This is a genomic window from Brevibacterium sp. RIT 803 (assembly GCF_016892625.1).
Classification (GTDB): domain Bacteria; phylum Actinomycetota; class Actinomycetes; order Actinomycetales; family Brevibacteriaceae; genus Brevibacterium.
The window spans coordinates 634388-692058 of record NZ_JAFEMW010000002.1 but is presented as its reverse complement, the minus strand read 5'-3'; the positions used below and the strand labels follow the sequence as shown (position 1 = coordinate 692058).

55 protein-coding genes and 2 tRNA genes (2 of these 57 running past the window's edge) are annotated in these 57671 nt (G+C 62.8%); 39 read left to right on the top strand and 18 right to left on the bottom strand.

Going from position 1 to position 57671, the window contains the following annotated elements:
- Nucleotides 1-1003, top strand: the 3' portion of a protein-coding gene (locus tag JTF07_RS10415; RefSeq protein ID WP_204234145.1) for a DEAD/DEAH box helicase. Its footprint begins 779 nt before the window's first position; 1003 of the gene's 1782 nt are visible here — the last part of the coding sequence; its start codon lies beyond the left edge, outside the window; the stop codon is at nt 1001-1003.
- 111 nt (nt 1004-1114) lie between these two features.
- On the opposite strand, the gene JTF07_RS10410 is transcribed toward JTF07_RS10415, so the two are convergent.
- Complete coding sequence (locus JTF07_RS10410; protein WP_204234144.1) at nt 1115-2434, bottom strand: nicotinate phosphoribosyltransferase; 1320 nt, start codon at nt 2432-2434, stop codon at nt 1115-1117.
- Between the two features lie 52 nt (nt 2435-2486).
- Between JTF07_RS10410 and clpS the strand changes: the two genes are divergently transcribed.
- The 10 genes from clpS (at nt 2487) to JTF07_RS10360 (ending at nt 12380) form a co-directional block, all read left to right on the top strand.
- Nucleotides 2487-2792 (top strand): ATP-dependent Clp protease adapter ClpS, encoded by a 306-nt coding sequence (gene clpS / locus JTF07_RS10405; RefSeq protein WP_143921017.1) that lies wholly within the window; start codon nt 2487-2489, stop codon nt 2790-2792.
- A gap of 3 nt (nt 2793-2795) precedes the next feature.
- Entirely contained in the window at nt 2796-3371 is a 576-nt protein-coding gene (locus JTF07_RS10400; protein ID WP_143921018.1) for a DUF2017 family protein, read from the top strand.
- Nucleotides 3368-4189, top strand: coding sequence for an MBL fold metallo-hydrolase (locus tag JTF07_RS10395; RefSeq protein WP_204234143.1), 822 nt, complete (start codon nt 3368-3370; stop codon nt 4187-4189). The genes JTF07_RS10400 and JTF07_RS10395 overlap by 4 nt, the downstream gene beginning before the upstream one ends.
- 103 nt (nt 4190-4292) lie before the next feature.
- Nucleotides 4293-5015 (top strand): ribonuclease PH, encoded by a 723-nt coding sequence (gene rph, locus JTF07_RS10390; RefSeq protein WP_204234142.1) that lies wholly within the window; start codon nt 4293-4295, stop codon nt 5013-5015.
- Nucleotides 5012-5617 carry an RdgB/HAM1 family non-canonical purine NTP pyrophosphatase gene (gene rdgB, locus JTF07_RS10385; RefSeq protein WP_204234141.1) on the top strand — a complete coding sequence of 202 codons (606 nt, stop codon included), beginning with the start codon at nt 5012-5014 and terminating at the stop codon, nt 5615-5617. Before rph ends, rdgB begins: the two co-directional genes overlap by 4 nt.
- 180 nt (nt 5618-5797) lie before the next feature.
- Complete coding sequence (locus tag JTF07_RS10380; RefSeq protein ID WP_204234140.1) at nt 5798-7300, top strand: ABC transporter substrate-binding protein; 1503 nt, start codon at nt 5798-5800, stop codon at nt 7298-7300.
- A 13-nt stretch (nt 7301-7313) separates the two neighbouring features.
- Nucleotides 7314-8261: an ABC transporter permease gene (locus JTF07_RS10375; protein ID WP_204234139.1), complete on the top strand. Its 948-nt coding sequence runs from the start codon at nt 7314-7316 to the stop codon at nt 8259-8261.
- Complete coding sequence (locus JTF07_RS10370) at nt 8258-9160, top strand: ABC transporter permease (protein ID WP_204234138.1); 903 nt, start codon at nt 8258-8260, stop codon at nt 9158-9160. The genes JTF07_RS10375 and JTF07_RS10370 overlap by 4 nt, the downstream gene beginning before the upstream one ends.
- Entirely contained in the window at nt 9153-10928 is a 1776-nt protein-coding gene (locus tag JTF07_RS10365; protein ID WP_204234137.1) for a dipeptide ABC transporter ATP-binding protein, read from the top strand. The genes JTF07_RS10370 and JTF07_RS10365 overlap by 8 nt, the downstream gene beginning before the upstream one ends.
- A 51-nt stretch (nt 10929-10979) precedes the next feature.
- On the top strand, nt 10980-12380 hold the full coding sequence (locus tag JTF07_RS10360) for an amidase (protein WP_204234136.1): 1401 nt from the start codon (nt 10980-10982) through the stop codon (nt 12378-12380).
- Between the two features lie 116 nt (nt 12381-12496).
- Here the strand turns inward: JTF07_RS10360 and JTF07_RS10355 are convergent, their stop codons facing one another.
- Nucleotides 12497-14185, bottom strand: a complete 1689-nt coding sequence (locus JTF07_RS10355; protein ID WP_204234135.1) for a zinc ribbon domain-containing protein — start codon at nt 14183-14185, stop codon at nt 12497-12499.
- Between the two features lie 116 nt (nt 14186-14301).
- Between JTF07_RS10355 and JTF07_RS10350 the strand changes: the two genes are divergently transcribed.
- Complete coding sequence (locus JTF07_RS10350) at nt 14302-15576, top strand: cell division protein PerM (RefSeq protein ID WP_204234134.1); 1275 nt, start codon at nt 14302-14304, stop codon at nt 15574-15576.
- A 130-nt stretch (nt 15577-15706) separates the two neighbouring features.
- On the opposite strand, the gene JTF07_RS10345 is transcribed toward JTF07_RS10350, so the two are convergent.
- Nucleotides 15707-16153, bottom strand: coding sequence for a hypothetical protein (locus JTF07_RS10345; protein WP_204234133.1), 447 nt, complete (start codon nt 16151-16153; stop codon nt 15707-15709).
- Between the two features lie 107 nt (nt 16154-16260).
- Here JTF07_RS10345 and purN point away from each other — a divergent pair, with 107 nt between their 5' ends.
- From purN to JTF07_RS10325, 4 genes are all read left to right on the top strand, one after another.
- Nucleotides 16261-16881 carry a phosphoribosylglycinamide formyltransferase gene (gene purN, locus JTF07_RS10340; protein ID WP_204234132.1) on the top strand — a complete coding sequence of 207 codons (621 nt, stop codon included), beginning with the start codon at nt 16261-16263 and terminating at the stop codon, nt 16879-16881.
- A 49-nt stretch (nt 16882-16930) separates the two neighbouring features.
- Entirely contained in the window at nt 16931-18514 is a 1584-nt protein-coding gene (gene purH, locus JTF07_RS10335) for a bifunctional phosphoribosylaminoimidazolecarboxamide formyltransferase/IMP cyclohydrolase (protein ID WP_204234131.1), read from the top strand.
- 94 nt (nt 18515-18608) lie between these two features.
- Nucleotides 18609-18860: a hypothetical protein gene (locus JTF07_RS10330; protein WP_213018722.1), complete on the top strand. Its 252-nt coding sequence runs from the start codon at nt 18609-18611 to the stop codon at nt 18858-18860.
- Between the two features lie 139 nt (nt 18861-18999).
- Nucleotides 19000-19182, top strand: coding sequence for an antitoxin (locus tag JTF07_RS10325; protein WP_143921033.1), 183 nt, complete (start codon nt 19000-19002; stop codon nt 19180-19182).
- Between the two features lie 188 nt (nt 19183-19370).
- On the opposite strand, the gene JTF07_RS10320 is transcribed toward JTF07_RS10325, so the two are convergent.
- Nucleotides 19371-21950 carry a UvrD-helicase domain-containing protein gene (locus tag JTF07_RS10320; RefSeq protein WP_204234130.1) on the bottom strand — a complete coding sequence of 860 codons (2580 nt, stop codon included), beginning with the start codon at nt 21948-21950 and terminating at the stop codon, nt 19371-19373.
- A gap of 134 nt (nt 21951-22084) precedes the next feature.
- Nucleotides 22085-22504: a hypothetical protein gene (locus JTF07_RS10315; RefSeq protein ID WP_204234129.1), complete on the bottom strand. Its 420-nt coding sequence runs from the start codon at nt 22502-22504 to the stop codon at nt 22085-22087.
- A 63-nt stretch (nt 22505-22567) separates the two neighbouring features.
- Here JTF07_RS10315 and JTF07_RS10310 point away from each other — a divergent pair.
- The 6 genes from JTF07_RS10310 (at nt 22568) to pth (ending at nt 27831) form a co-directional block, all read left to right on the top strand.
- Nucleotides 22568-22639, top strand: a tRNA-Gln gene (locus JTF07_RS10310).
- A gap of 33 nt (nt 22640-22672) precedes the next feature.
- Nucleotides 22673-24130 (top strand): bifunctional UDP-N-acetylglucosamine diphosphorylase/glucosamine-1-phosphate N-acetyltransferase GlmU, encoded by a 1458-nt coding sequence (glmU, locus tag JTF07_RS10305; RefSeq protein ID WP_204234128.1) that lies wholly within the window; start codon nt 22673-22675, stop codon nt 24128-24130.
- Nucleotides 24123-25094: a ribose-phosphate diphosphokinase gene (locus tag JTF07_RS10300; protein WP_204234127.1), complete on the top strand. Its 972-nt coding sequence runs from the start codon at nt 24123-24125 to the stop codon at nt 25092-25094. Before glmU ends, JTF07_RS10300 begins: the two co-directional genes overlap by 8 nt.
- 146 nt (nt 25095-25240) lie before the next feature.
- Complete coding sequence (locus JTF07_RS10295) at nt 25241-26263, top strand: alpha/beta fold hydrolase (protein WP_204234126.1); 1023 nt, start codon at nt 25241-25243, stop codon at nt 26261-26263.
- 158 nt (nt 26264-26421) lie between these two features.
- Nucleotides 26422-27057 (top strand): 50S ribosomal protein L25/general stress protein Ctc, encoded by a 636-nt coding sequence (locus JTF07_RS10290; RefSeq protein WP_204234125.1) that lies wholly within the window; start codon nt 26422-26424, stop codon nt 27055-27057.
- A 174-nt stretch (nt 27058-27231) separates the two neighbouring features.
- Nucleotides 27232-27831: an aminoacyl-tRNA hydrolase gene (gene pth / locus JTF07_RS10285; RefSeq protein ID WP_204234124.1), complete on the top strand. Its 600-nt coding sequence runs from the start codon at nt 27232-27234 to the stop codon at nt 27829-27831.
- A 27-nt stretch (nt 27832-27858) separates the two neighbouring features.
- On the opposite strand, the gene JTF07_RS10280 is transcribed toward pth, so the two are convergent.
- Together JTF07_RS10280 and JTF07_RS10275 are read right to left on the bottom strand one after the other, a co-directional pair.
- The gene (locus JTF07_RS10280; RefSeq protein WP_204234123.1) at nt 27859-28611 is read right to left on the bottom strand and encodes a rhomboid family intramembrane serine protease; all 753 of its coding nucleotides are present in this window, start codon (nt 28609-28611) and stop codon (nt 27859-27861) included.
- Nucleotides 28612-28717: 106 nt separating this feature from the next.
- Nucleotides 28718-30220: an arylsulfotransferase family protein gene (locus JTF07_RS10275; RefSeq protein WP_204234122.1), complete on the bottom strand. Its 1503-nt coding sequence runs from the start codon at nt 30218-30220 to the stop codon at nt 28718-28720.
- Nucleotides 30221-30305: 85 nt separating this feature from the next.
- On the opposite strand from JTF07_RS10275, the gene mfd reads away from it, so the two are divergent.
- From mfd to eno, 5 genes are all read left to right on the top strand, one after another.
- On the top strand, nt 30306-33899 hold the full coding sequence (mfd, locus tag JTF07_RS10270; RefSeq protein WP_204234121.1) for a transcription-repair coupling factor: 3594 nt from the start codon (nt 30306-30308) through the stop codon (nt 33897-33899).
- 158 nt (nt 33900-34057) lie between these two features.
- Entirely contained in the window at nt 34058-34252 is a 195-nt protein-coding gene (locus JTF07_RS10265) for a CsbD family protein (protein ID WP_143921044.1), read from the top strand.
- Between the two features lie 73 nt (nt 34253-34325).
- Entirely contained in the window at nt 34326-34832 is a 507-nt protein-coding gene (locus JTF07_RS10260; protein ID WP_353843931.1) for a MazG nucleotide pyrophosphohydrolase domain-containing protein, read from the top strand.
- Nucleotides 34829-35644: a tyrosine-protein phosphatase gene (locus tag JTF07_RS10255; RefSeq protein WP_204234120.1), complete on the top strand. Its 816-nt coding sequence runs from the start codon at nt 34829-34831 to the stop codon at nt 35642-35644. The genes JTF07_RS10260 and JTF07_RS10255 overlap by 4 nt, the downstream gene beginning before the upstream one ends.
- 82 nt (nt 35645-35726) lie before the next feature.
- Complete coding sequence (gene eno, locus JTF07_RS10250; protein ID WP_204234119.1) at nt 35727-37007, top strand: phosphopyruvate hydratase; 1281 nt, start codon at nt 35727-35729, stop codon at nt 37005-37007.
- A gap of 315 nt (nt 37008-37322) precedes the next feature.
- On the opposite strand, the gene JTF07_RS10245 is transcribed toward eno, so the two are convergent.
- A complete protein-coding gene (locus tag JTF07_RS10245; RefSeq protein WP_252199685.1) occupies nt 37323-38042 on the bottom strand; it encodes a DUF559 domain-containing protein in 720 nt (239 codons plus the stop codon).
- Between the two features lie 460 nt (nt 38043-38502).
- On the opposite strand from JTF07_RS10245, the gene JTF07_RS10240 reads away from it, so the two are divergent.
- The 5 genes from JTF07_RS10240 (at nt 38503) to JTF07_RS10220 (ending at nt 43227) form a co-directional block, all read left to right on the top strand.
- A complete protein-coding gene (locus tag JTF07_RS10240) occupies nt 38503-38994 on the top strand; it encodes an FtsB family cell division protein (protein WP_204234118.1) in 492 nt (163 codons plus the stop codon).
- The gene (locus JTF07_RS10235; RefSeq protein ID WP_204234117.1) at nt 38994-39524 is read left to right on the top strand and encodes a DUF501 domain-containing protein; all 531 of its coding nucleotides are present in this window, start codon (nt 38994-38996) and stop codon (nt 39522-39524) included. The genes JTF07_RS10240 and JTF07_RS10235 overlap by 1 nt, the downstream gene beginning before the upstream one ends.
- Before the next feature lie 9 nt (nt 39525-39533).
- On the top strand, nt 39534-40481 hold the full coding sequence (locus tag JTF07_RS10230) for a Ppx/GppA phosphatase family protein (protein WP_204234116.1): 948 nt from the start codon (nt 39534-39536) through the stop codon (nt 40479-40481).
- A 101-nt stretch (nt 40482-40582) separates the two neighbouring features.
- Nucleotides 40583-41773 (top strand): S8 family peptidase, encoded by a 1191-nt coding sequence (locus tag JTF07_RS10225; protein ID WP_252199684.1) that lies wholly within the window; start codon nt 40583-40585, stop codon nt 41771-41773.
- Between the two features lie 80 nt (nt 41774-41853).
- On the top strand, nt 41854-43227 hold the full coding sequence (locus JTF07_RS10220; RefSeq protein WP_204234114.1) for an NAD(P)/FAD-dependent oxidoreductase: 1374 nt from the start codon (nt 41854-41856) through the stop codon (nt 43225-43227).
- 172 nt (nt 43228-43399) lie between these two features.
- Here the strand turns inward: JTF07_RS10220 and JTF07_RS10215 are convergent, their stop codons facing one another.
- Entirely contained in the window at nt 43400-44005 is a 606-nt protein-coding gene (locus JTF07_RS10215; protein WP_204234113.1) for an NAD(P)-dependent oxidoreductase, read from the bottom strand.
- A gap of 79 nt (nt 44006-44084) precedes the next feature.
- Here JTF07_RS10215 and JTF07_RS10210 point away from each other — a divergent pair, with 79 nt between their 5' ends.
- Both JTF07_RS10210 and JTF07_RS10205 read left to right on the top strand, forming a co-directional pair.
- On the top strand, nt 44085-44474 hold the full coding sequence (locus JTF07_RS10210) for a winged helix-turn-helix transcriptional regulator (protein WP_204234112.1): 390 nt from the start codon (nt 44085-44087) through the stop codon (nt 44472-44474).
- Nucleotides 44475-44584: 110 nt separating this feature from the next.
- A complete protein-coding gene (locus tag JTF07_RS10205; protein WP_204234111.1) occupies nt 44585-45469 on the top strand; it encodes a glutamate ABC transporter substrate-binding protein in 885 nt (294 codons plus the stop codon).
- Between the two features lie 15 nt (nt 45470-45484).
- On the opposite strand, the gene JTF07_RS10200 is transcribed toward JTF07_RS10205, so the two are convergent.
- The 3 genes from JTF07_RS10200 to JTF07_RS10190 all read right to left on the bottom strand — a co-directional run bounded on the left by JTF07_RS10200 (nt 45485) and on the right by JTF07_RS10190 (nt 46756).
- Entirely contained in the window at nt 45485-45946 is a 462-nt protein-coding gene (locus JTF07_RS10200; protein WP_204234110.1) for a hypothetical protein, read from the bottom strand.
- A 58-nt stretch (nt 45947-46004) separates the two neighbouring features.
- Nucleotides 46005-46574 carry a dienelactone hydrolase family protein gene (locus JTF07_RS10195; protein WP_204234109.1) on the bottom strand — a complete coding sequence of 190 codons (570 nt, stop codon included), beginning with the start codon at nt 46572-46574 and terminating at the stop codon, nt 46005-46007.
- Nucleotides 46575-46682: 108 nt separating this feature from the next.
- Nucleotides 46683-46756 (bottom strand) — tRNA-Leu (locus JTF07_RS10190).
- 143 nt (nt 46757-46899) lie between these two features.
- On the opposite strand from JTF07_RS10190, the gene JTF07_RS10185 reads away from it, so the two are divergent.
- Nucleotides 46900-48156 (top strand): MFS transporter, encoded by a 1257-nt coding sequence (locus JTF07_RS10185; protein WP_204234108.1) that lies wholly within the window; start codon nt 46900-46902, stop codon nt 48154-48156.
- A 104-nt stretch (nt 48157-48260) separates the two neighbouring features.
- Nucleotides 48261-49163, top strand: a complete 903-nt coding sequence (ppk2, locus tag JTF07_RS10180) for a polyphosphate kinase 2 (RefSeq protein WP_204234107.1) — start codon at nt 48261-48263, stop codon at nt 49161-49163.
- A 95-nt stretch (nt 49164-49258) separates the two neighbouring features.
- Here the strand turns inward: ppk2 and JTF07_RS10175 are convergent, their stop codons facing one another.
- The 6 genes from JTF07_RS10175 to JTF07_RS10150 form a co-directional block, all read right to left on the bottom strand.
- The gene (locus JTF07_RS10175; protein ID WP_204234106.1) at nt 49259-49540 is read right to left on the bottom strand and encodes a hypothetical protein; all 282 of its coding nucleotides are present in this window, start codon (nt 49538-49540) and stop codon (nt 49259-49261) included.
- A gap of 301 nt (nt 49541-49841) precedes the next feature.
- Nucleotides 49842-50891, bottom strand: coding sequence for a TIGR01906 family membrane protein (locus JTF07_RS10170; protein ID WP_353843930.1), 1050 nt, complete (start codon nt 50889-50891; stop codon nt 49842-49844).
- A gap of 216 nt (nt 50892-51107) precedes the next feature.
- Complete coding sequence (locus JTF07_RS10165; protein WP_204234105.1) at nt 51108-52034, bottom strand: AEC family transporter; 927 nt, start codon at nt 52032-52034, stop codon at nt 51108-51110.
- A gap of 63 nt (nt 52035-52097) precedes the next feature.
- On the bottom strand, nt 52098-52415 hold the full coding sequence (locus tag JTF07_RS10160; protein ID WP_204234104.1) for a hypothetical protein: 318 nt from the start codon (nt 52413-52415) through the stop codon (nt 52098-52100).
- Nucleotides 52416-52474: 59 nt separating this feature from the next.
- The gene (locus JTF07_RS10155) at nt 52475-52825 is read right to left on the bottom strand and encodes a DUF202 domain-containing protein (RefSeq protein ID WP_204234103.1); all 351 of its coding nucleotides are present in this window, start codon (nt 52823-52825) and stop codon (nt 52475-52477) included.
- Nucleotides 52822-53235, bottom strand: a complete 414-nt coding sequence (locus JTF07_RS10150; RefSeq protein WP_204234102.1) for a YidH family protein — start codon at nt 53233-53235, stop codon at nt 52822-52824. The genes JTF07_RS10155 and JTF07_RS10150 overlap by 4 nt, the downstream gene beginning before the upstream one ends.
- Nucleotides 53236-53367: 132 nt before the next feature.
- On the opposite strand from JTF07_RS10150, the gene JTF07_RS10145 reads away from it, so the two are divergent.
- From JTF07_RS10145 to hrpA, 3 genes are all read left to right on the top strand, one after another.
- On the top strand, nt 53368-54708 hold the full coding sequence (locus JTF07_RS10145) for an Nramp family divalent metal transporter (protein WP_204234101.1): 1341 nt from the start codon (nt 53368-53370) through the stop codon (nt 54706-54708).
- Between the two features lie 66 nt (nt 54709-54774).
- Nucleotides 54775-55362 carry a DinB family protein gene (locus JTF07_RS10140; protein WP_204234100.1) on the top strand — a complete coding sequence of 196 codons (588 nt, stop codon included), beginning with the start codon at nt 54775-54777 and terminating at the stop codon, nt 55360-55362.
- A 106-nt stretch (nt 55363-55468) separates the two neighbouring features.
- A protein-coding gene (gene hrpA / locus JTF07_RS10135; RefSeq protein ID WP_252199683.1) for an ATP-dependent RNA helicase HrpA crosses the window boundary here: on the top strand, nt 55469-57671 show its 5' portion. Its footprint extends 2081 nt past the window's final position; only the first 2203 of its 4284 coding nucleotides appear in the window; its start codon is at nt 55469-55471; the stop codon falls past the right edge of the window.

The following is a 57671-nucleotide window of genomic DNA, read 5'->3' as shown; positions in this document are numbered from 1 at the left end:
GTGGAGGACTGCGCTCGACCCCGGTGGCGACTGGATCCCAGCCGTGCTCAAGGCAGCCGACCGACGACTGACAGAGGTCAGGCGGACCGTGCACGACGCCGGAGGCCTCGTCATCGCCACGGACCAGGACAACGCTCGAGCCTACGCCAAGGTGCTGCGCGAACTGACGGGCGAAGCACCCACGGTCGTCCTCTCCGACGAAGCAGGAGCTTCGGCGCGGATCGAGAAGTTCCAGAACTCCACCGACCGATGGATGGTTGCCGTCCGTATGGTCTCCGAAGGCGTTGACGTGCCGCGACTGTGTGTGGGGGTCTATGCGACCTCCTCGGCGACTCCGCTCTTCTTCGCTCAGGCCATCGGCCGTTTCGTGCGTGCACGCAAACGCGGCGAGACGGCCTCTGTGTTTTTGCCCTCCGTCCCGATCCTGCTTGCTCTGGCCAACACGATGGAAGTAGAACGTGACCACGCCCTCGACCGGCCGAAGAATGAGGACGAGAACGATGTCGTCGTCTTCGACGACCAGGCTATGGAGCAGGCGAATCGCGAAGAGGGAGCCTCGGACCAGCTGGGCTCGTTTGAGGCGCTGGGCGCCGAGGCGCTCTTCGACCGGGTGCTCTTCGACGGTGGCGAGTTCGGCACAGGCGGAGCGATCGGCTCCGAGGATGAGCTCGACTTCATCGGCATACCCGGACTTCTGGAACCCGACCAGGTCCACGAGCTGCTGCGGACCCAACAGGCGCGTCAGGCGAAACGGAAGACTGATGCGGCACCACCGGCACCAGAACCCGAGATCAGCGAACTCGACCACCGGGCGATGAAAGAGGAGCGCAATCAGCTCCAGAGCCTCGTCGGCGCCTGGTCGCGCCGCACGGGAACACCACACGCGACAGTCCATGTCGAGCTGCGCAAAGCGTGCGGAGGTCCCGCAGTGGCACAGGCGACCCAGGAACAGATCCACGCTCGGATCAAGAAGTTGCAGGGCTGGTTCGTCGGCAAGAAATGACGCCTGAGCGACTCAGTGGGGAGACCTCAGATGAGACGGGCCGATCTCAGCCCTGACCAGTGATTCTGGAGTGCGACAGGCCGACCTCAGCTCAGCTGGGTCCGGCCCCGGTCATTTGGGATAGAAAACCGTGGGGATCGCCGGTTCGCCGTCCTGCATGCGACGCGCCGAACGTGGCAGCTCGGCCAAGGACTCATCATGTCGAGCGCAGGCCTTCGTGACTCCGGCGGCACCGATATAGGATTCGTCGATCTCACCGTCGACGACGAGGTCAACGGTCAACGATCGGCCATCGCCGAGATCGTTCGGCAGAGTGGGGATGCCGACGGCCTCTTCGACCGCGATCGCACCATCGATGAGGCGCAGAGCGTCCTTGTGTCCTCCGCGCGAGGGTTTGCCGATGGAATTCTTCGCCACCGAGGTCCATGCCCCCGACTCGTCGGCACGAGCCACGAGCTTGTACACGAGTCCCGCGGCGGGCGCACCCGAACCGGTGACCACTCGAGTTCCGACGCCGTAGGAATCGACAGGGGAGGCAGCGAGTGCAGCGATCGCATATTCGTCGAGGTCGCTGGTGACCGTGATCGTCGTATCATGAGCGCCGAGGCGGTCGAGGCCGGCACGGACTTCGCTGGCCTGCTCGACCAGATCGCCCGAGTCGATGCGCACCCCGCCCAGGTTCTCCCCGGCCAGGCGCACAGCGGTGGCCAACGCCTCCTCGACGTCGTAGGTGTCCAAGAGCAGCGTCGTGTCGGTACCCAAGGATCTGAGCTGAGCGGCGAAGGCCTCCTGCTCCGAATCGTGGAGCAGAGTGAAGGAATGAGCAGAGGTGCCGATCGTGCGCAGGCCGTACCTGAGGCCGGCTGCGAGATTCGACGTCGAAGCGAAACCGCCGATGACGGCCGCGCGCGCAGCGGCGACCGCGGCATGTTCGTTGGTGCGGCGACCGCCCATCTCCGCGCAGGGCCGATCTCCAGCAGCCTGGGCCATACGCGAGGCCGCCGAGGCGACCGCACAGTCATAGTTCATCGCCGAGAGGATGAGCGTCTCGAGGATGACTCCCTCTGCGAAGGTGGATTCGATCGTCATCAGCGGTGAACCCGGGAAGTAGATCTCGCCCTCCGCGTACCCGCGGATGCTGCCGGAGAAGGAGTAGTCGGCCAACCAGTCGATGGTCTTCGAATCGACGATCTGCTCACGACTGAGAAACGAGAGCTCCTCGTCGCCGAAACGGAAGTCCCGCAGCATCTCGAGGATGCGGCCAGTGCCGGCAACGACTCCGTAGCGCCGACCGGCAGGCAGGCTGCGGCCGAAGACTTCGAACAGGCTTCTGCGGTGAGCGGCGCCTGATTCCAGGGCTGCCTGGACCATCGTCAATTCGTACTGATCGGTGTAGAAAGCCGTCGAACCGGACCGTGTGAGATCACTCATAGGCGCGATACTACGTCACGACAGCGTCAGTGTTCTGCCGTAAGGTGGAAACGTGAGCAATCCAACGACTCCAGTTCTGGAGCCGGATGTCGACATTCGACCGGCGACAGAACAGGCAAAGCCATGGAAGACCGTCGTCTTCAACGACCCCGTCAATCTCATGAGCTACGTCAGTTACGTCTTCCAAGCCTACTTCGGATATTCGACGGAGAAGGCGCATTCGCTGATGCTTGAAGTCCATGAGAACGGTCGCTCCGTCGTTGCCACAGGCGGACGTGAAGCCATGGAGAGGGACACCCAAGCCATGCACGAGTACGGTTTGTGGGCCGCGTGCCAACCTGAAACAGGATCCGACTGACATATGGCAGCAATTGACGCTCGTGGGGACGATGTCGTCCTCAAACTCGAGGACAACGAACGATCCCTCATGCTCACCGTATTCACCGACCTGGCAGCACTCCTGGCAGAAGACGACAACGAGGACGGCCGTCCCGATTCGGAGAACTGGGAGGCCCGCCTGGGACTGGTCGACCGACCACGGCCACAGGACCCGGCCCTGCTGCGCCTCTTCCCCGACGTCGACCCGCTCGACGAGGAACGTTCGCAGGAGTTCCGGCGTCTCACCGAGTTCGACCTCCAGCAGGCGAAGGCCCATAACGTGCGCATCGTCCTCAACGGTCTGGCCAAGGGCCCCTCGATCGCATTGAGCCACGATGAGGTTCTGGCCTGGATGAAGGGCCTCAACGACCTGCGCCTGGTCCTGGCCGTTCGCATGGGCATCGACACGGAGGAAGCTCAAGAGGAGAAATATGCTCACCGAGACGACCTTGACGAGTCCGAAGACCTGACACTGACCCTGTATGACTTCGTGACCTGGATTCAGGACCGACTCACCACCACCTTGCTCAGCGATCTGCCGGGGGACGACGACGAATGAAACTCACTGCCATCGGCACGGCCGGCTCCTTCCCCGGGCCCAACTCGGCAGCCAGCTGCTACCTCATCGAAACCGACGAGGAATCACCGACGCGCATCGTGCTCGACCTCGGTTCCGGGGCACTGAGCCCCTTGCAGCGCGCCGTCGACACGGATGGGCTGACCGCGGTCGTGCTCAGCCACCTGCACCCCGACCACTGCATGGACATGACCGGGCTGTACGTCAAGCGCTGCTACGACCCGAGGTTCTTCAACGGCAACATCTCCGACACCGGATCGATCCGCACGAGGACGAACGTCCTCGCCCCGGCCGGCGCACAAGAACGACTGACCCGGGCCTACTACACGGACCCCGGGAAGTCCCCAGTCGCCGCCAGCGCACACGACACTGACCTCAGCCATGCCTTCGACTTCGCCGAGCTCGACCACGGGACCAGCCATCAGGTGGGAAGCCTGCAGATCGAATCCTTCCTCGTCGACCACCCGGTTGAGGCCTACGCCCTGCGAATCACAGATGCCAAAGGCTCGGTGATCACCTATTCCGGTGACAGTGACGAATGCGACAACCTCGTCGACGCGGCCCGTGGAGCAGACCTGTTCCTCTGCGAAGCTGCCTTTCAGGAAGACCGCGACAGCGCTCGCGGCATCCACCTCACCGGCAAACGTGCTGGACGAGTCGCTCAGGCCGCAGATGCCACATCCCTCGTCCTGACTCACATTCCCTCCTGGACGGACTGCTCCATCGTCCGTGGCGAAGCCGCCCGCGAATACCGTGGGCCCATCGAACTGGCCAAACCGGGCAACAGTTGGACCGTGTGACGCATCGCGGCGATCGACGCCGATTGGCCCACTGAAAGACCCGCCTGAAGTCCCACCGACCAGACCAGCAAAGACCAGCACCGACTACCGAAAGAGGCACACAGTGCGCGCAGACGGACGAACCGCCGATGAACTCCGCGAAGTGACCATCACCCGCAATTGGATCAACACCGCCGAAGGATCCGCCCTCGTGGAATTCGGCAACACCCGCGTTCTGGTTGCGGCTTCGTTGACCGCTGGCGTGCCGCGTTGGCTCAAGGGCCAGGGCCGAGGCTGGGTCACCGCCGAATACGCGATGCTGCCGCGCGCCACCGACTCGCGCAACACCCGTGAGTCCGTCAAGGGCAAACTGGGCGGTCGCACACATGAGATCTCGCGCCTCATCGGCCGGAGCCTGCGTGCCGTCATCGACTTGGAGAAGCTCGGCGAGAACACCCTCGTCCTCGACTGCGATGTCCTCCAGGCCGACGGCGGCACCCGAACCGCATCGATCACGGGCGCCTACGTGGCACTGGCCGACGCGATCGACAAGGGTCGTTCAACGGGAATCATCCCAGCCGCGAACAACCCGATCAAGGACTCGATCGCCGCGATCAGCGTCGGCATCATCGACGGTGAGCCCGTCCTCGACCTGCCTTACGTCGAAGATTCGCGTGCCGATACCGATATGAACGTCGTCATGACCGGCAGCGGAGCGTTCGTCGAGGTCCAGGGCACCGCCGAAGGCGCTCCCTTCGACCGTGAGGAACTGGGCCGCCTGCTCGATCTCGCAGCCAAGGGCTGCACCGACCTCACCCGCATCCAGACCGAGGTTCTGGGCAAATGACCACCTTCGTGCTGGCCACCCACAACGATGGGAAGAGACGCGAACTCCTCGCGATCCTTCTCCCCGCGTTAGGGGAGGACACCCATGTCATGACCGCCGCCGAGGCAGGTCTCGGTGACATCCCGGAAACCGGAGTCACCTTCGCAGAGAACGCCCTGATCAAGGCACGGGCCGCAGCGCAGGCCACAGGCCACACCTCCATCGCCGATGATTCAGGGATTGCCGTGGACGTTCTGGGCGGGGCGCCGGGAATCTTCTCCGCCAGATGGTCGGGCCGGCACGGGGACGATCGGGCCAACCTCGAGCTGCTGCTCGCCCAGCTGTCGGATATCTCCAGCGAACATCGCGGGGCGCAGTTCCGCTGTGCTGCCGCAGCAGTCACTCCCGACGGCCGCGAATTCTCAGCCGAGGGAGTCATGCCAGGACGTCTGGCCACGAGCCCATCGGGAGAACACGGGTTCGGCTACGACCCGATCTTCGTTCCCGACGGGGGCGACATCAGTGCGGCGCAGATGACACCTGAGGAGAAGAACTCTCGGTCACACCGGAGGGTCGCTTTCGACAAGCTCGCAGCAGCCCTCGCCGCACAGACAGGGCTCTGAGACCGGCTCGTCGGGCTCCGGACAGGTACCGGAGTCTGCTTGTTCGCTTTTCCACGATATGAACTCCGGCGCTTCAGCCGGTGAGAACTTCCGCTAAACTGGCGATGCCGGTGCATTTCGGTGCAACGACGGCCAGAGAAGACGAATGAGCCAGTGTGGGTTCGTGAAATTGGGAGAGCGATGAAGACTCCGCGTGTCAGTTCGTGGATGGCAGCCGTGGTTGCCTCGAGCCTGTTCCTGGCAGGCTGTTCGGCGGGAGCTTCGGACTCCGGCGAGCAGGCGAAGAAGGACTCGATGACCATCGCCTTCACCGCTGAACCCGTCAATCTCGACTTCACCTCCACCTCGGGAATCGCCATCCCCGAGGCACTGATGGAGAACGTCTACGAATCTCTCGTCCGCGTCGACGGTGAGGGAGAGATCCAACCGGGCCTGGCCGAGGACTGGGACGTGTCCGAGGACCGCAAGACTTACACCTTCCAGCTGCAGAAGGGCGTGAAGTTCTCCAACGGCGCAGACCTCACAAGCGAGGACGTGAAGTTCTCCTATGAACGAGTGCAGAAGGATTGGAAGAACGCACTGAAGTCCAAGATGGACGTTGTTGACTCAATCGAGACCCCGGATGACCTCACTGTCAAGATCTCACTCAAGAAGCCCTCGAACACGTGGCTGTTCAACATGACCAGCCTCGTCGGGGCCGTCTTCGACACCGAAGGAACCGACGACCTGGCCAACGAAGCCATCGGCACAGGACCCTTCGCCATCGAGAAATTCAGCCGCGGTCAGTCGATCGACTTCGCAGCACGCGACGACTACTGGGGTGAGAAGCCTGCAGTCAACAAGGTCCAGTTCAAATACTTCAAAGACGCCGTTTCGGCCTCGAACGCCCTGAAATCGGGAGAGATCGACGTCGTCTCCAATCTGCAGGCTCCAGAACTGGCCGGCGAATTCCAGAGCGGCGACTATCAGATCATCTCCGGTACCACGAACGGTGAGGTCGTGCTCTCAATGAACAACGCGAAGGGCATCTTCAAAGACAAGAAGGCGCGCGAGGCGGTCATGCATGCCATCGACCGCAAGGCAGTCCTCGACACAGCATGGGCCGGCTATGGGGAGCTCATCGGCTCAATGGTCCCGCCGACAGATCCGTACTACGAGGATCTGACAAAGGTCTGGGACTACGACCCGGCGAAGGCCAAGGACCTCGTCAGGGAAGCAGGCATCGAGGGGGAGACGTTCGCCTTCACTGTGCCGAACCTGCCGTATGCGAAGGCGATCTCTGAGATCGTGTCCGCACAGCTTGCCGAGGTCGGGCTCAAGGCCGATATCGAGACGCAGGAATTCCCCGCAGTCTGGCTGGATAAGACCTTCACCGAGCACCAGTTCGACATGTCGGTGATCAACCATGCCGAACCCCGTGACATCCTCACCGTCTTCTCCAACGACTACTACATCGGCTACGACGACTCGAAGACCAAGAAGATCGCAGAGAAGGCCGACACCGGCACGGAAGAGGAATATGTCTCAGGGATGAAGGAGATTGCGAAGACGATCACCGAAGACGCAGCCTCGGACTTCCTGTTCCTGTTCCCGAACCTCGTCATCGCCAAATCCGATGTCGCCGGAATCCCCGCAAACAGGGTCTCCGACTCATTCCGGATCGCGGATCTGAGCTGGAACTGAAGTACCCTCACCCATGATCACCTATGTGGCCAGCCGTGCGATCCAATTCGTTCTGGCGCTGATCGTCGCCTCGGTGGTGGTCTTCGCACTCATGAGCATCCTGCCCGGCAACGCCGCGCAGGTCGCACTGGGAACGAACGCCACACCTGATGCGGTAGCTGCTCTCGAAGCTCAGTACGGTCTCGATCAGCCGCCGATCATCCGCTATGTCAATTGGGTCGTGGGCATGCTCGGCGGCGACTTCGGAACCTCATACGTGACCGGTGCCGCGATCACTCCGGTCATCGTCGGCAGCGTCCAGGTCACCGCGATCCTCGTCATCGCCGCGATCGTTCTCGCGATCGTCATCGCCGTTCCCCTCGGCACCTTCGCAGCCCTTGAACAGCGCAATTGGATCGGAGTCACGATCTCCGCGCTGAGCCAGATCGGCATCGCCGTGCCGAACTTCCTGGCCGCCATCATCCTCGTCATCATCTTCTCCCTGACGCTCGGCTGGTTCCCCTCCCAGGGGTGGATGGCCCCGGTCGAAGGATTCGGCGGGTTCCTCCTCCGTCTGGTGCTGCCCGTCGTGTCTCTGGCACTCGTCCAGGCCGCGATCCTCACCCGGTACGTGAGATCGGCGGTCCTCGACGTCATGCGTGAGGACTACATCCGCACCGCCCGGGCCAAGGGCCTGACCCGAACCAAGGCCCTGTTCGTCCACGGACTGCGCAATGCCGCCATCCCCGTCATCACCGTGGCTGGGGTTCAGCTCGCGACGCTCCTCGTCGGTGCCGTCATCATCGAACAGATCTTCGTCATCCCCGGCATCGGCTCCGAACTCGTCCGAGCCGTGGCCAACCGCGACCTTGTCACAGTCCAGGGAATCGTCATGGTCCTCGTCCTCCTCGTGCTCATCATCAACCTCATCGTCGACGTGCTGTATCCGATCGTCGACCCTCGGATCAGGAACGCGTCATGAGCGAGATCCCGGGCACCACCTCGGCGGGGGATGCCTCTGTGGATCGGGGCAGTCGCACGAAGCTTCGGCTCAACGCCTCGATGATCATCGGTGCCATCCTCATTCTCCTCATCGTCGCGCTCGCACTCGTGTCCTTCGTGTGGACACCCTACGGTCCCAGCGCAGTCGATCCGGCCGCACGGCTGCAGCCATCGAGCCCCGAGCACCCCTTCGGCACCGACAAATTCGGCCGCGACACTCTGACCTGGATCATGTACGGTGCCCGAATCACCCTCATGGTCGGAATAGTGGCCGTCGGCATCGCCGTGCTCATCGGCACACCCATCGGCATCATCGCCGCGGTCTTCGCACAGTACCCGTGGGGTGTGTGGCTGAGTGCGGTGATCATGCGCGCCAACGACATCCTGCTCGCCTTCCCTGCGCTGCTGCTGGCGATCGTCTTCGCCGCCGTCTACCAACCGGGCACGGGGCCGGCCATGGTGGCCGTGGGAATCGCTGCGATCCCCGGGTTCGCCCGCGTCGCCCGCTCGGGCACGATGCAGGTGCTCGGCTCCGAATATGTGCGCGCGGCCAAGGCCTCGAACCGAACCGCCCCGGCGATCGCCATCGTCCACGTTCTGCCCAACATCGCCGGTATGGTCATCGTGCAGGCCTCTGTGGCATTCGCGATCTCCGTCCTCGCCGAGGCTGGCCTGTCCTTCCTGGGACTGGGCACGCAGGCTCCCGTGCCGTCCTGGGGGCGGATGCTGCAGGAGTCCCAGCAGTTCCTGTCCACTCAGCCGCTGCTGGCGCTGTGGCCTGGATTGTTCATCGCCCTCGCCGTGCTCGGGTTCAACCTCCTCGGCGACGGACTCCGCGACCGATTCGACCCGAAGATGGAGGCTCGCGGCAATGGCTGAGAACCTGCTCGAGGTCCGCAACCTCACCATCACCCCAACAGGCGCCGAGGCACCTGTTCTCCACGACGTGTCTCTGAGCCTGGCTCCCGGTGAGAGGGTCGGACTCATCGGCGAATCAGGGTCGGGAAAGTCACTGACGGCACAGTCAGTGATGGGACTGCTGCCCGAAGAGCTGCAGGCACAGGGCACCGTGTCGCTCCAGGGCTTTGCCGGAAACATCCTTGATGCGAAGGAGAGGACCCTCGCCAAGATGCGTTCGGACCTCGTGTCCATGGTGTTCCAGGAGCCGATGAGCGCACTCAACCCGCTGATGCGCATCGGCGACCAGATCGCCGAGGTGCTTCGCATCCATGGTGAAGTGGCCCGCGGTGACATTCCAGGACGAGTCCTCGACCTGCTGACAAGCGTGCACTTGCCCGATCCGAACAGTGCCCGCTACGCCTACCCGCACCAGATGTCGGGCGGTCAGCGACAGCGCGTGATGTTGGCGATCGCTCTGGCGAACTCGCCGCGGCTGCTCATCTGCGACGAACCGACCACCGCACTCGACGTCACTGTGCAGAAGCACATGCTCGATCTCATCTCCGAACGCGTTGCCACAGTGCAGGCAGGACTGCTCTTCATCACCCACGACCTGGCCGTCGTCGCCGGAGTCTGTGACAGGGTCATTGTCATGTACGCCGGTCGCATCGTCGAGACCGGCAGCGTGACGCAGATCTTCACCGACCCACAGCACGAATACACTCGCGGACTGCTGGCCTCCTCTGACCTCGATGCCACCGACGCGCACGGGAAGCTCTTCACTCTCAAGACTGCGCTGTCATACGCCGGACCGGTTGACGGGGCCGGACCGATTGACGAAGCAGGGTCGGACGACGAGGACGAGCAGTCCGCTGCCGACGGGCCAGCCGATGTGCGAGAGCCGGCACCCGCCTCGGCGAGGGAAACATCCACAGGCGACGGATCCGCACCGCTCATCGATGTCAGCGGAGTCTCGAAGCACTTCCGATCGCGCGGTCTGCTGCTGCGGCGACGATCCCCGGTTCGCGCACTCGATGACATCACCTTCAGCGTCGCTTCCGGGCAGCGCCTGGGAATCGTGGGGGAGTCGGGGTCGGGCAAATCGACCTTGCTCAATCTCCTCTCCGGATTGGATCGTCCGACCGCGGGGCGTGTGCGGGTCGGCGACATCCGTGTGGAATCGGCGAGCTCATCGGCGCTGAGATCGCTGCGCGACGATCTGCAGATCGTCTTCCAAGACCCCTTCGCCTCCCTCGATCCCCGCATGCGGGTCGAAGACATCGTCTCCGAGCCCCTCGTTGCCCGCGGTACCGCACGAGAAGAGCGGCTTGCCAGGGTCGAGGAGATGCTGCTGGCCGTGGATCTGGACACGAAGGCGATGCGCCGCTATCCGCACCAATTCTCCGGCGGGCAGCGACAGAGGATCTCGATCGCCCGGGCGCTGGTGACCCGGCCGCAGATTCTGGTCGCCGATGAGCCCGTCTCCGCGCTCGACGTCTCCGTGCGCTCCCAGGTCCTCAACCTGCTTACCGACCTCGTCGATGACTACGCGCTGACTCTGCTCTTCGTCTCCCACGACCTCGGGGTCGTCAAGCACCTGTGCTCTGACGTCATCGTCATGAAAGACGGGCACATCGTCGAATCAGGGTCGACTGAGGACATCTACGCCCACCCGCGTGAGGAATACACCCGCAGCCTCATCGCGGCCACCCCCAGCCTGGCGGGAGCGCTCGCCTCAGCCACCTGAACCCGCCGCCGCGCCACTGACCTCAAGATGCCACAGAAGAAAGGACGGCAGATGAGCCACACCACGCTTGCCGACCACACAGCAGTAGCCATGACCAGCGGCTACACCTCAGGAGACTTCGACCCACTCGAGGTCCTCTGCGCAGTCGTGGATCGGATGGATGAATGCGAACCCGTCATCAACGCCCTCCACCACCGCGACGATGAGCGCTCCCGAGCTGCGGCTGAAGCCAGCGCCACCCGTTGGCGCGAGGGCCGATCTCTCAGTCCCCTCGACGGGGTCCCGGTCACGATCAAGGAGAACATCGCACGCAGTGGAGTGCCGATGCCCAGCGGACATGCCTGGGTCGAGGTGCCGGTGTCGACTCACGACGCCCCCATCACGCAGCGCCTCGAAGAAGCCGGCGCGGTCATCATCGGATCGACGACGATGCCCGACTGGGGCATGCTCTCCTCCGGCGTCTCCTCACTGCACGGCATCACCCGCTCGCCCCTTGATCCGAGCCTGACCACCGGCGGATCGAGCGCGGGCGCCGGTGCCTCCGCCGCTGCCGGCTACGGCCCCATCCACATCGGTTCCGACATCGGCGGCTCGATCCGTCTGCCCTGCACCTGGCTGGGACTGGCAGGCCTCAAGCCCAGCTTCGGCCGGGTTCCGCTCGACGCCCCGTACATGGGCCGGTGCGCCGGGCCGCTGGCCAGAACGATGGCCGACGTCAAGGCCGCGATGGACGTCATCTCCGCCCCCGACGACCGTGACTACTCCAGCCTGCCAGTCGCCGCCGACGAGGCCTCCGACCGTTCCGACTTCGACCCGAAGGGGATGAAGATCGGACTCCAGCTCGATGCTGGATGCGGAGAGCCCGTCAGCCCGGAGATCGCGTCCACCATCGCCGAGGCTGCTGACCGCTTCGCACAAGCCGGAGCCGTCGTCGACACCGTCACCCCGTTCATCGATGATGAGCTGCTGAGAGATATGGACCTGTTCTGGCGTGTGCGCTCATGGAGTGACCTCCATGCCCTGCCGGTGGAGGAACAGGCACTCATCCTGCCCTACATCCAGCAATGGGCCCAGGGAGGTGCCGACGTCACGGGACTGCGCCTCATGGAGTGCTACCACAGCGTGCAGGAGATCAGACGTCGCAGCGTGGCAGCCACCGCAGCCTACGACCTTGTCATCTCGCCCGTCTCACCCGATGCAGCGTTTCCAGCCGAACAGCCCATGCCCTACCCGAAGGCCGACGAACCGATGGGACACATCGGCTTCACCATGCCCTACAACATGTCGGAACAGCCAGCGGGCACCGTCCTGGCCGGCTACACGAAGGACGGGCGCACCATCGGCGCCCAGATCTCGGGACGTCGCTTCGCCGATGAGCTTGTGATGGCGGCCGGGTCCTGGTTCGAACGGGCAGCGCGAGTGCCGGCTCCTGTCCGGGCCTCGATGAGCTGACGACGACATGAAGGAGGGCCTGAGTTCTGCAGAACTCAGGCCCTCCTTGCTGCGCGTTCTCACCGCGGTGGGACCACCTCGGCGAGAACGGTGACGAACGTCATCGACGAATCGAATCAGAAGTCGAAGAACTCTACCGAGAGCTTATCTCCACTGATCTTCACGCTGCCGGAGACCGACAGCGTGTTGCCGTTGGAGAAGTACGAGGAACCGGCTTTCTGGCCCTGCACAGTGAAGTCGAACTTGCCCGGCTTCTTGGTGAAGAACGAACCGGTGTTCGTGTCACCTGAACCGAAGCTGGCCTCAACTTCCGGCATGTCCTTCATGTCCCACTCTGCGGTGTTCTTCTTCGCCAGATCGGCCAGCTTCTTATCGGAGCCGCCGACAGGGATCTCAGTCGGATCGAACTTGATGAACTTGCACTTGGGCTTGATGTCCTTGTTGTCGAAGCACTTCTTGAGCTCCTTCTCGACCTGCTTCTGAACTTCCTTCTGGAAGGCACCGGTCGGTGCGAGATCAAGATTGAGCGTCGTCGGAGCCACCTCTTCGTTGTTCGGCTTATCACCCGGAGCGAAGGCCTGCGGGAAATTCACCGCTGCAGTGTCTTTGGCTTCACCGACCCACTTGCTTTTGGGGATCGAGAAATCGTAGCTGCCCGGGTATACGGCGAATGAGGTGGTGCCCGCCTTCGCCTTGTAGTCGTTGCCATTGACGCTGAGGCCATCAGATGCAGGGATGTCGAGCGCGATGACGTTGAGCGCAGGCCCGGTCAGCGACCACTTGTCGAAGAAGAGATCCTGCTTGCCATCCTTCTTCGCCTTCAGCTCAACGTTGTATTTGGAACCGTCGAGATCGTAGGAGACGACGACTGTGCCCTTGTCACCATCGACGTTCGAGGACTCGACCTTTGCATTCTCGACCTTCGCCGAGGACGCGTCGGTGAAGTCTTTGGACAGGAGGTCCAGATTCGTTCCTTCCGGACGAGGCGAGGGCGCGATCTTCTCAGCTGCAGCGAAGTCGCCCTTGCTCAGAGCCGATACGTAGTCCTCGGCTACCTTGTCGGGGCCGTAGTTGTTCTTATTGACCGTGTTGACGACGAGGAACCCAACGAGGACGAGAACGATGACGAGCGCCACAGAACCCAGAGCTATGAAGAGAGGCATCCTGCTCTTCTTCTTGGGGTTGGCGTCGGCACGCGTAGCGGTGGCTGCAGAGCCGGCGAATCCAGGAGCTGGCGCCGGTTGTGGAATCGCCTGGGACTGGCCGGGGCCCGAGCCCGTCCGCTGTCCGTTAGGGCCCGAACCGGTCTGGTATTGGCCGGATGGACTCGGCTGAGCCGATTGCCCTGGCTGGCCGGACTGATAGGGCGAATTCTGTGCCGAGCCTGACTGGTACGGACCGCCGGAGTAAGGTGCCCCGCCCTGGTACTGGCCGCCCTGGTACTGGCCACCCTGGTACTGACCGGGCTGCTGCTGGCCGTCTGGCTGGTGTCCGCCGTTGTAGTTCGGAGCCTGATGAGAGCTGGCCTGCTGCACCTCGGGGCGCGGAGGCTGGGGCTGCTCGGGTCCAGGGGGCTGTTTGCTGTTGGGCTGAGAGTTTGCAGCGAATGGAGGAGCCTGGTCGTCGCGGTAGGACGGAGCCTGTTCGGGACCGCGAGCAGGTGCCTGCGAGCCGGAGCTGCCTGTGTCCACCGAATCACCAGTGCTGTTGTCCGCCGACGTCTCCGAACCCGATCCCGTTCTGTTGTTCTCGGGTGGGTTCTTGGGAGGTGGCGGGAAATTCGGTTCGTCGTTCCCGTTGCTCATCGTTGGCTGCATCCTTCTTGTCTACAAGCGTGTCCTGGCGCAATTGTACTTCCCACTGCGGAGAATCGCGCGGTCAATACCAGGATGAAGGCGCCGAGTCAGCGAAAATGAGAGAGATGCACACTTCTCCTCACCCTCGAACCCATCGCCATCCAGTTCTGTTGGGACTCCTGGAGGCACTGCGAATCGACCTCATCGCCGTTCCTGCAGCCTTCGTCGTCGCCACCGTCTTCTGGATCATCGGACTCGGCTCACAGCTGCCGTATTCGATCATCCCGGAGTGGGCGTTCGCCCTGTGGGGCGTCGTCCACGGACTGAGCGTGTCGACGATGGGGTTCGACTTCTCTCTGGCACCGAGCCTGGTCACGTTGGGCGTGTGGTTCTTCTTCGCTGCAGGTGCCAAGCGGCTGGTCGCGCGCTTCACAGAAGCAGATCCCGATGACGCCGATGGCCTGGACGCATCCCGGTGGAAGCAGGTCCTTCTCGCATTGGCGACCTACGCCGTCGCCTATGCCGTACCCCTGAGCGTATTGGCTCTTGTGGTGGGGGAGGGGACGCTGGCGCCATCGGGCTTCTTCCGACTTGCCCTCATGCTGCTGTCCGCCTCGGCGGCCGGTTTCCTGTGGGTCCGCGGTGTCGACGACATCCCGCGGTTGCAGGATCTCGACAGCGAGGTGTGGGACTCAGGGGCCCGTCTGGTCAAGAGACTCCTCTGGGGAGCCGCATTCCTCTCGGTCCTCGTCATCTCCGTCGGCATCGTGCTGAGATGGAACGAATTGGCCCAATCGCTGCAGGGTTACAGCTCCCCGCTGTCAGCCGGTGTGGGTCTGCTGCTCATCCAGATCCTCTTCGCTCCGGGAATCCTCTTCGCTTCATTGTCCTGGATCGCAGGCACCGGTGTGAGCGTGGGAGACGGAGCCCTGAGCTCGGTGTTCCATGCTGCGGCAGGACCAGTTCCGCACGTTCCGGTGCTTCAGCTGCTGATCGGGGACTACCCAGAGTGGACGAACGCGGCGCCGGTGCTGCTCGTACTGCTCGGAATCCTCAGCGTCATCCTCGGGCGAGATCATGCCCGCCTGGTGATGCTGGCCTCATGGCCCGGTCTGGCGACTGCGGCAGTCAAGCTCTTCGTCGTGCTCCAGGTCTTTGCGATCTTCGCTCAAGGGGCCATGGGGCCCGTGGGCCTTTCGACGTTCGGGCCCTCGCCGCTGACATCTGCGGTGGTCATCACCGCATGGGTGGCGCTGGGGACGGCCGGGGGTCTGCTCCTGATCAGGCTCTCGGATATGCAGGCCGGAACCAGGGCCGCCGATGAGGAAGACGGTATCGACGACGAGCCGTTCGGTCACATCGCCGATGAACGAAGCGCCGACAATTCAGGCGAAGACTGAGCTCTGACGAAGACTGAGCCGGGTCGGACGGCGAAGACTGAGCCGGGTCCGACGGCTGGGTGCGAAGCCCTGCGTCGGCCCCGAGGGGGAGAGGCGAGCCGGATGACCGCGGATTCGGTCGGAGGAGGCCTCAGTTCGTTCCGGGCAGTTCCTGGCCGGTCAGCTGCTTGAACCAATCGCCGAGGCCGGTCTGATATTCCGTCGTGCAGGAGAGCTGGGCTTGCTGCGTGATGGCATCGCGTACGCACTCCTCATACTTCGACTGGACTGGCCAGAGGACAACGGACGAGAGCGTCGAGAAGATGAGGTAGAGGCTGAGCAGGCCGCCCAGAATACCCAGGGACATGTTGCGCTTCTGCTTCGTCCTGACCACAGCGATGATGTAGCGGATTGACCACACGATGGCGGCAATGGCGAATGCGATCGCCGCGACCTTGAACGGAAGCGGATACGTGAACGTCAGGACCGAGGCGAGGATCAGCAGGATCAGGACCAGGCCGTGTCGAGCGGGCGCGGCCTGCTTCTCCTCATCGGGAGTGGGCGCGCTTTTCTCTTCAGTATTGTTTGGTGACGTCACAGCAATAGTTTGTCACAGTCCACTGGCAAAAGCCTTGACGGAGGTCAGCGTCCGCGTTCTTTCGGCCCGCGACCGACAGCAGATGATTCAAACGTTAGAATGGGTCCGTGCGCATCGTTCTTCTGGCATCCGGCTCGGGTACCCTCACGCAGGCAGTCATCGACGCATTCGCCGAATCGGAGGGTGGAGTCGAGATCGTCGGGGTCGGCTCCGACTCACAGACGGCGGGTGTGCTCGACCGGGCGAAAGCCCATTCGATCCCCACTTTCGTCGTGCGACCCAAGGACTGCGCAAGTCGTGAGGATTGGAACCTCCATCTGCGCGATGTCGTCGCGGACCTGTCGCCCGATTGGGTGATCTCTGCAGGATTCATGCGGATCCTCGGACAGGATTTCATTGCGGCCTTTCACAACCGGATCATCAACACACATCCGGCTCTGCTGCCGGCGTTCCCCGGCGCCCACGGAGTCCGTGATGCGCTGGCCCACGGCGTGCGCATCACCGGAGGCACCATCCACCTCGTCGACTCCGGGGTCGATACGGGCCCGATCATCACCCAGTTCGCGGTTCCCGTCGACGACGAGGACACAGAAGACACGGTGCACGAACGCATCAAAACTCAGGAGAGAGCCGAACTCGTCCGCCTCCTCACCCACCTCGCCCATCACGACCTCGTCATCGATGGACGGCATGTCAGCGGATATGCCACCTCGGCGTCCCCAACCTGACCCACACACCAACCGCACGAAACGGCAATCGAGCCTTCAAGGAGGACTTGTGACAGGAACCCGCGCGATCAAGAGAGCGCTCGTCAGCGTCTACGACAAATCGGGATTGGAGGACCTGGCCCGCGGACTGCAAGCCGCCGGTGTGCAGATCGTGTCCACCGGTTCGACAGCAGCGAAGATCGCCGAGGCAGGCGCTGCGGTCACGAAGGTCGAAGAGCTGACAGGATTCCCCGAATGCCTGGAAGGCCGGGTGAAGACACTGCACCCGCGAGTCCACGCCGGCATCCTCGCCGATTCGCGCAAGCCGGATCACATGAGCCAGCTCGACGAGCTCGAGATCGAGCCCTTCGACCTCGTCATCGTCAACCTCTACCCCTTCGCTGAAACCGTGGCCAGCGGAGCCGGCTTCGACGACTGTGTGGAGCAGATCGACATCGGAGGACCCTCCATGGTGCGGGCAGCGGCGAAGAACCACCCGAGCGTCTCCGTCATCACTGATCCCAGCGACTACCCTGCTGTCATCGAAGCGGCACAGGGACAGGGCTTCGATCTCGACGCCAGGCGAGGTTTCGCCGCTCGCGCCTTCGCCCACACTGCTGCCTATGACACGGCCGTTGCTTCCTGGTTCGCCACCGAACTCACTTCCGGTGCGCAGGAGGCAGAAGCCGAGGATGCAGCATCGGCCGCGGGCAAGCCCGCCTTCGCCGGTGTGACCGGGGAGAAGCTGAGGGACCTGCGCTACGGCGAGAACCCTCATCAGGCAGCGGCAGTGTATTCCGATGGCACCCGTGGAATCGCCGGTGCGAAGCTGCTGGGCGGCAAAGCGATGTCCTACAACAACTACACGGACACCGATGCTGCGATCCGCGCGGCCTTCGACTTCGACCGTCCGGCGGTGGCGATCATCAAACACGCCAACCCCTGCGGAATCGCTGTGGCTGATACTGCGGCCGCCGCACACAAGGCAGCCCACGAATGCGACTCTCTGTCCGCCTATGGTGGTGTCATCGCGACCAACCGCGAGGTCGATGTCGAGCTGGCTGCCTCGATCAAGCCGATCTTCACCGAGTGTCTGGCCGCACCTTCCTTCTCTGCCGAAGCACTGGAGCTGCTGTCGAGCAAGAAGAACCTTCGCCTGCTCGAACTCGGCGACGTCGACTTCGCACCTGCGGAGATCAAACCGATCACCGGCGGGTTCCTCCTCCAAGACCGGGATGCGTTCCAGGCCGACGGTGATGCCCCGGAGAACTGGACCCTGGCCGCAGGCACAGCCGCGACCGCCGAGGTCCTGGCCGATCTGGAATTCGCCTGGAAGGCCTGCCGTGCAGTGAAGTCCAACGCCATTCTCGTGGCCAAGGACGGCGCGTCCGTGGGCGTGGGCATGGGCCAGGTCAACCGAGTCGACTCGGCGAAGCTGGCTGTCGAACGTGCAGGGGAGGAGAGGGCCACCGGCGCCGTGGCCGCCTCGGATGCTTTCTTCCCCTTCGCCGACGGACTGCAGATCCTCATCGATGCCGGTATCAGTGCGATTGTGCAGCCGGGTGGCTCGATCCGCGATGATGAGGTCGTCGAAGCGGCCGAGAAGGCGGGGATCACCATGTACCTGACCGGGAGTCGCCATTTCTTCCACTGAGAAGACGAGGGCCCATCCACCACGCCATGCCAGGCGTGGGCGAGGACCGATCGCCAAGCGCTGGATCTATTGGAAACGGCGCTACTCGAACCCCGTGCTCCGCGACTGGGCTCTCCTGGGCTGTCTGCTGGGCATCTTGACTGCGGCCGCATGCACCATCATCGACTTCCGTCTCGGCGCGATCGTCATGGCCGTCGTGCCGGCTGGGCTGGCGACGATGCGTGCGATGCCCCCGCCCTGGGACGAGGTCTGGACCAACCGGTCGAAGAGCGTCGACATCGGAACGGGCCTGTTCTTCGCGCTGGTTCTCGTGGCGTTGGCGTTCGTTGTTCCGGAGTCACGCTGAAGCTACCGACAGTCGAATTTCGGTCACTTTGTGCATTCCCTGAGAAACCCGAAGGTTCGGTTACACCAGAGCAGATTAAGTGGCAGGGTGAGTGGTGTAAGAAGGTTCGGAAGAACCTTTTCCATTGAAGGGAGACAGTATGGGACTCGACGATCTTACAAACAAAGCCAAGGACGCCATGAATAGCGACAAGGGTGAAGAGTTCAGCGATCAGGGTCTTGATAAGGCTACTGACTTCGCCAATGACAAGACCGGCGGCAAGTTCGAAGACCAGATTAACCAGGGTCGCGACGGAGTCGACGGAAAACTTGGCAACGACTGACTTTTAAATCCATCGCCGCGTCTGGCATGGAGGAGCGCCGAGGTGAATGTATTTTCACCTCGGCGCTTTATTGATGTCTGCAGGCCCGATGTAAGACTGCAGGCCTGATGTAAGACTGCAGGCCTGCGAGCCGAAGGTCGGCACACGGTCGGAAGAGTGGGAGTGGGAGTCTCCCCGTCGCGGCTATCTCAGCCGAGCTTTTCGATGGGGGCATAGCGCAGCAGGAGACGCTTCGTTCCCAGCGAGCCGAAGTCGACGACTGCCACAGTCTTGTCTCCGACGCCGTTGACCTCTGTCACGGTGCCGAGGCCGAAGGACTCGTGTGAGACCTTTTCGCCTACCGACACGGTGATGACCTCTCGGTTGGGCCGGATCCGATTCGGGAAACCGGCCACAGGAGACGAGGAGTTCGCGGCCCCTGAGCGTGAGCGAGACGAATCGCCCGATCCACGAGAGGAACCGAATCCGCTGCCGCGCGAGCCGCTGTAGCCATGGCCGCCCCCTCCATAGCCGCCGGACGAGAAGCCGCCGCCGACGCTGGATGAGAAGGTGCCGGTGTTCTCCCATTCGATGAGATTCTCGGGAATTTCGGAGAGGAACCGGCTCGGTGGGTTGTACTGCGGCTGGCCCCACATGCTGCGCGTCTCCGCGCGAGTGACGATCAGACGCTGCCGGGCTCGGGTCAGACCCACATAGGCAAGACGACGTTCTTCTGAGAGCTCATTGGGATTCTCGAAGGAACGGGCATGCGGGAAGCCACCGTCCTCGAGGCCGGTGAGGAAGACGACCGGGAACTCCAGACCCTTTGCTGTGTGCAGAGTCATGAGCGTGACCTGTCCCAGTTCGGCATCGGGGATCTGATCCGTGTCGGAGGCCAGCGCCACCTGCTCGAGGAAGGCCTCGATCGACGAATTGCCGGCCGCAGCACTGGCTGGACTCTGCACATCCGCATCGTCCTCAGAGCTCCCACCGGCAGCTTGGGCTTCACCCTCGACATCTCTGCTCACAGCCGATTCGGACTCAGCATCACCGGAGGCAGCCTCAGACGCGACTTCGGAAACAGCCGCGGTGCCTGTCTCTGTCTCAGTGTCGGCTTCATCAGCGTCATCACCCGTTGCAGCGAGGGCCTGCGTGGCGACGAAGTCTTCGGCCACGGCCACGAGCTCAGCGAGGTTGTCGACACGCGACTCGTCCTGCGGGTCCGTGCTCTTCTGCAGAGACTCGAGGTAACCGCTCTGCTCGAGAATCGCCTCGATGACGCGCGACAGCGGGGCAGCCTCGGCGGTGGCTGCCAGATCTCGCATGAGGTCGTAGAACTTCGACACGGAGGTCTTCGCCCGGGCAGACAGATGGACGATCTCATCAAGACGCCCCAGCGCCGTGTAGAAGCTGATGCCCTCACGATCGGCGAAGTCCGCGACGATGCCCTCAGTACGGTCACCGATGGAGCGTTTGGGGACGTTGAGGATACGGCGCAGGTTCACATCATCATCTGGATTGGCGACCACGCGCAGATACGCGAGGGCGTCCTTGATCTCCTTGCGCTCGTAGAATCGTGTGCCTCCGACGACCTTGTACGGGATGCCCGAGCGCACCAGAGCATCCTCAATGGCGCGGGACTGAGCATTGGTGCGGTAGAAGACGGCAAAGTCACCGTAGGTGTACTTCTCGTCGTCGATGAGCTCATCGACCCGATCAACGATGAAGCGGGCCTCCGACTGCTCGTTCTCCGCTACCCAGCCGACGATGGATTCGCCAGTGCCTTCCGAGGTCCACAGCTTCTTGTCTTTGCGGTCCTGATTGTTCGAAATCACAGCGTTCGCAGCATCGAGGATGTTCTGCGTGGAGCGATAGTTCTGCTCCAGCAGAATCGTCTCCGCATCGGGGAAGTCCTTCTCGAACTCCACGATGTTGCGCACTGTCGCCCCACGGAAGGCGTAGATCGACTGGTCTGCGTCACCGACGACGGTCAGCTCTGCGCCGGTGGCACCACCGGCCCCGTCTCCGGCCAGGGACTTGATGAGAGCGTATTGGGCCGGGTTCGTGTCCTGGTACTCGTCGACGAGGATGTGCCGGAACCGTCTGCGGTAGAAATCGGCCACTTCGGGGAAGGCGCCGAAGAGATGAACGGTCTCGGCGATGAGGTCATCGAAGTCGAAGGCATTGGCCAGACGCAGGCGAGAGGTGTAGCGCCTGAACACATCGGCGAGGACTTCATCAGCAGGGTTGTTCGGCCGGGGCGTGAAGTCATCCGGCGTCTGCAGGTCATTCTTGAGATTGGAGATCCTATGCAGCATCGACCGAGGCGTGTACTTCTTCGTGTCGATTCCGAGTTCTTTGAGGATCTGGGAGACGAGCCGCTGAGCATCCTGGGCATCGTAGATCGTGAAGTTGGTCTTCATGCCCAGCACCTTGGCCTCTCGGCGGAGGATGCGCACACAAGAGGAGTGGAAGGTCGAGACCCACATCGCTCGCGAAGCGGGTCCGACGATGGAGCGCACGCGCTCAGCCATCTCCTTAGCCGCCTTGTTGGTGAATGTGATCGCCAGGACCTCACCGGGATGTGCCCGACCGGTGGCCAGAGCATAGGCGATGCGCCTGGTCAGCACGGTCGTCTTACCCGAACCGGCGCCCGCCACGATGAGGAGCGGTGAACCCGTATGGGCAACGGCCTCGCGCTGTCGCGGGTTGAGTCCGGTGAGGAGTTCGGCCGCACGTGAGTCGGCTCCCGGAGTGGCTTCTTCGATGTTTTCAGCTGCAGCAGTCATGTCCGGATCAACGATACCGTCAGCGACTGACGCAGAGAAAAGGGCAGTGAGATAGGCAGAGAAAAGGCTCCTCCGGCGACCCTGTTCAACTGCACGGGTCGCCGGCGGAGCCGGATTCGTCTGGGACGAGAACCTCAGTGGACGAAGACGGCCACCAGCACGTTGATGATCGCGCCGGCGAAGACCAGGTGAGCCATCGTCGCCGAGGGATTCTTCACCGCTGTCGCCACGACTGTGTCGGCGTCGCCTCCAGCCGGGGCGGCCCCCGCAGCCGGAGCGGAGGCGAAGGCCTTCTGCTTCTTATTGCCGATGAATGCGAAGACGGTGACGAGAATCGCAATGAGGAGCTTGATGCCGAGCTTCACGTGGTTGACTTCGTCATCGCCCATCTCTGCCAGACCCATCAGCAGAAGCCCGGTGATCAGCTGAAGGTAGGCGCCGTGCAGCATGCCGGGAGCAACTTTGGGAGAGCGGATGAGGGCGAAATATCCGCCCACAATGATCGCCATTCCGATCAGATGCAGGGCCACTAGAATCTCGCGAAGAATTTCCATACGGTTCATCGTAGTGGCATGATGGTGTCTCGTGAGCGCGGGCCCTCAACTGGTGCACGCTGTTCCGCCCTGGTGTAATGGCAGCACGCCGGCCTTTGGAGCCGTGTGGTATAGGTTCGAATCCTATGGGCGGAGCTGGCCCAATCCGACTTGCGAAGGATTCAACACATGTCGCAGAGCAGACCCATCGCCGTCATCGTTCTGGCCGCTGGCCAGGGCACCCGTATGAAGTCGACCCTGCCGAAGGTGCTGCACCCGATCGGCGGTCGTTCCCTGCTCCACCACTCGATCGCGGCAGCGGCGGGCGCAGCTCCCGAGCACCTCGTCGTCGTCGTCAGGCACGAACGCGACCAGCTCGTCTCCCATCTGGACTCACTGCCGATCAGTTCGACGCAGACTGTGCTCATCGCCGATCAGGATGAAGTTCCCGGCACCGGCCGCGCCACCGAATGTGCGCTGACCCAGTTGCCCGACGATCTGTCCGGCACCGTGGTCGTGACCTATGGCGACGTGCCCCTGCTGACTGCTGACACGATCAACACCCTCGTCGAAGTCCACGAGTCCTCGCACAATGCCGTCACGGTCCTGTCCGCTGAGGTCGACGATCCCACCGGCTACGGACGCATCGTCCGTGACGCCTCCGGAGCCCTGCTGCGCATCGTCGAGCAGAAGGATGCCAGCGATGACCAGCGCAGCATCCGGGAGATCAACTCTGGCATCTATGCCTTCGACGCGTCGGCGCTGAGGGACGGTCTCGCCTCACTGACCACGGATAATGCGCAGGGTGAGAAGTACCTCACCGACGTCATCGGATTCTCTCGTGAGGCAGGTCAGTCCGTCGCCGCCACAGCCACCCAGGATCTGTGGCAGGTCGAGGGCGCCAACGACCGTGTGCAGCTGGCCAATCTCGGCAAGGAGCTCAATCGCCGCGTCTGCGAGAAGTGGATGCGTGCGGGAGTGAGCATCGTCGACCCCGACACCACGTGGATCGACATGGACGTATCCCTGGGGGAGGACGTCACGATCCTCCCCGGAGTCCAGCTCCTGGGCGCCACCGACATCGGCACCGGTGCCGTCGTCGGCCCCGACTCAACTCTCAAGGACACCGAGGTGGGTGCCGGGGCACAGGTCGTGCGCACCCATTCGGAGCTGGCCGTCGTCGGAGCCTGTGCCAAAGTCGGACCGTTCGCGTACCTGCGTCCTGGGACCAACCTCGGCGAGGATGGAAAGATCGGCACCTTCGTGGAGACGAAGAACGCTGACATCGGGCGGGGCGCGAAGGTGCCGCACCTGTCCTACGTCGGCGATGCTGAGATCGGTGAGGGCTCCAACATCGGTGCCGCATCGGTCTTCGTCAACTACGACGGTGTCAACAAGCACCGCACCGTCGTCGGAAAGCACGCACGCATGGGCTCGGACAACATGTACGTTGCCCCTGTCACGGTAGGCGACGGTGCCTATTCCGGTGCGAGCACAACAGTGCGCAAAGATGTCCCTGCGGGAGCGCTTGCCATAACCGTGGCGCCACAGCGTAACCTGGAGGGCTGGGTCGTCAGCAACCGCCCCGGCACACCTGCAGCGCAGGCAGCCGAGGCCGCATCTGAAGGGGAACCGGCAAGTGAATGAAATTACGACGGCGGGCGAAAAGAAGCTCGTCCTGGTCAGCGGGCGCGCGAACAATGAGCTCGCTGAGCAAGTCGCTGAGAATCTGGGGACGGAACTTCTCCCCACTGACATTTACAACTTTGCCAATGGAGAGATCTACGTCCGGTTCTCCGAATCGGTCCGCGGCTGTGACGTCTTCGTCCTGCAGTCGCACTGTGCACCGATCAACGAATGGCTGATGGAACAGCTCATCATGGTCGACGCACTCAAGCGTGCCTCGGCCAAGCGGATCACGGTCATCGCACCGTTCTTCCCCTACGCGAGGCAGGACAAGAAGCACCGCGGACGTGAGCCCATCTCGGCTCGCCTCGTGGCAGACCTGTACAAGACGGCCGGCGCCGACCGCATCATCACCGTGGACCTGCACACCGCGCAGATCCAGGGCTACTTCGACGGCCCGGTCGACCACCTCATCGCGATGCCGATCCTCGCCGGCTACGTCAAGGACAAGTACCCGACCGATCTGGCAGTCGTCTCGCCTGACGCCGGCCGCATCAAGGTCGCCGAGAACTGGTCGAACTCCTTGGGCGGGGTGCCGCTGGCATTCATCCACAAGACTCGCGACATCACACGACCGAATGAGACCAAGGCCAACCGCGTCGTCGGTGAGGTCGAGGGCCGAACCTGTGTCCTCGTCGATGACATGATCGACACGGGCGGGACCATCGTCCAAGCCGCCGACGCCTGCATGGCCGCCGGAGCCACCGGAGTCATCGTCGTCTCGACACACGCAGTGTTCTCCGGACCGGCCGTCGAACGCCTGTCGAACTCCGTGGCGCAGGAGGTCATCGTGACGAACACGCTGCCGCTGACGGACGACAAGATGTTCGACAAGCTCACCGTGCTCTCGATCGCTCCGCTGATCGCCCGCGCCGTGCACGAGGTCTTCGAGGACGGATCGGTCACCAGCCTCTTCGAGGTCTGAGCCACCTTCTGCGAGAGTTCCATCCGGACCGAACCCCGAGCCGATCTTCCGGCTCGGGGTTCGATCTGTTTCGTCGGAAGCATCGCCTGCCGGGGACTCGACCGACGCTCTACACTGGAGACAACCGAGTGAAGGGAACTGTGGCGATGTCGTCCCATGATTACAACCGGTACCGGGTCAGCGTCTCCGGTGGTGAACTGTCCGTCGGCGTCTGGGAGCCTGTGGCCTTCGGGCCAGGCCGTGTTCCCACCATCTGCGTCATCCACGGCATCACCTCGAACCATCTGTTCTTCGCCGGTCTGGTCGCAGCACTTCCCGGTGTGCGCATCATCGGGCCCGACCTGCGTGGGCGTGCTGATTCCCGTCTGCTGGGCGGACCGTTCGGGATGAGGGCCCATGCCGAAGACGTCCTCGTCGCCATCGACACCTTCGCTGAGCCTGGGCCTGTCACTCTGGTCGGACATTCCATGGGCGGTTTCGTCGCCATGACCTTGGCCGGCATGGGCGCAGGTGTCGATGCCGAGGCCGAGGTGGCCGATCGTTTCCGTGGCCCAGTCCTCATCGACGGGGGACTTCCCCTGCCGGTGCCGCAGGTCGGGGAAGATGAGGTCACCGGGGCACTCGATGATCTCAACGACCATGATCTCGACACCGACGACCTCATCGCCGCGGTGCTCGGCCCCGCGTCCGAACGGCTGTCGATGTCATTCGGGTCGGTCGAGGAATACCTGGCATTCTTCGCCGCTCATCCTGCCTTCGTCGAAGGCCTCGACACTGTGGCCACGGAGAGCTTCGTCTATGATCTCGCGGCCAAGGACGATCACAGCTTCCAACCTTCGACGTCGATCGAGGCGATGCAAGCCGACTCGGCGGACATGTACACCGGCGGTGCCTTCCGGAATGCGCTCGCCCAGATCATGAGCAGCCAGCGGCGCCAGGCCGAGGTGACGTTCCTCTTCGCCGAGCGTGACCTCATCGCGTCCGAGCCCGGTCTCTACCCACCGGAACTCGTCGTCTCCTACCAGCAGAGGTGGGAGGATATGAGCGTCGTCGAGGTGCCAGGTACGAACCATTACGACATCCTGCTCACGGAGACAGGCATCGACGCCTGCGCCGAGGCTGTGACCGCCCGACTTGGCGCCACCGACGACGGTGGCATAGAATCGTAGGGTTGCCTCGGCGAGGGAAACACATGTTTCCGTTATCGACGCGGTCCTGACCCACAGCGCTGACCGGCCCTTCGGAGCCGAATTGAGACAGCGACAGTGTGGTTGAAGGCTGTTTCGCCGTGGTGCTTGCAAGATAAGTTCACCACGAAGGAGAGAAAATGGCTGACTTCAAACTCATCGCCGAACCCCGCAATGAATTCGGCAAGGGCGCTGCCCGCCGGACCCGCCGCGCAGGACGTATCCCTGCAGTCGTCTACGGACACGGCGGAGATCCTGTGCACATCTCGATTGACGGCCACGCCACCATGATGGCCCTCAAGCACGCCAACGCCCTCTTCGAGATCGAAAGCACCGACGGTGCCAAGAACGTTCTCGCCATCGCTCGCGATGTGCAGACCGACCCGGTCACTCGTCAGATCGAGCACCTTGACCTCATCATCGTCAAGCGCGGCGAAAAGGTCGAGGTCGACGTTCCTGTCCACATCATCGGCGAATCCGCTCCCGGCACCATGGTGCAGCAGGAAGAGTCGACGATTCTCATCAAGGCAGACGCCACCAAGCTGCCTGAGTACATCGAGGTCACCATCGACGGGCGCGCCGCCGGCGAGCACGTTCTGGCCGGACAGGTGGAATTGGCCTCGGGCATCGAACTCGCTGCTGATCCCGAACTTCTCGTCGTCAACGTCTCGGAAGAGGCCGAGATGGACACCGAGTCGGATGCAGGCGAGACCGAAGAAGAGTCGACCGAAGAGTCGACCGAGGAAGCAGCAGAGGAGAAGTCCGGGGACGAGTGACCTCGACTTCTTCCGTCTGCGCGCAGCTACTGAGCGCAGCCTGAGGTGTGAATTCGGTGGGTCGTTGAAGAAACGGCCCACCGAATTCGTTCTGTAAGCACATAGGGGGCAAGAGTCCCTGGATGATCGGGTGAACTGCGATGAGCAGCGAGAGAGAATGAGCGAAGGACGACGATGACGAACGAAGCTTGGCTGGTCTTCGGCTTGGGCAACCCCGGCCCCAAATACGAATCGACGAGACACAACATCGGACAGATGGTCGTCGCCGAACTCGCACATCGCATCGGCGTCAATCTGACACGTACCAAACTGCGCTCCAATGTCGGCACGTCTCGACTGCCCACAGGTTCAGTTCCCGGAGTCCCTGGGCCGCGAGTGGTGCTCGCGACATCGACGGGGTACATGAACGAATCCGGTGGGCCGGTCAGGCAGCTTGCCGACTTCTATTCGATCGACACAGACCGGATCATCGCCGTCCACGACGATGTGGACATCGCCTTCGACACGATCAGGGCCAAGGTCGGCGGCGGGGAGGGCGGACATAACGGACTGCGGTCGATGACCTCGGCGCTGGGGACGAAGAACTATCCCCGTATCCGCGCCGGCGTCGGCCGGCCCATGGGGCGTCAGGACACCGCAGACTACGTTCTTGGGCCCTTCTCCAAGGACGAACGCGCCACGCTGCCGATCTTCATCTCGGATATCGCAGACGCCGTCGAGATGTACATCGTCGACGGCCTCGAGAAGGTTCAGCTCAAATACCACTCGAAATGAGAACGGCGGTCACCGCTGAGGGACAGGTCACCGCTCGGCGGCAGGTCGCCTCTGCGCCGCGGAGCCCGGACGCTTGCGGTGGATGAGCCAGGCGGCAAGGATGCCTCCGGCGAAGCCGAACAGATGTCCCTGCCAGGAGATCCCGTTAGACTGCGGCAGCAGTCCGAAGATCATGGATGCGCCGTAGGTGATGAAGACGAAGAACCCGATGGCGAAGTAGACGATCTTGCGGAGCACATCCTCGGTGAACCAGGTGCGCACAGCCAGGTAGGCGAAGAATCCGAACACGATGCCCGAGGCGCCGACGACGTGTTGGCCCACAGGCAGCGTCGTCAGCCAGGCACCGAGCCCGGAGACGACGGCGGTGATGACGGTGACGAGCCAGAAGCGGCGTGCCCCCTCGACGGCGATGCACAGCCCGAGGATGAGGAATGGGAACGTGTTGGCCATGAGGTGTCCGAATCCCGAGTGCAGGAGGGGAGACGTCACCACTCCGTAGAGGGACAGCGGAGTCCAGGACGCGAGGCTGAACATGTCGAGATCGACGGGCAGGACGGTGTCGAGGATCTCAATGGCCCACATGATCGCCAGCAGGACGAGGACTGGGACGAAGCGAGAGAGCCGGTGATCGCGGCTGACGGTGGTCCGCAGATTGGCGACTTTGGGCTGGTCTGCGGGTGGGCGGCCGCCTGACCTGGACGAATCGGGGGCTGTTGAACCATTGCCGAAGATGAACTGGGATTCTTCGGGGGTGAAGCGAGGGGACTGGTTGGAACTCATGTCTCAATTGTCGGTGATGAAGCTTGGAGAACCCCGAAGAACCGGGGCCTGTGGGCAATCGTGTCCGATCCGTTAGCCCCGTTACAGTCTTGAGATCTCCGATGTCTCAGTCCACGATCGTGCTGCCGATGCGCTCCTTGTCCTCGTTGACGGCCTCGACGACGATTCGGGAGCCGGTGGGGGTGATGTCGGCCGCGGTTTCGAACCCCGTGCGATCGACGACTGCGGTCTCCTCGAGCTGCTCCTCGCTGTCGCCGCTGAGGATGCGCCAGGCAGCGACGTCGCTGGCTCCGTTCCAGCTCATGTGCACTCGTGTGATGCCCACACCGGGTTCAGATCTCGTCGCGGTGGGCGGTGCTGACGGAGTCGCCTGCCAGTCGAAGCGATAGGCCCGGTAGTTCGATCCGCCCGTGAAAGTGGCATCGTAGAGCAGCTTGCCATCGTTGGTGAACTCTGAGAAGTACGGTTCGGAGCCCCAGCCGATGAACACATTGCCGTTGTCGAGTTCCTGCAGATTGCCCTGGCTTCCCGATGAGCGGTCATCGGGGGCCGGGTACTCGGCGTCGACGCTGGCCTTCTGCGCTTCCTCATCGACGTCGAGGCGCAGACCTCTGGAATCGCCGAGGCGGGGCGCAGCATGGTTGTCGAAGAGGGTGATCATGCCGTCGTCGCGGCGGACGGCGTCATGCTGCCAAGCGAAGGCAGCGCCCTCGCCCATCTCGAAGTCGCTGGCAGACCCGCCCAGCACCCAGTTCACCTCGGCGCTCTTGCGATCGAGCTGATAGATCGCATGTGTGTTGCGGGCGGAGACGAGCAGCGAATCGCCATCGTCGTCGACGGACACCGAGTTCAGATGGATGTAGTCGAAGGGCTCCTCCTCGGTGCCTTCGCCGTCCTTGAGCGTCGACTGCGTCTGGTCGACGGGAATGTCGTCGAGTGTTCGCCATTCGACAACGGGATCACCGGAGGCGATGTCGACCTCCTGGACCACTCCTTCCCAGGCCCAACCGTCCTTCGGGCCGCCGACGGATCTGAGATCCGTCTGGGTCTTGATGTAGGACAGGAGGAGCATCGTCTCGTCGTCTGTGATCGTCGTCTCGTGCAGATCGGCGGTCTTGTGGGCGAGGTCGCCTCCCATGCCGACACGTGCGATCTCGTTGTAGCTGTCGTCGAGCATGACGACCTCACCGGCTGTCTCGGGCGTTTCTGCCATTCCCTCCCACCAGGTGAGGACGGGCTCGTTCCTGTACTCCTGAACCCGCAGGTCCCACATCTGGCCCGATCCCTGCCGGATCCAGACCGGTTCTCCGTCTGGGTCGAGGATGAGTCCGCCGACCCAGACGGAGAACCGGTCTGGGTCGAGGATGAGTCCGCCGACCCAGGACTCCCCGTCATCGGCGGTCTGTCCCTTGGGGGCGAGGAATGTCTCGAGGTCATTGTCGACCTCGGGCTGCTGTGAGCCGACGTCGATGTCGATCTTCGGCGGGTTCAAGTCGGGCCTGGTGTGGAAGTCCCAGCGTTCGGATTGGGGGACTTCCTCTTCAGCGGTGCATCCTGCCAGGAACAGCGTCGCGGCAGCCGCAGTCGCGAACAGAGTGCGGTAGGACATGTCCTCATCTTCACACGATTCTACGAAGAGTGGTCAGAGCACGGTTGCCGTCGTTTTTCGTGTCAGGGCAGTGGCTTAGAATTGCATGGTGCTCAACGGACTCGATCTCACACGCCAGAACTCCACCATCACTGACCTCGTCGGAGCGTTCAACGACCCGGAGACAGCAGGTGGGACGATCGATGCGATCAGGGGTCTGTGGCCATCGATCCTGCGCCGAACCCTGGTGTCGGGCGACAACGATCCGTCCACCTCGGCGCCGCAGCTCATCGTCACGGCCACCACTCGTGAGGCTGAAGACCTGGCCCGGGCGCTGGCGGACTGGGTGCCCGAGGATTCGATCGCGATCTTCCCCAGTTGGGAGACACTCCCACACGAAAAGCTCTCACCTCGGTCCGACACCGTCGGGCAGCGTCTGCAGATTCTGCACCGCTTGGCCCACCCGAGCCCGGACCGGCACCTGGCCTTCATCATCGCCCCCGTCCGCGCATTCCTGCAGCCGCTGGTCAAGGGGCTCGGCGACATTGAGCCGGTGGAGTTGGCCGTCGGCGACGAGTACGAGATCGACCAGCTGTCCCACCGCCTGACCGAACTTGCGTACTCACGCGTGGACATGGTCTCCCGTCGAGGCGAATTCGCCGTCCGCGGTGGCATCGTCGATATCTTCCCTCCGACGGAGGACCATGCCCTGCGCATCGAATTCTTCGGTGACGAGATCGATGAGATCCGCGAATTCTCCGTCAGCGACCAGAGATCCATTCCCGCCGAGGCGGAGGCCGAACCGCTGAAGCTCTCGGCTCCACCCTGCCGGGAGCTCCTGCTCACCGACTCAATCCGGGAGCGAGCGGCCACGCTGTCGCAGACGCTGCCGGCAGCAACGGACATGCTCGACAAGATCGCCGGTGGAGTCGCCGTCGAAGGCATGGAATCACTCTCGGCAGTGTTGGCAGACGGCATGGAGCCGATCATCGCGCTGCTGCCCCAATCCACGAAGATCATCATCACCGAGCCCGAACGTGTCCACGCCAGGGCTGCCGACCTCGTTGTGACGACGAACGAATTCCTCGAAGCCGCATGGTCAGGAGCCGCAGCCGGCGGCGAATCCCCGATCGACCTATCCGCCGCGACATTCCGGACCATGGAAGAGATGGAAGATGGCGCTCGCCTCATCGGCTTGGCCTGGTGGGAGCTCGGCGGATTCGCCACCGACGAAGAGCTCGTCTCACCCGCGGAGAATCTGTTCTCCGTTCCGGCTCGCGCACCTCGGGGATATGCCGGTGATGTCGAGGCGATCCTCACCGATGTCAAGGGACTCATCCATGACAGGTGGCGCATCCTCGTACTCACCGAAGGACAGGGACCGGGCCAGCGGATGGTCGAGGTGTTCTCGGAGGCTGGGGTGCCTGCGACCTTCGTCGATGACCCGGCGGACATCGCCGATGCTCTGGTGACCGTCACCACGGCCGCGCCCTTCGGGGGATTCGTCTTCGACGACCTCAAACTGGCCGTGCTCACCGAAGCCGATGTGCTCGGTCGCGCGGCAGCCACCTCGACGAGGGACATGCGGCGCCTGCCCACCCGGCGCAAACGCAACCAGGTGGACCCGCTCAACCTGGCGCCCGGGGACTTCGTCGTCCACGACCAGCACGGCGTCGGCAAGTTCATCGAGATGACCCAGCGCACCACTGGCAAGGGTGCGAACAAGCACACCCGCGAATACCTCATCGTCGAATACGCTCCGGCCAAACGCGGCCAGCCCGGCGACCGACTCTACGTGCCCAGCGATGCCCTCGACCAGGTCAGCCGCTACGTCGGTGGGGAGAGCCCGACCCTGAACAAGATGGGCGGCTCCGACTGGTCGACGACGAAAGCCAAAGCCAGGAAGGCGGTCAAGGAGATCGCCGGTGAACTCGTCCGCCTCTACTCGGCACGACAAGCCACCGTCGGCCACACCTATGGACCGGACACACCATGGCAGCGCGAACTCGAAGACGCCTTCCACTACGTGGAGACCGCCGACCAGCTCACGACCATCGACGAGGTCAAGGGCGATATGGAGAAGGCAGTCCCAATGGATCGTCTGATCTGCGGCGACGTCGGCTACGGTAAGACCGAGATTGCAGTCCGAGCGGCATTCAAGGCGATCCAGGACGGCAAGCAGGTCGCTGTGCTGGTGCCCACGACTCTGCTCGTCCAGCAGCACTTCGAAACCTTCGCCGAACGCTACTCGGGCTTCCCCGTCACCGTCGGTGCGCTCTCTCGCTTCCAGACGAAGAAGGAATCGGACAAGGTCGTCGAAGATCTGGCCGCAGGCAAGCTCGACCTGGTCATCGGCACGCACCGACTGCTCAGCGGCGAGGTGAGGTTCAAGAGCCTGGGCCTGGTCATCATCGACGAGGAGCAGCGCTTCGGCGTCGAACACAAGGAGACGCTCAAGGCGATGCGCACGAACGTCGACGTGCTCGCGATGTCGGCAACGCCGATCCCGAGGACCCTGGAGATGGCCGTGACCGGCATCCGAGAGATGTCGACCTTGGCCACCCCGCCCGAGGAGCGCCATCCGGTGCTGACCTACGTGGGCAAGAAGGAGGATAAGCAGATCAAGGCCGCGATCCGTCGCGAACTGATGCGCGAGGGCCAGGTCTTCTACATCCACAACAGAGTCAAGGACATCGAATCCGTGGCCGGCCACATCGCCGAACTCGTTCCTGAGGCCAGGATCGCGATTGCCCACGGAAAGATGAACGAACAGCGCCTGGAACAGGTCATCGTCGACTTCTGGGAGAAGAAGTTCGACGTGCTCGTGTGCACGACGATCGTCGAGACCGGCATCGACATCTCCAACGCCAACACGCTCATCATCGATCACGCGGATCGCTTCGGACTCTCCCAGCTGCACCAGCTGCGCGGTCGGGTCGGTCGAGGCAGGGAACGGGCCTACGCCTATTTCCTCTACCCGGCAGACACGACACTCACGGAGACAGCACACGACCGTCTGACGACGCTGGCCGCCCATACAGAGCTCGGCGCCGGCATGCAGGTAGCCATGAAGGACCTCGAGATCCGCGGTGCCGGCAACCTCCTGGGCGGACAGCAGTCCGGACAGATCGAAGGGGTCGGATTCGACCTCTACGTGCGGCTTGTGGGGGAGGCCGTTGCGAACTTCCGCGGTGAGGACACCGAGCCCGAAGCAGATATGCGCATCGAACTGCCCGTTGACGCACACCTGCCGGCAGAATACGTCGATCACGAACGGCTGCGGCTCGAGGCCTATCGGAAACTGGCTGCCGCGGCGAACGAGAACGAACTGCGGGAAGTCCTCGACGAACTCGTCGACCGGTATGGGCCCTACCCGGAGGCGGTGGGTGTGCTCGCCGACGTCGCCAGACTGCGGATCAGGGCCAAAGCCTCGGGCATCAACGACATCGTCGTCCAAGGCAACTTCGTACGCTTCGGTCCGCTCGAGCTCGAGGATTCGCAGGTCGTGCGCCTCAAACGCCTGTACCCGAAGTCTCTGCTCAAGCCCGCGATTCGGTCGGTGCTCGTGCCCAAGCCGATGACCGGAAACGGCTTCGATGCGAAGGAGATGACGGATTCCGACATCTTGCGTTGGGCCCACCAGTTCCTCGACGCGATCGTCCCCGTCGTCGCCTCGGAAGCCGTCGAAGCCGGCGTCTGAGGTCGGGGTCAAAAAGCGAAGAGGCCGTAATGACTCAACCGATCTGATCGACTCAGAATGAATCTGCACGTATTCTGAGAGTTCACATTCTTCCGCCATTCCTGGCGTAGAGTGCGAATACGAGTACAGACGTACCGTGAGACTGAAGGAGAGACATCATGGGTTTTGACGACAAGTTCGACAACAAGACTGAAGAATTCTCCGGTAAGGCCAAGGAGACAGTCGGCGACATGACCGGCGATGACGAGCTCAAGGCCGAGGGCTCCGCGGACCAGCTCAAGGGCAAGACCAAGCAGGTCGGCGAGAAGGTCAAGGACCTCGGCAAGGACGTCAAGGACAAGTTCAGCAAGTGATGCAGAATTCGACCCCCATCGCGCCTGCGGTGGGGGTCATTCTTATTGTTCGCCCTTCGTAGTGTGTCGAGCAGTGAGTCGAACTGTCATAGCGGTGCAGGAATCGGAAGGTGTCACGACAGTGGAGCAGGCAGAGACAACGGGCGTCATCGGTGCTCGAACCGAGGGAGCAATCGAGGCGATGGCGACACTGCGGCGTCGGTGCCCGTGGTCGAGCCGGCAGGACCACGGAAGCCTCGAGAAGTATGCGCGTGAGGAGACCGAGGAGCTCATCGAAGCACTCGAAGACTACCGAGCTGATTCGAATCCGGACCACCGAGCCGCCGTCGTCGAGGAACTCGGCGATGTCTTCTACCAGGTGCTCTTCCATTCCGCGCTGTTGGACGAGAGTGAGTCCGCCCCCTACGGGCACACGCTGGGGATGATCATCGAAGGGCTGGAGGCAAAACTCATCCGGCGTCATCCCCTGGCCTTCGGCGAGGGCGCCAGTGATGAGCACATGGCCTCCCTCGAAGACGTCGAGGCCGAATATCGCCGGATCAAGACAGAAGAGAAACAGCAGAAAGACACGAATCAGTGAGTTTGGATCGTATCGATATCGAAGGCACATTCAACTTCCGTGACATCGGAGGATCCCCCACCTCGGCGGGGGAGTCGAGCGTCGGAAAGGGGAAGGTCTTCCGGTCCGACGGTATCGCCCAACTGACAGACAGGTCGCGGGCCGAGATCAGAGCACTCGGCATCAGAACCGTCGTCGATCTGCGTGACGTCGGGGAACGATCCAAGCTGCCCGACGCGCTCGAGGGACTCGACGTGGAGCACATCGAGCTGCCCATCTTCGACGATCATTTCTTTCCTGAGAAGCAGCTCAGCCGCGAGGAGATGCAGAAGGCCGCCGAGGCGACCGGAATGGACCTCTCCGATCGCTCACTGAGTAAGATCTACGAGCTGATGATCAGCCACTTCGGAACGCGACTGGCCAAGGCCGTCGATGTCGTTGCGCAGAGCTGCGAAGGCGGAGTCGTCTTCCACTGCTCTGCCGGCAAGGACAGGACCGGCATGGTCGCCGCATTCATCCTCGCGCTCCTCGGCGTCGGACGTCAGGAGATCCTCGAGGACTACGCGATCACCTCCCAGCATCTGTCGGGAGGATTCCTCGAGAACATCACCCGGAACTTCGCCGACGCCGGCATCTCCGGCAACCTCGCCGAGACGGCAACAGCGGCACCACCGGAACTCATGGCGAAGATCCTCGACTCCGTCGAGGCAGAATATGGCGAGAACGGTGTCGAAGCCTATCTGCTCGAGCATGGAATGGATCCGGCGAGCCCGGATAAGCTGCGCGAACAGCTGTTGACGTCTGCTGACAGGCAAGGGGGCGTCCGGGACTGAGAATGAGCTCGGTCCTCCGGTGCATTAAGCTGTCCTGCAGGCACATGTTCCCCATGTGAAACCAATTGCGAAGGAGTAATCAGTGGCTGAGATTGTTGCCGCAAACGCCCGTGAAATCCTGGATTCCCGGGGAAATCCCACCGTTGAGGTGGAAGTGCTGCTGGCCGACGAATCCGTCGGTCGTGCTGGTGTTCCTTCCGGTGCCTCCACCGGTGAGTTCGAAGCCGTTGAGCTGCGCGACGGAGACCCAGAATGTTACCTGGGCAAAGGCGTCACCAGTGCTGTTGACGCAGTCGTCGACGAGATCCACGAGGTCATCGTCGGTCTCGAAAGCGATGATCAGCGTCTGGTCGACCAGGCACTGATCGAGCTCGACGGAACCGAGAACAAGTCCCGCCTGGGCGCCAATGCCCTCCTGGGCACCTCGCTGGCAGTGGCTCGTGCGGCCGCGGTGTCTGCGGACCTGCCGCTCTACCGGTACCTGGGCGGACCGAACGCCCACGTCATGCCCGTTCCAATGATGAACATCCTCAACGGCGGATCGCATGCCGATTCCAACGTCGACATCCAGGAATTCATGATCGCTCCCATCGGCGCGGCAAGCTTCCACGAGGGTCTGCAGTGGAGCGTCGAGGTCTATCACGCGCTCAAGGGCGTGCTCAAGGAGCGCGGCCTGTCGACCGGGCTCGGCGACGAGGGCGGGTTCGCACCGAACCTCGATTCCAATGCCGCGGCACTCGACCTCATCCTCGAGGCCATCGAACTGGCCGGACACCGTCCGGGCCGCGATATCGCGGTGGCACTCGATGTGGCCTCTTCCGAGTTCTACTCCGATGGGGCCTACGAGTTCGAGGGCGAGAAGAAGTCCGCGCAGGACATGGCCGCATACTACGAGGGTCTGCTCGCCAAGTACCCGCTGGTGTCTATCGAAGATCCACTCGACGAGAACGACTGGGAAGGTTGGGCCACCCTGACCGAGTCCATCGGCTCCAAGGTTCAGCTCGTCGGCGACGATCTGTTCGTGACGAACCCCGAGCGTCTCCAGCGAGGCATCGACACCAGCACCGCCAACTCGCTGCTCGTCAAGGTCAACCAGATCGGCACCCTGACAGAGACCCTCGATGCGGTTTCGCTGGCACAGACCAACGGATACACGACGATGATCTCGCACCGTTCAGGCGAAACCGAGGACACGACGATCGCCGACCTGGCCGTGGCAACGAATGCCGGCCAGATCAAGGCCGGTGCTCCGGCACGTTCCGAGCGCGTGGCCAAGTACAACCAGCTGCTGCGCATCGAAGAGCAGCTCGGCGATGCCGCCCGCTACGCCGGACGCGGAGCCTTCCCTCGCTTCGACGGTTGAATGGCTTCGTCCCCGAGGCGGGTGTCAGGTGATCATCAATGGTCATCCGGCCCCGCCTCGGCGGCATTCATCGACAAAACCTCCTTTGACGGGATCGTTGCCAGACTCCCACCGATCACCGAACCTCTCCGCGATCACAAAACCTCCTGATGATCACAAAACTTCCTGGTGATCACAAAACCTCCTACCCCTCGCAGAACACACTGGGAGCGCACAAACTCCACCTGCTCCACGCATTTCATACATCTGCAGAGGTTGTTCATACGGCTGCGGGTGAGGGGTCCTGCCGCGTCTGCCGTGCGCATCCTCGGTGAATCACCTCGTGCCCATGAGGGCTCGCCTGATCTCTTCGAACTTCGCGTCGGTGAATAGCTCTTTCCAACTGATTCTGATGACTCGCCAGCCCTGATCTCGCAGCCATTGTTCTCTGCGCCTTTCGCGTTCGAGTTCGTCGCGGGGCACCCCCGAGCCGAGATACAGCTTTCCGAGTCCATCGATTTCAACGATCATCCGGGCTCCCTTGTGGCAGAAGTCGACGCGAATATTTGACCGCAATGAGGCCGCTTTGAACTCGACTTGGGGGACGAACCCGACGAAACCGTGCTGGAAGAATCTCACCGCGGCGATCGACTCGGCAGGGGATTCGCGGCGGCCATCGGCCAGGTCGAGAGCGAGATGAACCTTCTTGGTGTTCCTTGTCTCCAAGCATTGTGCCAGCGTCATGAGGATCTTCTCTCGCGTCGTCAGTCCACGGTGCAAAGCGTTGTCGAGCATGGAAACCGAGATATCGGGGTTGTCTGTTCGAGCACCATCAATGAGCGTGCGTTCAAGCGTCGTCACCTCGGTCCCGCGAACTGCCTGCCGGTGATGTCTCGGGGTTGTCACACCCCTGACATGAATGCTCTTGAACCTGCGGTTGACTCCGGGGCGCACCGCCTCCACTTGGTGGGTGACAGGGTAGGCAATAGGCAGGCCGTCGATGAGAGCCGCGGAGATGTGCGAGAACACCTCGGCCGGGGGTGATGCCGTCGACATCGAAGTCGCTGCGGTTGCCCCAGCAGTGGTGTCAGATTCCGCCTGTCGTTCCTGCTGTCCCTGCTTCTGGGATCTGACTTCGCACTAAAGATTTTTGGGTTGTGTATAACTCTGTGGATAACCACTAGTTGAGGTGGAAGCTGGATTGGGAGTGGTGAGGTGCGGGGCGTTGACGTGTGCATCTCGGGACTCCGGCGTCCGCACCCTGCAGTGTGAGTGCCATATCACCCAACAGCAGCGGGGGGGTTTTAGGGCCAACGGTGCCGGGAGCTGAACTAGTTGTCGGACATCGACGAAAGGGTAGGACGTGCGTGAGCGCAGCGAAGGAGCCGGGCGGATCTGGGCTTTCGAAAAATAGAACACGCCACGACACCCAAATCCTCGCAGTCCGGATGATGACACGGCAGACTTAGATGTGTTGCGACAGCCTTCCCCATCCCCGGTCGCAGAGGAAAGAGACATGGTTCCGAGCAAGCCCAGAAACAGCGCCCCCAAATCGGCTCCGGGCAGAGCCGCTCCCCGTCGACGCCCTGCACCGGTCGTCGAGGCTCAGCCCACCGAAGACACTCGCAAGCGGAAGCTGTCCTGGCAGACTGGAGTATTCCTCCTCGTCATCGCCATCGTGCTCGTCACCTTCCTGCCCTCGATCAACTCGGCCCTCAAACAGGCACAGCAGATCGCCGCGCTCAACAGCGAGATCGAATCGACGAAGTCCGAAGTCCAGGGACTGGAAGAGAAGAACGAGAACCTCAAGGACCCTGCATACATCACGCGCAAGGCCCGCAAGGATCAGTACTACGTCGAAGAGGGCAAGAACGCGGTCATCGTCACCAATCAGGAGGCGATCAACGGTGACGATTCGGCTACGGACCGCCCGCAACGCAAACAAGCCTGGTACCTTGAGTTGCTGGAGTCGATTCAAGAGGTCGGCAATACCGTGGAGAAGGGCTGATGATCACAGAGTGCACCGAGGCGGACTTCGCCATCCTGAAGGACCAGCTCGGGCGGATTCCGCGCGGCGTCGTCGGGATTGCCGCCCGCAGCACATCGGGTGAGCCTCTGGTCGTCGCCACTGCTCCGAGGCTCGAGGACGGCACGCCGTTCCCCACCGCCTTCTACCTCACTCATCCCGCCTTCGTCACGGAGTGCTCGCGTCTCGAGGCTTCGGGAATCATGGCCGAATGGTCTGCTGAGCTCGCCGAGGACGAAGAGCTCGCAGCCTCCTATGCCAAGGCCCATACCGCTTACCTTGCGACGCGATCCGAGATCGGCAGAACGGCCGGCCTCGCCGAGGTGGAGGAGATCAAGGACTACTCCGCCGGCGGCATGCCCAACCGAGTGAAATGCCTGCACGCCCTGGTGGGCCACTCACTGGCTGCCGGCCCTGGGATCAACCCGATCGGTGATCGCGCAATCTCCTTCATGACCGACGTCCCCACCCCGGCGGGCGCAGAGAACGCCTCGGCCGAGGCAAGCGAATAGGAGAGACTCATGCGAGTTGCCGCCTTCGACTGCGGGACCAATTCCCTGCGTCTGCTCATCGCCGACGTCGACGAGCACGGACAGATGACCGAGCTTCGTCGTGAGACCCGGATCGTGCGCCTCGGCCAGGGTGTGGACGCGACGGGTGAGTTCGCCCCCGAAGCCTTGGAACGCACGTTCACCGCGGCCCGGGAATTCGCCGAGGTGGCTGCCGAGTACTCACCGGAGAAGCTGAGGTTCGTCGCCACCTCCGCCAGCCGTGACGTGAAGAACCGAGACGAGTTCTCCGCAGGCATCTTCGGCATCCTGGGCGTCGTGCCCGACGTCATCACCGGCGACGAAGAGGCTCATCTGTCATTCCTCGGTGCGACCGTCGGACACGGTGCCGACAGCGGACCGTTCCTCGTCATGGACCTCGGCGGGGGATCAACCGAACTGGTCCTCGGCTCCGAAAGCGTCACCTCGGCGGTCAGCATGGATATCGGATCCGTGCGCCTGACTGAACGCCACATGTCCGTTGACGTCCCCGACCAGGCGCAGATCCAGGCGGCCATCGGCGACATCGATGCCAACCTCGACAAGGCCGCCGAGATCGTCGATCTTGCCGCCCCGCGGACGATGATCGGAGTCGCAGGCACTGTCACCACACTGGCCGCGGGAATCCTCGACCTCGACAGCTATCAGCGCGAACGCATCCACGGCACCCATCTGCGCGTGGCCGACATCGACGGCGAAGCCAACGAACTGCTGCGGATGGGGCGTGAGGCTCGTGCCGGACTCCCGTACATGCACCCCGGGCGCGTCGACGTCATCGCGGCGGGGGGACTGCTGTTCGCCCGAATCGCGGCCCGCATCGATTCCGCAGTCAGGAGCGCGGGGGCTGAACTCGACATCATGGTCTCGGAGACGGACATCCTCGACGGCACCGCGCTCGACCTAGCGCGACCGCAGTCGTGAGGCCCGTCGCGCCGCGGACACCGACACCTTCCCAGCGCCCACGCGCTGGAAGGCGCACCGCAAAACTCGCCATCGTCGGTTCTCTGGTGCTGGGACTGGTCATGGGCACGACTCAGCCAGCACTCGCTGCGCCCGAGCCCGGACCCGGACAGTGGTACATCAAGAAATACGGCATCGATGACATGTGGAAGAAGTCCACGGGCAAAGGCGTGAAGGTCGCCGTCATCGATTCCGGCGTCAACACCAAACATGAGGACCTCAAAGGCGTGGTCAGCAAGTCAAAGGACTTCAGCGGACTCGACAAGGACGGCAAGACCCCGATCGGTGGCAAGACGACGATCCACCACGGCACCGCCGTCTCCGGAGTCATCGCGGGCCAGGGGCAAGGCGCCGGACCTACCGGAGTCGCGCCCGACGTCGATATCCTGTCTGCCTCGATGTGGTTGGGCCCCGACCGCCCGAAGGAATCAGGCTCCACTCGCGAGCAGGCCGACAAAGCAATCCGCTGGGCTGTCGACTCGGGAGCCAAGGTCATCAACATGTCGCTGGGCTGGGACGATCCTGCCTGGCCCTCCAGCTGGGACGAATCCTTCGCCTACGCGTATGAGAAGGACGTCGTCGTCGTCGCCTGTGTCGGCAATGCCTCCCAAGGCGCGACCCAGGCGTGGTCGCCGTCGACAGTGCCCGGCGTCATCGGCGTCGGCGGACTGGGCAAGAACAACCGAGTTCTCTCCGAGTCAACTGCTCCTGGAACGGCTGTTGACCTCATGGGGCCGGCGGCAGACATTCCGATCCCGTACTACTCGGGCGGCTATGCAGAGGGGCAGGGATGTTCCTTCGCCTCACCGATCGTCTCCGGAGTGGCAGCGCTGATCCGGGCCGAGGACCCAGATCTCAGTGCCGACGAGGTCACCGCCAAGCTGACTTCGACGGCCAAGCCTGTGCCCGGGCACAAGGGGCAGAGCAAAAAGGGCAAGCCGGATCCCATCGTCGGCTGGGGTCGTCTCGATCCGAAGGCCGCGATGAAGGCCGACGTCCCGAAGTCTGTTCCCAGCTCAGCCGACGCTCTCGCCGACTGGGTGACGATGCACCGGCGCGCACAGTCCGACTCGGCTGAGACGGAGAATGCGGTACCAGCAGAGGACAACAACCCGAAAGCAGTCGCGCCCAAGGACGTGGTCTCATCTCAGGCCACGCCCAAGCTGGGGTTCTCGGTTCTGGGTGCCGGAGGCCTCATCGCAGTTGTCCTCTTCGTGCTCTCAGCAGTGGTTTTCATTCGCCGCAAACGCTGATAGAACCCGGTGCCGAACCTCTGATCTGGAGCGTCGAGATGCAATTAGTGAAAGTTTTCACAAGGGCCTAAGATGGGAATATGGCACTCATCAGAAACTCAAAATTGCGTCCTCGAATCCTCGTCGTTGGTGGCGGCTACCTTGGTCTCGTTACCGCTCAGAATCTGTTGAAGAACCTCGGTCGTGGCGAAGCCACAGTGACCGTGGTCGATCCCAATCCCTACATGACCTACCTGCCGTTCCTCCCCGAGGTGGCAGCCGGGTCCATCGAACCACGTCACGCCGTCGTGCCGTTGCGCCGCAATCTCTCCGGTGCCGAGGTCATCACCGCGAAGGTCACCTCGATCAACCACGGCGACAAGTTCGTCACCGTCGAGCCGGAGAACGACGAGGCGTTCGAGCTCGACTACGACCACATCATCATGGCCGCCGGTTCGGTGGCGCGCGCTCTGCCGATTCCCGGCCTCAAGGAGAACGCCATCGCGCTCAAGCGCATCGAGGAAGCCGTCGCACTGCGCGATCACCTCCTCAGCCGCTTGTCCGATGCCTCGCTGATGGAAGATGATGACGAACGTCGCAAGGCGCTGACCTTCGTCTTCGTCGGTGGCGGATTCGCCGGCATCGAACTCCTCACCGAGCTCGAAGACGTCGTCCGCTCCGCAGTGGCTCAGTACGAGACGCTGACAGAAGCCGACGTCCGCTTCGTCCTCGTCGAGGCACTGGATCGCGTGATGCCCGAGGTCGGCGAAGCTCAGGCTCGCTGGGTTGTGGAGCACATGCGCGAACGCGGCATCGACGTGTACCTCGAGACCTTCCTCCAGGACTGCACCGACAAGCACATCAAGCTCTCCAGCGGTGAAGAGTTCGACGCGGACACCATCGTGTGGTCGGCTGGCGTCAAGGCCAACCCGATCCTCGTCGACTCGGACCTGCCTCTCGATGAACGCGGTCGCGTGACCGTGCGCGCCGATCTGCGCGTCGAAGGCGACAACGGCGTGGTCGAAGGCGCATGGGCCGCCGGTGACAACGCTGCCGTGCCGGATCTCTCCGGTGGCGGTGTGGGTGGCTACTGCGTGCCCAACGCTCAGCACGCCGTGCGACAGGCGCCAGTCTTGGCTGCCAACGTTCTCGCCGCACTGCGCGGAGAGACCGAGTTCAAGCAGTACTTCCACAAGACCATCGGCACTGTTGCGGGCCTCGGCCTGTACAAGGGCGTTTCGCAGATGGGCGACTTCGAAGCCCGCGGCGTCCTCGCTTGGCTGATGCACCGCGCCTACCACGGCTACGCGATCCCGACAGTGGACCGCAAGGTCAAGGTCTTCGGCAACTGGATCCTCAACGCCATCGTCGGTCGCGACGCCATGCCGCTGGCTGATCTCGATGTCCCTCGCAAGAACTTCGTCGAGGCCGCTAACTCAAAGCCGGCTCCTCAGAAGGAAACCGCCAAGGCCTGATACCTGAGTGCAGGATTCGCATCCGGTCATCACCGTGATGTGAACCCCGATGAGGTCTGAAGAACGCCGCGAGTGCAATTGCACTCCCGGCGTTCTTCTCATTCACGAGGGGCGGAATCAGAGCGCCCGCGGCTCGAATCCCGAGAGGGTGTGCCGCTGGGCATCGAGCGCCTCAGCTCGCGACTGTGAAGCGAGAGTCGATGTGCTTTGCATCGACGATCTCGTCAACCATGGCCACAGCGAAGTCCTCTGCTGAGATCGAATCACCGGCGGGCGTCTCGAGTTCGGTTGAGTAGGTTCCGGTACGTTCACCGGGCCCGATCTCAGGGGCGGGGGAGATCAGGGTCCAGGGAGAGTAGCTGCCTGAACGCATCAGCTCGAGTGCCCTCGTGCCGGTCTCCGATTCAGCCTTATAGGCTTCTGGGAATCCTTCGGTGTCCTTGAGCATGGTGTCGCCGACGAAGAGCGATCCGGCACCGCCGACGACGAAGACGCGCTTGTCTCCGCTTGACTGAGCCAGTGTCTCCAGAGCTTTCAACCACTCTTCGTGGGGTCCGCCGGTGCGGCTGGGACCAGTTGTCGAGACGATGACGTCATGATCGGCGACGACCTGTCGGTCGAATTCGGCGTCTGCCATGTCGCCCTGGAGGTTCGCTGCGGCGCCCGGGACCTCGGTGCCGGTCCGAGTGATGGCTGTGACCTCGAGGCCGCGCTCGGCGGCTTCCTTGGTGACGCGGGATCCGATCATTCCGGAAGCTCCGAACAGTGCGATCTTCATGGTGTGTCCTTTCGTTGAAGCGGCTGTTGCCATAAAGATACCCTTTGGATATTGAGTACCTCAAAGATACTATTGGGGTATGAGTATGAGCAGTTCCTGGGAAGGCGATGCCTTCGATCCTGAATGTCCGACCCGAGTCGTCCTCGACCGAGTCGGTGACAAATGGACGGTCCTCATCATCAGCGTCCTCGACGAGGGTCCGAAGCGCTTCAGCGAGATTCGGGTGGCGATAGGTGGGATCACACCGAAGGTCCTCACCTCTACCCTGCGGTCGCTGGCAGCAGACGGGCTGGTGACCAGAGAGGTCTTCGGTGAGGTTCCACCACGAGTGGAATACGCGCTGACCGAACTCGGGCGGTCCCTTCAAGAACCCGTCGCCGCACTGCGTCGGTGGGCGGAGCTCAATGTGGCAGCCATTTCGGACAGCCGAGCCAGGCAGGCGGACGCGGGCACGCTGCCCAGCTCCTGAAGCAATTCGATCGTGCTCCGATCAGTCATGCGCTCCGTCGTTCTACCGGTAGGATCGGATCACTTCTGCTCAATGGTGAGGAGCAGCTGACATTTCACAAGGGAGTGTGCATGCGCAAGGTCAACTGGGTCATCGGGTTAGCTGCGGTCGGGCTGGTCCTGAGCGGATGTGGTCAAGGCGGTACCCCGGCCGATCCCGACGGCGGTGAGGGCGGGCCAGCATACGAAGTGAACGATGACGCCGACATTGCTGCTTCTCCGACGTGGAAGAGCGCACACGATCAGGGCTCCATCACAATCGGGGTCTATCACGATCAGCCGGGCATCGGGAACCTCACGGCAGGAGCCGAAGCGCCAGAAGGCTTCGACGTCGAGATCGCAACTCTCGTGGCCGGTCAGCTCGGTTTCGCGCCTGAGGACATCGACTGGGTCGAAACTGTGACCGCCAATCGGGACACTTTTCTTCAGCAGGGCAATGTCGACCTCATCGTGGCCGGCTACACCATCAACGATGAGCGCAAGAAGATCGTCGACTTCGCCGGCCCCTACTACACGACAGGGCAAGATCTCATGGTCCGCTCTGATTCAGACATTGCTGGCCCCGACGACCTCGGCGGCAAGACGGTGTGTGCCACCGTCGGGGGAGTACCTGGACAGAGGATGGCGAAAGAGCATCCTGAAGCAGAGCTCGTCACCTACGACACGGTGTCAAAATGTGTGACCGACCTGCAATCGGGTTCCGTTGATGCGGTGACGACCGATGACGCAATCCTGCGTGGCTATGCCGCGCAGAGCGGGGACGAGCTGACTGTCGTCGGTCAGCCCTTCTCCGAGGACCACTATGGAATCGGCCTGCCCAAGGGAGAAGTTGAACTCCGCAGTGCCGTCAATGATGCCATTGAAGCAGCAGTCGAGAACGGGGACTGGACGCAGGCGTTCGAGCACACATTGGGGGATTCGGACGGCGTGGAGGAGCCGACCGTCGACCGATACTAGTCACGCCGGCAGAAGTCAGTCTCCGGTGATCACTGCGAACACCTCGGCGAGTTCGCGAAGCTCACCCGCGACGCGGTACACGCGAGGAGACCCGGTGTACGTCCAATTGCTGGTGATCATCGACGCGCTCGCACCGCTGGTGGTGACGGAGTACTCCTCACGGCTGAGCTTCGCCGTTCGGTCGGCGATCAGCCGCTGGCGCAGCTCGGGGGAGAGGCCTTCCCAGTGGTCGGCTGCCTCGTATCCGAGCTCGTGCCAATCGGCGTCGACCTCACGGTAGGCGAGCGGGCGGTTCGATCCCGTGGCAAGATTGCTTCCTGTCTGGGATGTCTCAGGTGCTGAAGCTTGGTCGGCCTCGCCGGAGATGGCCGAATTTGCGAAGAGCACGGCAGGTCCCTGAGTGGCAGCGACGCTGGGATCTCCCAGATCGCCGACGGACTGAGGAGGACCCTGCGGGGTGAGCAGCACATTCGTCATGTCACCATCTTGCCCGGGCGAACGGCCGGATGCGAACCTTCAGGCTCGCGCTGGACGTTCAGATGGCTGCGAGGAACCCACGGACCCGTTCGAGCAGCAGCTCAGTCGCTCCTGCGTCGAAGGAACCCAAGGACGAATCGGCGAAGAGATGCTGATCGCCAGGGTAGACGAAGAGTTCTGCCGAGGGTGCGGAGTCGGCTAAGTCGCGGGCAGCGGGCAGGTCCTCGGCGAAGAATTCATCGTGTTCATTGCCATGGATCTGCACCGGCACATTCTCAGGCCATGCCGACCCGAATTCGGAGACCGGCAGGCAGGCGTCGATGAGAAGTGCACCGCGGGTATCGTCCCGGGTTTGGGCGAGCCGCTGGGCGATGGTCACTCCGAAGGAGAAACCCGCGTAGACGAGCCCGGAGCTCGACGATGGTGTGTCCGCGACACCACGCTGTCGGATCGTGTCGAATCCGGCCTCGCCGGCATAGGCGAAACCCTCCTCGATGGATCCGAACGTGCGGCCCTCGAACATGTCGGGCACGTGCACCGTAAGTCCCGAGCTTCTCAGCTCTTCGGCGAATGCTGCGACCCCGTCGGTGAGTCCCTGTATGTGATGGTAGAGCACGATTTCGGCCATGGCGCTGAATCTCCTTTGATTGCCGTCGGCGAATGGTCCGATTGTACGCAGGAGTGCAGCGCCTGGCAGGGTGAGAATGACCGGCAGAGAGTTGCGAGGCGAAAAATGTCCCCCCAGTGGGACTCGAACCCACACTTGATCGATTTTAAGTCGACTGCCTCTGCCGATTGGGCTATAGGGGGATGTGCCGGAGCTGCTACCACGGCGCCAGCACTCACTTTATAGGGTACCGGGAACTGGCGCGATCCGGGGCACGGCGACCATACCGACGCCGCGATCTGAGACACAACGACGAGTAGTATGTGAGACAGCTAGTCTCAAACTTATGACAGAGAATCCGCCCAGCAGACAGGCTTGGGTGATCCTCGTCATCGGAGTGCTGTCACAGATGGCAGCCACCGTCGCGATCACCGGTCCGGCCTTCCTGATTCCGTATATGCACACGGACCTCGGCTACACGCTGACTCAAGCCGGAACCGTGGCCGCAGCCCCGAGCTTCGGCCTCATCCTCACCCTCATCGCCTGGGGTGCCTTCGCCGACAGGTTCGGCGAACGACTGGCCATGACGCTGGGCATCGCCCTGACTGCTCTGGCTTCGGGTCTGGCCGTGGCCGTGGTCGGCTCACCAGTGTGTATGGTCATCATCATCGCGGCCTCCGGAGCGGCCGCGGCATCCGTGAACTCGGCCAGCGGGCGCGTGGTCATGGGCTGGTTCCCCCGCCACCGGCGTGGATTGGCCATGGGCATCAGACAGATGTCGCAGCCGCTGGGTACCAGTGTGGCCGCTCTGAGTGTCCCACCCATCGCCTCATCCAGTGGGTTCACCGGGTACCTGTGGTTCATCGTCATCGTCACCGGTGTCATGGCCGTGATCTGCTTCGGGCTCGTCCGGGATCCTCCCCGCACCGAGGTGGCACCCACCCCCGTACCCACGTCCATCGATGATGCCCGGCCCGTGACCACCTCGGTGTCGGGAGAGAACAAGACGCCCGCCGCGACGAGCAATCCCTACCGGATGGATTCGTTCCTGTGGCGAATCCACGCCGTCTCTGCGCTGCTGGTGATCCCGCAGTTCGCGTTCTCCACCTACGGCCTCATCTGGCTCATCGCGAACCAGCACATCAGCGTCGGCATCGCCGGCGGCATCGTCGCGGCCTCTCAGATCGTCGGAGCGATCGGGCGCATGATCGTCGGCGGCCTCTCCGATCGGCTCGGCTCCAGGGTCGGACTGATGCGGATCGTGGCCATTGCGGCCGTCGTTCTCGTGGCAGCGATCGCGTTGATCTCACTCACACCGATGCCCGCGGTAGCGACAGTGGTGTTCATTCTGGCGTCCACGGTCTCGGTCGCAGACAACGGGCTGGCCTTCGCCTCCGTCGCCGAGGCTGCCGGCCCGCAATGGTCGGGCAAGGCCATGGGCACGCAGAACACCGGACAGTTCGTCGTGTCCGCGATCTTGGGTCCGGGATTCGGAGCGCTGATCACTGTGTTCGGCTATCCGCTGTCTTTCGCCATCGTCGCGGCAGCGCCTCTCCTCAGCCTCGGGATCATTCCAAAACAGGACATCGATCGGATAACCTGATGTTCATCTTTGCTCAGTACTGTGCCTGAAGATTGGTGACGACCGCGAGATGACGAGGCCAAGCCGCTGACGAAGACAATAGCTGTCGATGTGAAGGAGCGCCTGTGAACAACCTGCTCAATGAGAATCTGCGCGAATACATCGACAAGCTTCGAATCGAGGGCTATCAGGTCGAGGATTCACACACAGCGGATCCGCATCTCATCGATCCGATGGGGCGTGCGGTCGAGACCTGGCGTGAGGGCTACCCGTACCCGGAGCTCATGGACCGAGAGGAATACGAGCTTGAGAAGTATCAGCTGCAGGTGGAGCTGCTGAAATTCCAGTACTGGGGGCAAGACACCGACCGCAAGCACGTCATCGTCTTCGAAGGCCGTGACGCTGCCGGCAAGGGTGGGACGATCAAGCGCTTCACCGAGCATCTCAATCCGCGCGCGGCACGCGTTGTGGCCTTGAATAAGCCCTCAGACAGGGAAACGGGGCAGTGGTATTTCCAGCGCTATATCAGTCACCTGCCCACCAATGGTGAGATCGTCATGTTCGACCGGTCCTGGTACAACCGAGCCAACGTCGAGCGGGTCATGGACTTCTGCACGGACTACGAGTACGAAACGTTCATGGAACAGGCCCCGGTGTTCGAGAAGATGCTCATCGACTCCGGCATTCACGTCACCAAGTTCTGGTTCTCCGTGACCCAGCGGGAGCAGCGGACCCGTTTCGCGATTCGCCAGATCGACCCGGTGAGACAGTGGAAGCTGTCTCCCATGGACCTCGAGTCCTTGGATCGCTGGGACGACTACACCGTGGCGAAGGAGGAGATGTTCCGTCGCACAGACACCGATCATGCTCCCTGGATCACCATCAAGAGCAATGATAAGAAGCGGGCACGACTCAACGCGCTGCGCTACTTCCTCAATCAGTTCGACTACGAGGACAAGGACACCTCGATCGTCTACGAACCCGACCCGATCATCGTCCGCCGCGGACGCGACGCCGTCGACGACTGAGAACCGTCGACGACTGAGAACCGCCGACGGCTGTGCCACCGCCGACGACTGTGCCACCGCCGACGGTGTGCAGCCGCCGAGAGTGTGCCTCACGATCAGTCTGGCGGCTCAGAAGCGGGGAACTCGTCGGTTTTGGTGTCGCCGCTCGTGACGTCTGTTCTCCTGGCCTTGGATTCATCTGTAGCGGAGTGCGAACCGTCGGGGTTCTGCTTGAGATTGACGCCCTGTTCGGAAGCAACCTCCTCCAGGCGCTCCTCCGACTCATCTTCGGTGTATCCGACGTGGGCACTGTCGGCGATGTCGGATGTTCCGGCGACTGGTTCGACGGTGTCGTCGAGTGTCTCGGCCGCCTTGCGAAGTTTGTTCTCTTTGCTCATTGATCTGCTCCTCTCAACGATCGAAGCAATCGCTGTCGCACCAGTGAGGTGCGCCGATGTGGAACCGACTGAATCGAGTTCCGTCTTCGACGCTAGTGCCCATCATCGGTGACGGCAAGGAATCGACTTCTTCCTGACCGGATTGGCAGGGGACGCTGACGGCATTGCCAAAGTGGGCCGCCCGGTACGGAGCTGCGGGGATGAATGTGCTGCGGCCGGGTGGAAGGGGAAAGACCACCCGGCCGTAATCGTGGAGCGGACAGAGTCCGCAGGTTTCACTTGGGCACGATGCCCATCGTGGTCAGGCCTCTCGCCGGGCCTTCTTCAGCGCACGGCGTTTCTTGTGGCCGGCAAAGCTGAGCCAGAAGAGGACGATGGCCATGAGGACGAAGAGTCCGCCTCCGGCAATTCCCGCGTCGACCCAGAACTGGGGCGGGAAGAGTCGGATGAGGGAATCGTCGCTGTAGAACTCCCAGGTCCCGTCGGAGAAGAAGACTTTGTGGAATCCGCGGAAGAATGTATCCCACCCGAGGAATGCCAGCACTGCCGCGGCGGCCATGGCGATGATGCTGATGATGGCGCCCAAACGCAGCCCGACGTGGATTCCCATGCCGTGCCTGCGCGACATGTAGAGGCCGAAGAGGACCGCGCCGATGAGGCCGATCATCGCAATCAGGTACAGCAGTGAGATGAGGTCCTTGACGTCAGCCATGTGATTGAGCTCTTCGGAGATGAAGATGGGCTCGCCATTGGGCATGATCACATCGGCGAGGTAACGCCGAGAGTCGAGGTTCGCCAAGTAGTCGATGACATAGGTGGCGTAGTGTTCGCGGTCGGCGCTGCCGAAGCCGAATTGGTCGGCCGGGAATCCGGGGCGGAAGTATTCGAACTTGATGAACAGTCCGGAGGCGACGAAGCGCACGGCCAGGGCCAGGAGGATGAACGGTATGGCCAGTGTGATCCAGATGGTGCCGATGACATCGAGGACGCTGCGACGGCGTTCGGGCACCTCAGGGTCATGAGTCTCGGTGGACGTCGCGGCTTGAGTCACGGCGGCCCAGTCCGCCTCGCTCATCACAGCAGTGCGAGCGTTGGCAGGAACTTCGCGGGTCCGGGCCGTCTCGGGGGGCTGCGACGAATGAGCAGGCGCCACGCGGACGGGCCCGGTTGAGGGCTTGGGTTCGTCCTTGGCGATCGGCTCCCGGATCGGATCGAACGCCTCTGTGTCGGTCGAAGGATCGTTCGCGGCCTCCAGCGGAGGCTCCGTCTGCTTTTCGGCAGCACTACTGGATCCTGAACTCATCCGCCTGCTCAGGAGGTCTTCGGTTTCGTTCTTCTTGTCTCCAGCCACGTTCCCATTGTCAGTGACACGGGTGGGCAAGCGGGCTCCGACACGCCACAGACCCCCAGATCACCGAGGCGAACGGGATCGCCGAGGTGGCCCGCCGTCCCGATATCTGCCCCGCAGGCTCCCTGTTGGGCAGTCCAGCAGGGCCCGTCGGTCCACTCAGAAGGGTCTGGCGGTCAACCCAGAAGGTGTGGCGGTCGACTCCGTGGGGCTGGGCCGTCAGCCCAGTAGGGCAGCGATGATCACGAGTGTCGGCACTGCCAGGACGGTGGTGATGAAGACGGCATCACGCATGAGCGCCTCGGATTGTCGGTACTGCATGGAGTAGATGTAGACGTTCTGCGCCGTCGGCAGTGCCGAAGTGACGACGATGGCGAACAGCGCGATGCCGGAGTATCCCAGCAGGGGACCGCCGATGACCCAAGCCAGGGCAGGCTGGATGACCTGCTTGGCGATCGTGATGTACGTCAGCTGCTTTCTGGTTCCGGGAGCAGGCAGTCCCCAACCGTCCTTGAGTGAGATGCCGAAGGCCAGCAGGGCTCCGGGGACCGCAGTGGCGCCGATCATGTCGATGGGTTCGAAGATGAAGCGCGGAAGTTCGAAGCCCGTCGCCGAGGCGGCCACACCGGCGGCTGCACCAAGGACAATGGGGTTCCGGAGGATCTGGAGCACGCCGGAGTACCAACGCTGATCGTGCTTCTTCTTCCCCGCCGCGTCGAGAACGGCCATGCCGACGGGTGCGAGGATGAGCAGCTGGAACAGCAGCACAGGCGCGACATATCCGATGTCGTGGAGGACGTAGGCCGCAATCGGGATGCCGAGATTGCCGATGTTGACGTAGCTGACGGCCCAGGCGGAGAACATCGCCTCGCCGGTGCTGCGTTTGCGGATGTATCGAGTGAGCACGAACAGCAGCACGCCCACGATCACGGCAGACCCGCCCGTGGCCAGGAGCGCTGTGTTGAAGATCAGCCCCAGATCGGTGTCGGCAACGGTGACGTAGAGCAGGGTGGGAGTGCCGGCATAGAAGACCAGCTTCGCGATGACCTGTTGACCGTTGGGCCCGAGGACTTCGGATCGTCCCAGCACGAATCCGACCAGGATGACACCTGCGATGACGGCGAAGCCTTCGAAAACAGCCAGCATGGGCTACCGGTGGTCCTCGCTTTCCGGATCAGTCGGCTTAGGCCGAGGCAGACGGTGGTGGGGTCAGGCTGTGGTGGCAGAGTCGACGGCTACATAGGCAGCTGTCGCAGTCACGGCGGCGACGCTGAACACAGCGGGCCAGGCACCGATCTTCTTCGCCAGCGGATGAGAGGCTCCGAACCCGCCGAGGTAGCCCAAGGTCAGTGCCGTGCCGACGGGCCAGCCCGCCTTGGAGAACCAGGTGCGGGCCGCGTAGGCACCGGCGGCTGCGAGCACCACTCCGCCGAGCGGACGGATCCCGGTCTCGCGGGCGGTGAGGAATCCGCCGACGAGGCCTGCGGCGACAAGTGGGGCGGTCGAAACTTCACGTGCGTCCTTCATGACATCCAGTTTAGGCAACGCCGGATGGGAACCGGACGGCGGTCTCACAACGAGGAATGTCAGTCGAGAGAGATCTTGATGACCGAGGCGATTCCGAGAACGGAGATGAGGCAGACCGAGCTCGTGAGGAAGAGGATCGCCCAGGGGGTCGGACGCCCCCGTTCGGCGCGAATGGACCCAGCTCCGAGGCGGTAGCGCCTGACCTGCAGGGCGATCGCGGCGATCGCCAAGGCGATGCAGACGACGAAGATCACGACGGACAGCCCTTCGAACACGTTGATCCAGCGGATGAACAGGAGGCTGACAACCGTCATCGTCAGGCTGGTGCGCAGCCAGGACTGGGTCGTCCGCTCGGGTTGCAGCCCCGGATCGGCATGTGGCTGGGGCCGCCTGGGGCGCGGCGTGGTCATAGGACTCCGGCGAAGACCAGAACGAGGAGGCCGGCACCCAACGCGGTGGCCAGGCTGACGATGGGAATGATGAGAGGCAGCGGCAGCGATGTCTTGTGGCGCATGGCCGACTCGATGCGATGCCATCTGAAAGCCGCACCGGCGGCGAGGATGAATCCGATGACCATGAGCACGATCGATAGGGTCGCACGCAGGCCAGAGGTGAAGATCTCCGAGGTGAAGGCTTCGACCGCAATGCCACCGCCGATGAATGCCAGCGCCGTGCGGATCCACGACAGGAAAGTGCGTTCGTTGGCGAGGGTGAAACGCGGATCAGGATCGTCGCCGTCGGGAAATATCTGTCGGGCGATCCTGCTGCGTGAGTCGTCGTGGGTCACGTATCGAGGATAACTGCTGTGGTCGAATACCATGTCAAGGTACGACGATTTCCGCTGAAGTTCGCCTCCAGACGCGAAGTCGCCGGTAGTGCGATGTGGGCGCGACGGTGAGTTCGATGTCAGTGGTGCGGGCGGTGCAGCCGATGATGAAGGTGAAGACGCTACATGACTGACAGTGAAAACAGGCCGCAGCCATCAGGTCCCGGAGATCCGGCAGACCCCGGTGCGGCAGACCCCGGTGCAGGCACGGGTGTGGCCGAGGCCGAGGGGCCAGCCAAATGGAAGGTGATCGGTCCCGGCCTGGTCGTGGCCGCGACCGGTGTCGGCGCCGCCGACATGGTGGCAACCCTCGTGGCCGGCAGCCAGTTCGGCTATGGCCTGCTGTGGGCGGTGATCGTCGGTGTGATCCTCAAGATCGTCCTCGTTGAGGGCGCAGGTCGATTCACTCTGGCCACGGGAAAGACGATCTTCGAAGGTTGGACGTCTCTGGGACGGTGGACAACCTGGTACTTCGGGCCGTACATCATCATCTGGGGATTCGTCTACGGTGCCACCGCGATGAGTTCTGCCGCTCTGCCTCTGGCCGCACTGTTTCCGGGAGTCAACCTCACAGTGTGGGCGATCCTCATGGGCCTGGCCGGTTTCGCCATGGTCTGGTTCGGGCGGTACTCCGTCTTCGAGAAGATCACTGCGGCCCTCGTCGGAATCATGTTCGTCACCGTTGTGGGCCTGGCCATCATCGCCGTTCCCAACATTCCGGACATGCTCACCGGACTCATCCCGCTGATTCCGGAAGGCGGCGTCATCTACACCTTGGCTCTGGCCGGCGGTGTCGGCGGCACAATCACCCTCGCTGCCTACGGATACTGGCTGCGCGAGAAGGGCTGGCACACACCCAAATGGATGCGTGTGATGCGCATCGACAACTCCATGGCCTACGTGCTGACAGGAATCTTCGTCATCGCTATGCTCATCGTCGGAGCCGAGGTCGTGCGCGCAGCCGGAGTCTCCATCTCTGCCGATGACAAGGGTCTGATCGAACTCGCAGATGTCCTCAAAGCCAAATACGGCGATGTGGTCGGAATCGGTTTCCTCGTCGGCTTCTGGGCCGCGTCCTTCTCCTCGATCATCGGAGTGTGGAACGGTGTGTCGCTCATGTTCGCCGATTTCTGGGGACACATGCGCAAGAAGCCCGCCGGTCACCCTGACACGCTGACCGGCGGAAAGTACTTCAAGTTCTATGTGTTGTGGCTGACCTTCCCGCCCATGCTGCTCTTCTTCCTGGGCAAGCCGATCGGTCTGATCCTGGCCTACGGTGTGCTCGGATCGCTGTTTATGCCGTTCCTGGCGATCACGCTGCTCGGTCTTCTCAATGGTCAGAGGATCCCGAAGAAGTGGGCCAACAAGCTGCACACCAATATCGCTCTGGCGATCACAGCGCTGCTCTTCATCATCCTCGGCGTTCAGCAGCTCTACTCGAGCCTGTCTCCGCTCTGGGGCGGATGAGATGTGGTCGGCCGCACCGGCGGGAAGACTCTGGTCTTCTACCCGCCGGTGCGGCAGACTTGATACATGGCCCGCGACGATGCGATGAAGACGATCTTGAAGAACCACCTGCAGGCATGCCGCAACGATCTGATGTGGAAGCTCGATGGACTCAGCGAACGTGACCTGCGGTTGCCGCGCACGGGCACAGGACTCAACCTCACCGGTGTCGTCAAACACATGGCCAATGTGGAGATCGGGTACTTCGGCGACACCTTCGGCAGGCCTTGGCCGAACCCAGCCGAGACCGTCTCCTATGAGCAGTTCGAAGCCGATCCGCAGGCCGACTGGTACGCGACGGAGAGCGAATCGGCGGAATCAGTCATCGACTTCTACAGACGTGTGTGGACCTTCGCCGACGAAACCATCGACACGCATTCTCTCGATGCGCAGGGCACGGTTCCACATTGGCCGGCGGAGAAGGCTGCAGTGTCTCTGCAGCAGATCATGGTTCACGTCATCGTGGACCTTGCACGGCATGTAGGACAGGTCGACATCGTTCGCGAAGGCATCGACGAGCAGGTCGGTCTCAACCCGCGCAGTCCGAACATGCCGGAGGGCCATGACTGGGAGGCCTACCTCGCCAAGCTGCGGTCGTTGGCCAATAACGCCTGAGCACCTTCGAACACCGCTGCCGGGCGAGTCCACGCACGTGGGACTGGAAGCGTACACGCACGGGAAGTGCCTACCTCGGCAGGGCAGGCGATAAGCTGGGACTGAAATGGCACATGAGAACTCAGCATCCTCGACCCCGCGCACTGAAACGTCGACCTCGAGCAAGGACGCGCAATCACCGCGGCAGGACTCGCAGCCCTCACCCAAGGACTCGCAGTCGCCGAAGCGGCAACCTCGGCGGAAGAATCAGCGGCGCAAGAGCACCGGTGCCGGTCACCGGGAGCGCCGGGCACGGCTGACTGCCGCCCGCCGGTCACAGTCGGTCGATGTCACTTACCCGGCCAACCTGCCTGTCTCCGCGGCGAAGGACAAGATCGCCGCGGCCATCCGCGACAACCAGGTCGTCATCGTCGCGGGTGAGACGGGATCGGGCAAGACCACCCAGCTGCCCAAGATCTGCCTCGAATTGGGGCTGGGAGTCAACGGACTGATCGGGCACACGCAGCCTCGGCGAATCGCTGCCAGAACCGTGGCCGATCGCATCGCCGACGAGCTCGGTGAGGACCTCGGCGGGACTATCGGGTACCAGGTTCGCTTCACCGCGCAGGTCGCGGATTCGACCCGAGTCAAGGTCATGACCGACGGCATCCTGCTCTCCGAGCTCTCTCGGGACAAACTGCTGCGCGACTACGAAGTCATCATCATCGACGAGGCTCACGAACGCAGCCTCAACATCGATTTCCTCCTCGGCTACCTCAAAGAAGTGATGGGGAAACGGCCCGAGCTCAAGGTCATCATCACCTCGGCGACGATTGATCCGCAGTCCTTCGCCGCGCACTTCGACGACGCACCGATCATCGAGGTCGCTGGCCGAACCTATCCGGTCGAGGTGCGCTACCGTCCGCTCGTCGACGACGAGGAAGACGACGAGGTCGATGGACCAGGGGAGTCAGGAAGCTACGAAACTGGGCCGGAGGAACAGACCGAAGGCATCATCGCAGCCTTCGACGAACTCAGCGCCGAAGATCCCGGCGACATCCTCGTCTTCCTCTCCGGCGAGCGCGAGATCCGCGATACCGCTGATGCTCTGGAGGCCCACCTGCGCAAACGGCCACGCCTGAGCAACTGGGAGGTCGTGCCGCTCTTCGCCAGACTCTCCGCAGGTGAACAGCAGAAGGTCTTCAAACCCCACTCCAGGCCACGCCTCGTGCTGGCCACGAACGTCGCCGAAACGTCACTGACCGTGCCCGGCATCAAATACGTCATCGACGTCGGCACCGCCCGCATCTCCCGGTACTCCAACCGCACCCGCGTCCAACGTCTGCCGATCGAACGCATCTCCCAGGCGAGCGCGAACCAGCGCAAGGGCCGCTCGGGCCGTACCAGCGACGGCATCTGCATTCGCCTGTATTCGGAAGCTGACTTCGACTCGCGACCCGAGTTCACCGACCCGGAGATCCTACGCACCAACTTGGCCAGCGTCATCCTGCAGATGACCGACCTCGGGTTCGCGTCGAGTGACAAGGAGATCCTCGAATTCCCGTTCCTCACTCCGCCGGAGGCCAAGGCCGTCCGTGACGGACGCACCATGCTCTCCGAACTGGGTGCCCTGACCAGCGATAAGGCCGGAACGATCACGGTCACCCCCACCGGTCGGCAGCTGTCACTGCTCCCGATCGACCCGAGACTGGCACGCATGGTCATTGCCGGCGCCGAGGCGGGATGTGGGGGAGAAGTCACCATCATCGTGGCTGCGCTGTCCATTCAGGACCCCCGCGAACGTCCCACCGAGGTGCGAGCCGCCGCCGACGAGAAGCACGCCCGCTTCACCCACCCGGGCAGTGACTTCCTCTCATACCTCAACTTGTGGAACTACCTGGACGACCAGCAATCGACGCTGACGAGTTCGAAGTTCCGTCGCCAGTGCAAGGCCGAATTCCTCAACTTCGTGCGCATACGCGAATGGCAGGACCTCGTCGGCCAGCTGCGCTCTCTGCTCGGAACCGCCGGTATCCGCGTCAACAAAACTGTGTGGCGCCCGGTCGACGCGTCTGCTGCCGAGAAATCTCCGTCGTCCGGGTCATCTCCTGATTACCATGGCCTCGCCGCGGCGAGGCCCGGGTCCGCGTCGAACGCTGCCACAGCGGCGACAGGAGCGAAAAGCGCCAACGGCAAGGTCGGATTCGCCGAACTCAGTGCGCAGAAGCGCAGCGCGAAGAAGAACGGTGGACACGACGACGCGAATGGCTCCGGGCAGAGTGCTGCCAGTGCGCGGCTCGACCCGCATGCCGCAGCCATTCACCGTGCCC

Coding starts and splice junctions, on each gene's coding strand:
- JTF07_RS10410 (WP_204234144.1), bottom strand. CDS start 2,434: ATGAGTGATCTCACACGGTCCGGTTCGACGGCTTTCTACACCGATCAG.
- JTF07_RS10400 (WP_143921018.1), top strand. CDS start 2,796: ATGGCAGCAATTGACGCTCGTGGGGACGATGTCGTCCTCAAACTCGAG.
- JTF07_RS10395 (WP_204234143.1), top strand. CDS start 3,368: ATGAAACTCACTGCCATCGGCACGGCCGGCTCCTTCCCCGGGCCCAAC.
- rdgB (WP_204234141.1), top strand. CDS start 5,012: ATGACCACCTTCGTGCTGGCCACCCACAACGATGGGAAGAGACGCGAA.
- JTF07_RS10380 (WP_204234140.1), top strand. CDS start 5,798: ATGAAGACTCCGCGTGTCAGTTCGTGGATGGCAGCCGTGGTTGCCTCG.
- JTF07_RS10375 (WP_204234139.1), top strand. CDS start 7,314: ATGATCACCTATGTGGCCAGCCGTGCGATCCAATTCGTTCTGGCGCTG.
- JTF07_RS10370 (WP_204234138.1), top strand. CDS start 8,258: ATGAGCGAGATCCCGGGCACCACCTCGGCGGGGGATGCCTCTGTGGAT.
- JTF07_RS10365 (WP_204234137.1), top strand. CDS start 9,153: ATGGCTGAGAACCTGCTCGAGGTCCGCAACCTCACCATCACCCCAACA.
- JTF07_RS10360 (WP_204234136.1), top strand. CDS start 10,980: ATGAGCCACACCACGCTTGCCGACCACACAGCAGTAGCCATGACCAGC.
- JTF07_RS10355 (WP_204234135.1), bottom strand. CDS start 14,185: ATGAGCAACGGGAACGACGAACCGAATTTCCCGCCACCTCCCAAGAAC.
- JTF07_RS10350 (WP_204234134.1), top strand. CDS start 14,302: ATGCACACTTCTCCTCACCCTCGAACCCATCGCCATCCAGTTCTGTTG.
- JTF07_RS10325 (WP_143921033.1), top strand. CDS start 19,000: ATGGGACTCGACGATCTTACAAACAAAGCCAAGGACGCCATGAATAGC.
- JTF07_RS10320 (WP_204234130.1), bottom strand. CDS start 21,950: ATGACTGCTGCAGCTGAAAACATCGAAGAAGCCACTCCGGGAGCCGAC.
- JTF07_RS10315 (WP_204234129.1), bottom strand. CDS start 22,504: ATGGAAATTCTTCGCGAGATTCTAGTGGCCCTGCATCTGATCGGAATG.
- glmU (WP_204234128.1), top strand. CDS start 22,673: ATGTCGCAGAGCAGACCCATCGCCGTCATCGTTCTGGCCGCTGGCCAG.
- JTF07_RS10295 (WP_204234126.1), top strand. CDS start 25,241: ATGTCGTCCCATGATTACAACCGGTACCGGGTCAGCGTCTCCGGTGGT.
- JTF07_RS10290 (WP_204234125.1), top strand. CDS start 26,422: ATGGCTGACTTCAAACTCATCGCCGAACCCCGCAATGAATTCGGCAAG.
- pth (WP_204234124.1), top strand. CDS start 27,232: ATGACGAACGAAGCTTGGCTGGTCTTCGGCTTGGGCAACCCCGGCCCC.
- JTF07_RS10280 (WP_204234123.1), bottom strand. CDS start 28,611: ATGAGTTCCAACCAGTCCCCTCGCTTCACCCCCGAAGAATCCCAGTTC.
- JTF07_RS10275 (WP_204234122.1), bottom strand. CDS start 30,220: ATGTCCTACCGCACTCTGTTCGCGACTGCGGCTGCCGCGACGCTGTTC.
- mfd (WP_204234121.1), top strand. CDS start 30,306: ATGGTGCTCAACGGACTCGATCTCACACGCCAGAACTCCACCATCACT.
- JTF07_RS10265 (WP_143921044.1), top strand. CDS start 34,058: ATGGGTTTTGACGACAAGTTCGACAACAAGACTGAAGAATTCTCCGGT.
- JTF07_RS10245 (WP_252199685.1), bottom strand. CDS start 38,042: ATGTCGACGGCATCACCCCCGGCCGAGGTGTTCTCGCACATCTCCGCG.
- JTF07_RS10240 (WP_204234118.1), top strand. CDS start 38,503: ATGGTTCCGAGCAAGCCCAGAAACAGCGCCCCCAAATCGGCTCCGGGC.
- JTF07_RS10235 (WP_204234117.1), top strand. CDS start 38,994: ATGATCACAGAGTGCACCGAGGCGGACTTCGCCATCCTGAAGGACCAG.
- JTF07_RS10230 (WP_204234116.1), top strand. CDS start 39,534: ATGCGAGTTGCCGCCTTCGACTGCGGGACCAATTCCCTGCGTCTGCTC.
- JTF07_RS10225 (WP_252199684.1), top strand. CDS start 40,583: ATGGGCACGACTCAGCCAGCACTCGCTGCGCCCGAGCCCGGACCCGGA.
- JTF07_RS10220 (WP_204234114.1), top strand. CDS start 41,854: ATGGCACTCATCAGAAACTCAAAATTGCGTCCTCGAATCCTCGTCGTT.
- JTF07_RS10215 (WP_204234113.1), bottom strand. CDS start 44,005: ATGAAGATCGCACTGTTCGGAGCTTCCGGAATGATCGGATCCCGCGTC.
- JTF07_RS10210 (WP_204234112.1), top strand. CDS start 44,085: ATGAGTATGAGCAGTTCCTGGGAAGGCGATGCCTTCGATCCTGAATGT.
- JTF07_RS10205 (WP_204234111.1), top strand. CDS start 44,585: ATGCGCAAGGTCAACTGGGTCATCGGGTTAGCTGCGGTCGGGCTGGTC.
- JTF07_RS10200 (WP_204234110.1), bottom strand. CDS start 45,946: ATGACGAATGTGCTGCTCACCCCGCAGGGTCCTCCTCAGTCCGTCGGC.
- JTF07_RS10195 (WP_204234109.1), bottom strand. CDS start 46,574: ATGGCCGAAATCGTGCTCTACCATCACATACAGGGACTCACCGACGGG.
- JTF07_RS10185 (WP_204234108.1), top strand. CDS start 46,900: ATGACAGAGAATCCGCCCAGCAGACAGGCTTGGGTGATCCTCGTCATC.
- JTF07_RS10175 (WP_204234106.1), bottom strand. CDS start 49,540: ATGAGCAAAGAGAACAAACTTCGCAAGGCGGCCGAGACACTCGACGAC.
- JTF07_RS10165 (WP_204234105.1), bottom strand. CDS start 52,034: ATGCTGGCTGTTTTCGAAGGCTTCGCCGTCATCGCAGGTGTCATCCTG.
- JTF07_RS10160 (WP_204234104.1), bottom strand. CDS start 52,415: ATGAAGGACGCACGTGAAGTTTCGACCGCCCCACTTGTCGCCGCAGGC.
- JTF07_RS10155 (WP_204234103.1), bottom strand. CDS start 52,825: ATGACCACGCCGCGCCCCAGGCGGCCCCAGCCACATGCCGATCCGGGG.
- JTF07_RS10150 (WP_204234102.1), bottom strand. CDS start 53,235: ATGGTATTCGACCACAGCAGTTATCCTCGATACGTGACCCACGACGAC.
- JTF07_RS10145 (WP_204234101.1), top strand. CDS start 53,368: ATGACTGACAGTGAAAACAGGCCGCAGCCATCAGGTCCCGGAGATCCG.
- JTF07_RS10140 (WP_204234100.1), top strand. CDS start 54,775: ATGGCCCGCGACGATGCGATGAAGACGATCTTGAAGAACCACCTGCAG.